The organism is Polynucleobacter sp. SHI8 (genome assembly GCF_027944005.1).
Classification (GTDB): domain Bacteria; phylum Pseudomonadota; class Gammaproteobacteria; order Burkholderiales; family Burkholderiaceae; genus Polynucleobacter.
Genome location: NZ_AP027204.1, coordinates 2417414 through 2475084, shown reverse-complemented (window position 1 = coordinate 2475084; position 57671 = coordinate 2417414). Strand labels below are relative to the sequence as shown.

Below are 57671 nucleotides of genomic sequence, written 5' to 3'. Positions count from 1 at the left end.
GGGATCATTATTGAGATTTTTCGAGGACTTTTTAAACTCAGGATCGAACCATCGACCTTCATAAACCCCTTTGGCACAAATAAACTCCGCTTTAACTTCCCAGTAATCGCGTGAAATAAAGCGTCTAATTAATTCTTCGCGCTCAACAACAATCGACAAAGTTGGGGTTTGAACTCGACCAACCGTAGTTAAGAAAAATCCACCACTTTTACTATTAAACGCAGTCATTGCGCGGGTGCCATTTATACCAACTAGCCAGTCAGCTTCCGAACGGCATCTTGCGGCGTCGGACAAAGGCATCATATCATGATCAGACCGAAGTTTTGCAAAGCCATCTCTAATTGAGTTGGGAGTCATCGACTGCAACCATAAGCGCTCGATAGGTTGAGTTGCTTTTGCTTGTTGAGCGATGAGGCGAAAAATAAGCTCACCTTCACGTCCAGCATCACAGGCATTAATTAATTTAGAGACATCTTTTCGTTTAATTAACTTTTGTAAAACTTTTAAACGGCTCTCGGTTTTAACAATAGGTCTTAGATCAAAACGAGGCGGAATAACAGGCAAATTATTAAAAGACCATTTTCCCCGTTTAACTTCATATTCATCGGGAGCCGCAATTTCTAATAAATGTCCAACAGCCGAAGAGATAATAAAATCATCACGCTCAAAAAAATCATCATGCTTTGTGAAGCCGCCCAATGCTTTCGCAATGTCGGAGGCGACAGAAGGCTTTTCTGCAATAACGAGGGTTTTTAGATTACCTGGTTCCTGATTCAATGAGGCTGATTTTTTTGCCACTATTTTTACCTTAATTTATGATTTTCTTTTTTTATTATTACCTGAAGAAAAAGATTTCGTGTTGAATTTTAAACACAAGATTCTAATAAATGCACGCTTAAATTTATAAGTTACTGTTTTACAATGATTTTATTTAAATAAAAAAGTATAATGTTGGTTCCAAAGTCCTTTACTTATTCAGTCACACATACTTTAGAATATTTACAGAACGAATAATTTAAAACAATTACCTATATGGCCCAATTAGAAATCCTTTGTTATCCTGACCCTCGATTACATAAAATCGCTAAAAAAGTCATTCATTTTGACAAGCAACTAGAGTTGAAAGTTGCCGATATGAGCGAAACGATGTACGAAGCTCCTGGAATTGGTTTAGCAGCAACTCAAGTCAATATTCTTGAAAATATTATTGTGATTGATATCTCAGATAGTCGTGATGAATTGCAGGTTTTTATTAATCCCGAAGTTATTTGGGCTAGTGAAGAGAAAAAGAGTTGGCGTGAAGGATGTTTATCTGTACCGGAGTATTTTGACGAAGTGACTCGACCTGATCGAGTCAAGGTACGAGCTCAGAATATAAAAGGGGAGTTCTTTGAGGTTGAAGCAGAGGGTATCTTATCCGTTTGCATTCAACATGAGATGGATCACTTAGTAGGTAAGGTTTTTGTGGAGTACTTATCACCTTTAAAACGAGCAAGAATTAAAGGAAAAATGAAAAAGCGTTTTCATCCATAAAACAAATTTTTCTATTTCAAAAAACACGGCATTGATGGAGACTTAAATCATCTAAAAATTGTTTAGATTTTAAATAGTTAAATTCAATGGGTCGCTGTTTACCAATCCCATCGTTAGACACCATTTGATTTGCTGGATGGCACATCAATAGAGTATCTTCTTGTGCAAAAGACAACCAATGCAACATAAGGGTCCTATACGAGCTCACATCAGGTGCGTTAAAGCCATAGACACCTAAAAAGCCATTATTACAAGATAGTTTGTTTTGCTTCAAAAGCTGGTAAAAAGTAGACCCACCCAAAACATTGAGTAAATGACATTTAAATGCCTGCGGTAAATGAGTTGTATGACTTGGTAATAAGGTGGACCTTATCCAGGGCAGTGCATCTGAGTAATGCTGAAGTATTTGAGTAATTAATACCTCTCTGATTTGTGGAAATTGATGAACATGTTGATGACCATCAATAAAGTCAGGTTTAAACTGAAAAATATCCTCAAAGGTTTTTAATTGTGAATCAAAAGATTGCTGAATTTTTTCAGCTGACAACAATCGAAGTTGGCTCATCAAAATCAATTGATTTAGAGGCATGTTCAACGGAGGATTGCCAAACGGTAGGGTTAGATTAAAGTGCAAACCGACTTGAAGTCCCTGACTTCTAGCCAAAATAATGGATGGAGCATCTTGTGCAACATAAGGGCTTTGAGATAAAACGCTGATTTGGCTGATTCGCTTTAATTCAAATAAATGCAAACAACCCTCAGTGATAGCAGGATCTTGACCAATATCATCTGCGCAGATTGAGATTTTCATATTAAGATTTGGCAAACGCCCAACGTTTACTACTGAAATAAGTACCCACGGCTACAATGATTAAAACACTAAAAAGTGCTATTTGATAGGGTAAGTTCAACACATACATGGCAAAGCTTAGCAATAATTCATTGCAAACAAAGCTAGTGAGAGATATTAAAAAATAGGGCAATAAAGAATCTTTGATTGATTTGTTACTGCTTGCAAAGGTAAATAATCTTTGCCCACTGAAGCTAACACAAAAGGCCGTCAAAAATGCAATGATATTCGCAATTAATGGGTTCAAATTGAAGAGTTCAACGAAAAGAATGACCACCAAAAAATGGACGCAGGCAGCAACACCTCCTACCATCACAAATTTAATACTTTGAGGTAATTTATCGATCAAGCTGACTATTGTCATGGTCTTTAGATATGAGATACAGGGGCCTTTGCTTGACCTCGGTAAAGATACGCCCAATATATTCACCTAAAATACCGATGGAGAGAAGTTGCACGCCAGAAAATAACATCAAAGCAACAGTGATCGTTGGCCATCCACTTGTAGGATTGCCGTTAACTAATGTATCGAAGACTACGTAAAAACCATAGGTAATCGCCATAATCGATATTAATACACCGACAAAGGTCCAGACTCTAAGTGGCAAAGTACTAAAAGAAGTCAGGCCAGATAATGCCAGTTTAATTAAATTTCTCAAGCGAAAGCTTGAGGTTCCACTAAGACGATCGGAAGGCACAAAGGGTATTGCAACCGATTTAAATCCAACCCAAGCATAAATGCCTTTCATAAATCGGTTACGCTCTGGGAGTGCTCTTATAGCCTCAACCACCTTTTTGTCCAACCAACGAAAGTCTCCTGCATTTTCAGGGATAGGAACATCCGCCCCAGCACTCATCAGTGAGTAAAAGAAGCGGGTACCCATACGCTTTAAAAGAGCTTCGTTGTGGCGATTGATAATGACACCATAGACCATGTCATAGCCAGAAAGCCATAATTGAGACATTTCATCCAGTTTGGATAGTGGGTGCTGAAAATCCGCATCGATTAGCAATACAGCATCACCCCTTGCGTAATCGATTCCACAAGAAAGAGCCGCCTCTTTACCAAAATTTCTAGAAAATTCAAGATATCGAACCCCTGGTTGGTTTGCTAGCTCATCGGCAATTTCATGGGTATTGTCCTTACTACCATCATTAATGATTAATATTTCGTATCGTGGTGTAATACTAGCTAGTGCCAGCTTTAAAGCCTCAACAAACTGAGTCAAATTCGAAGATTCGTTGTATGCAGGAACAACAATAGATAAACTGAAATTGTTAGGTCGATTAACAAGTGTAGACATACCTAAAGTTTAACTGTAATTTTATAATCAGAGAACAATTCATACTTAATTAAAGAACAAACTTTTTGATATCTAATCTTCATCGTCGTCTTCATTATCAGCAAGTACCCATTCTTCCAATTTGTTTAATGATTGGCATGATTTGGTTTTGTACCTTTATGATCTTTCGCCAAGCCCCAGAGTGGGACAATATGGAGGAATTAGTCTGGGCGAATAGTTTCGAAATGGGCTATCAAAAACATCCACCATTGCCATCTTGGGTTTTGTATCCACTGACGATGATTTTTGGTAAGGTGGTTTGGCTGCCCTATGCGTTGGGTTTGATTTGTGTTGCCTCAGCACAATGGATTTCGTATCTGCTATATGTCCGTGTAGCAATTCAAGCAAAAGTTAAAAGCCCCGAAGATTTAGGTGTTTTGGCCGTTTTGGCAACCTCTCCACTGATTTATTACACCATACGGGGTGGCGACTATAACCATAATGCAATGCAATTATGGTCCATCGCTGCTATGTATTATTTCTATTACAGAGCTTGGGAGCAAGAACGAAATAATCGTTTTCAAAAAACATATTATGTCTGGTGGGCCCTTTTTGGCATGATGATGGGACTCGCACTTATTTCTAAATATAGTGTGGTCATCCAGATTGCGGTTTTAGGGGGCCATTTTCTTACAGCAAGTCGGTGGCGGTGGCAAAAAGCCTGGATTGGAGTTTTAATCGCCTTCGGTGTTTTTGTCTTTGTTGCAGCGCCACACTTACATTGGTTGTATCAACAAAGTCTGCTGGGACAAGGCCCTATCTATTACGCATCGCAACTCATGAGTGTACCTACCTCTTTTGGGGATCGAGTCATTGATCTTTTCGTAGACTTTTTACTTACGCAAGTTTATCGACTGCTACCTTGTTTCATCGTCGTTGGGTACATTTATTACCTATGTAAACAATCTAAGCTGCAACCAAATACGTCAGCCTTAAACCCTTCGTGGTGGTCAAAAGTGTCTTCTGAAGACCGGTTATTTTTAATTTTTTTAGGGCTTGGGCCTTGCTTAACAGCGGTTGGTATTGGCATGTTGTTTAACCAAAATATTGAAGCAAAGTGGGCAGTTACTTTCTTTATTATTGTTGGTTTTATTTCATGGGTATATGCAAATGACACTTTAGATATGCGGCGCGTGACACGAGTCGTTATCGCAGGACACATCATCTTTGCATTAGGTTTTGGTATTTTGACTGGTCCGGGAGCAAGTTATATTGGTAAGCAAGGAAGAGCCAGTTTTCCAAGTCAAGAAATGGCCAAAGTGATACAACAGAGATGGTTAGAGCACCCTGAACTAACCGATGGAAAACCGATAGGCTTAGTGGTTGGAGATACTTGGATTATTGGGCACATGGTTGTTCATGACCCAGTTCATCAGGGAAAAGACATAAAACCATGGATCAATGCCAATGATTTAATGTCACCTTGGATGACAGAAAAAGATAAGCAACAAGTCGCATTGATATTGATTGATCAAGGTCCAAAATCAAATGATAAGAAAAGGCACCTAGGTCATCCTCCAAGTAAAGAGGTGCAACACATGTTTGACTTGGCGCCAGTAAAAGGGATAGAGTCTATTCCATGGACGATTAAAGAGGGTGCCCCGCCCTTACAAATACAATGGGCGATCTTGCCTTATAAGCCATCATGAATCAGTTAAAGATTGTTTTTGCGGGTACGCCAGAGTTTGCGGCCATTATCTTAGAAGCATTAGAAAAATCAACTCACCAAGTGGTTGCCGTGATGACACAACCTGATAGGGCATCTGGACGCGGGTTAAAGGTTTTGCCAAGCCTCGTCAAGCAAAAAGCGTTACACATGGATATACCTATACTTCAACCAACATCCCTCAAGCTAGATGGGGCATATAGCACTGAAGCGCTGAATGCCAAAAAGCAAATTGAGAGTTTAGATTTTGATGTCATGATTGTTGCGGCTTATGGACTCATACTTCCAACATGGTTGTTAAATTTGGTAGAGACAAAAAATGACATAGGTTGCATCAATGTGCATGCCTCGTTATTGCCGCGTTGGCGCGGGGCTGCGCCAATCCATCGTGCGATTTGGGCGGGAGATGAACAAACTGGTACCTGTATTATGAAAATGGCGCAGGGCCTAGATACTGGACCAATCATTGCGCAAGAGACAATGCAGATTCAAAGTCTTGATACTACAGGCACATTACACGATCGATTAGCTTCTCAGGGTTCCCGAGTTTTGATAGAGGTTTTAGATAAATTAGCCAAAAAAGAAAAATTTGTATTATTAGAGCAAAACTCGGTCGGAATTACCTATGCCGAAAAAATCAAAAAAGAAGAGGCAAGAATTGAGTGGGGACAAGAGGCCAATCAAATTGATCGGCAAATAAGAGCTTTGAACCCATCACCAGGAGCATTTACAACCCTAAACCAAGAAATCATCAAAATATGGCTATCAGAAAATATTTCTCATCGATGGAATAACCATCAAACATCCCAACCAGGAGAAATACTGGAGGTAGATGACTTTGGTATTAGTGTTGCTGGAAATCAAGGTGTTGTAAGACTATTAGAAGTTCAAAAGGCAGGATCAAAAAGAATGAGTGCTAGTCAATTTGTTAAAAATATGCAATTAAAACCAGGTCAAATTTTTCAATGAATCAATTTTTACATTTGGACTATATGATAAAAAATATGATTATTTATATGGAGATGGTTCATGTTTAATTTAACTAAAACAGCAATTCTAATGGCGGCTATTACCGCATTATTTGTCTACGTTGGTGGCGCACTAGGTGGTCCCCAAGGTATGCTCTTAGCCTTGATGATGGCAGTTGGTATGAATTTCTTTAGTTACTGGAATTCTGACAAAATGGTTTTGAAAATGTTTGGCGCCAGACAAGTCGATGAACAAAGTTTTCCTGCTTATTACAACTTAATAAAAGAATTATCACAAAAGGCAGGCTTACCCATGCCCAAAGTATATTTAATTGATGAAAATGCACCAAATGCTTTTGCTACAGGAAGAAACCCGGAAAATGCCGCAGTCGCAGCCACTTCAGGCATTATGAATATATTGAATGAAAGAGAACTTCGAGGTGTCATGGCGCATGAACTTGCGCATATTAAAAATAGAGATATTCTCCTTTCAACAATCGCTGCAACGATGGCTGGTGCGATTGCAAGCTTAGCCAATTTTGCGATGTTCTCAGGTGGCAGAAATAGAGAGGGAGGTAATCATCCAATGAGTTTTTTACTCGTTTTTTTAGCGCCTCTTGCAGCGAGTTTGATACAAATGACTATTTCAAGGGCAAGGGAATATGAGGCAGATCGCGTAGGTTCACAAATTTCAGAAGACCCATTGGCACTTGCATCCGCCCTGAAAAAAATTGAAAGCACCGTGCAGGGAGTGCCATTTGATCGCGTTGAAACTCATCCAGCAGTGGCACACATGATGATAATGAATCCATTGTCTGGTGGAGGATTGCGAGGTTTGTTTTCTACACATCCCGCAACTGAAGTAAGAGTAAATAACTTAGTAGAAATGTCGAAGACAGGAACATACCCAACATAGTGCAAAGCAAAATAACAGAGACCACTATCAAATTAACTCATAAGGCTGCAGGAAGTAACCTTTGTGAAACCATACTTCTTTCGGCCCATTTACTTGATCAAGTTCGAGAAGGAATATCCTTAACACAAGCACTAGAATCACCCCCGAGTGAAAATAGGTCAGCCGCTCAAAGCTTAACGTTTGAAGCGCTTCGCAATAAACCTAAAATTCTTCAAGCACTAAAGCAATTTCTGCATAAAGAGATAGATCCTGAAGTAGAGGATCTATTTGTAATTGCTATTAGCACTTTATTAAAAGAATCTCAAAACCAATATACCGCTTACACATTAGTTAATGAAACAGTGAATGCCGCACAAAAATCATTAAAAACAAGACATGCAAAAGGTCTGATAAATGCAGTTTTAAGAAGAGTAATTGAAAATCCGCAAGCATTAGAAATTGATGTTTTAGAGGCTCAATATCCATCTTGGTGGGTAAAACATCTAAAACGAGCATACCCTGCACAGTTAGCACCAATATTAGAAGCAAATTTGAAGCCTGCAAAAATGTTCTTAAGGGTGAACTCAAAAAAAATATCTAAACTGGAATACATATCTTTATTAAATGATGCCGATATTCCTATATTAGAAATTCCACAAAAATGGCAAAAAGTTGCTCCATATGCAATTGCTTTGCAAAATTCCATGCCTGTGCAATTGTTGCCGGGATTTAAAGAGGGATTATTAAGCGTGCAAGATTTAGGGGCGCAAATCGCGGCGTATTTGATATCTCCAGTCAATGAGGAATACATATTAGATGCATGTAGCGCACCTGGTGGGAAGGCATCGCATTTACTAGAGCTTGCAAATATTAATCTAGATGTTCTTGAAATTGATGAAGATCGAATGCAAAGAGTGCAAGAAAATTTATCTCGACTCCAACTGCAAGCAAACCTCCTTATCGGGGATGCTACACATGCCTCCTCCTGGTGGAGTGGCAAATATTATGACGCTATATTAGCTGACGTTCCTTGCTCAGCAACTGGCATTATTCGGCGCCATCCAGATATTTTGTATTTGCGGCGCAGTGCAGATATTTCACAACTTCAAGACCTACAACGTAAAATTATTGTGGAATTATGGGAATTATTAAAGCCAGGTGGTAGATTAGTATTTGTGACTTGTTCTATATTCCCGCAAGAAGGCCAATTACAACTAGAGTGGTTTGCTGAAAATCTCAAAGATGCATTACGATTAGAGTGTCTTGGACAACTTTTGCCAGACGAGTGGCATGATGGTTTTTATTATGGAATGTTACAAAAGAAAAGATGAAGCACTGTAAAAAACTCTTCGTCATTTGCCTGTTAATTCTAGGGTCAATTTGCTCAGGTTTAGCGTATGCTGAAGGAATTAAGCTGAGACAGCTTCAAGTGGAGCCAGTTGAACAGGCATGGGTGATTAACGCTTCATATCAAATAGAACTACCTTCAGACTTGAGTGATGCAGTTAAAAAAGGCATAACTTTTCATTTCCTTACTGAATTTAATGTGACTAGAGGAAGGTGGTATTGGTTTGAGGAAAAGCCAATCACGGCAATAAAAAAAATTAAGCTTTCATTTCAACCTTTAACACAACAATATCGCGTTAATGTGGGCGCATTAACTCTTTCCGCGAACTCTTTAGAAGAGGCTTTGATACAGGTTGGGGCAATTGCTGGTTGGCAGGTTGCGGAACTATCTGCTTTGGATAATGGTCGCCAATATGATGCAGCAATTCGTATGCGGTTAGATTTGAGTCAGCTCCCCAAGCCTTTTCAAATTAATGCATTAAATGCTCGCGAATGGAATTTGGCGAGTGAATGGCACCAGTTTTCATTTACTCCCAAATATAAACCCATAGGTAAATAATGAATGAACCATTAATTACCTATCCAGAAAGTATGATTTCTGGACAGTATGGAATAAAAAAAGAGCTCACGGCCTTTTTGATTTTGGTATTTATATTGGCAGTCTTATTGTTGGGATTGCTAACTGGAATTAGTGCTGATGCCAAGTTCTTAAGTCAATACTTTGTTTGGCTATATTCGATCAATATTATTGTTGGTATTGGTCTTTTACTAGTGACTATTGGACTAATTATTACCTTAACCATTCGGTGGCGCCAGGGTTTTTTTGGCACTAAATTAATTGCAAAGTTGGCCATGATTTTTGGCTTAGTAGGGGTCTTACCGGGTGCAATTTTATATTCTGTGTCATTACAGTTTGTTGGCCGAAGTATTGAAAGTTGGTTTGATGTGAATGTGGAGTCCGCACTGGAGTCAGGTCTGCAACTGGGTCGTAATTCCTTTGAAATATCACAACATGAGTTTTTGGTTGTTGGCAATAAACTTGCCACCAATCAACAATTGACAAAGATTAAATCGAACCAAGAGTTAAAAGATTTATGCCCAACGATTCCAACAGATCAAATTTCAATTATTGATGCATCAAGTAGAGAGTTTTTTAGTGTTAATTGTGGACTTCAGGAGATACAAGAAACCGTAATGTCACAAGAATTACTATATGAGCTTAAAAAAAATAATCAGGTTTCTTCTATTGAAGAAGTGGGAAGTTCACCAGAAGCAGAAGCATATCAGCTAAATGCATTCTATCTTTTAACTAATCAGCGCATTTTAAAGATAACTAAAAAATTAGACCCAACACTTGTTGAAAGCGCAAAAATTGTTCAAAAAGCATATCGTGATTATCAAGAAAAATCATTAAGCAGATTAGGCTTAAAGAAAATGTATATAGGGTCTTTGACACTAACCATGTTTTTGGCTCTTTTCATTGCTATTTTGTTAGCTTTGATTTTAGGGCGGCAGTTAGCAAGACCCCTACTGATGTTGCTTCGAGGAACTCAAGCCGTTGCTCAGGGTGATTTATCTCCAAAGCCACAAATGAATACCCCTGATGAATTGGGGATGTTAACTCGGCAATTTAACAATATGACCAAGCAGTTATCCGATGCCAGAATGTCTTTACAGCAGTCAAAAGATTTTTCAGAATCGGTTTTAGCCAATTTAACTGCTGGGGTTTGTGTTCTTGATGCAAGTTTTCGACTGGTGGTTGCAAATGAAGGGGCAAAAAGAATTTTAGAAAAAGACTTAAACCAGTTGATTGGAAAACCTTTAAGTTATTATCCACAACTTCTCTATTTTGAAACTACCATTAAAGACTCCTTTAAAACAAATCAAGTTTCAGTTGGCTCAGATGAACAAGCTCCCTTAGACCCCAACAACTTATCAACTGGTGAAAGATCTTGGCAGCGTCAGATTTATTTATATGACAACTCAAAGGATCAAGACAGTGTTTCCCCTATCTTATTAGCTAGAGGAACAGAGTTAGCTGGCAAGCAATACATTATTGTTTTTGATGACATTACGGAAGTTATTGCTGCTCAACGTTCAATTGCTTGGGGAGAGGTTGCCCAGCGATTGGCTCATGAAATTAAGAATCCATTAACGCCAATTCAATTATCAGCAGAACGTATTTATCAAAAACTTACTGGAAAAATGACAGAGGAGCAAGAGGATATCGTTGCCAAGGGAACCACAACCATCATAACTCAAGTTCAAGCCATGAAAACCATGGTCAATAACTTTAGAGATTTTGGTAAAAAACCCTCACCTAATATGTTGCCAGTTAATTTAAATACCTTGATTCAAGATATCTTGGGTTTATATGAAGGTACTCATATAGAGCTAAAACTTGATCCTGCGGCCCCCGAAATTTTAGGAGACCCAACTCAGCTTCGTCAGGTAATCCATAACATTTTGCAAAATTCGATAGATGCAGCAACTGAAATTCATTCAGAGCCTGAGATTCAAATTCGGACGGAAACGGTAAACTATGTTGGCTTAGTGAACCAAACGGAAAAATTAGTTAGGCTTTCAGTTGCAGATAATGGCCCTGGGTTTTCTCCCAGAATCTTATCAAGAGCATTTGAACCATACGTTACATCAAAAGCAAAGGGCACGGGCCTGGGATTAGCTGTTGTTAAAAAAATCATAGATGAACATGGCGCAAGAATTGAACTTAAAAATCGTATGAGGGAAACTGTTATCCGAGGTGCAAGGATTTCAATACTGTTTGAGCGTTTGGCATAAAAATCTAGTAATAGATATTAAAATTAGTTTATAGGACAATGAAGCATGGCAAATATATTGGTAGTTGATGATGAAATGGGAATTAGAGAGTTGCTCAATGAAATATTGAGTGATGAGGGTCATGTTGTTTATTCGGCTGAGAATGCTCAACAAGCACGAACAGTGCGTGATCAACTATTACCTGATTTAGTCCTTCTTGATATTTGGATGCCAGATACTGATGGCGTCACTCTATTAAAAGAGTGGGCAAAAGACGATAAGTTAACCATGCCCGTCATTATGATGTCTGGACATGCGACGATTGATACTGCCGTAGAAGCAACTCGTATTGGAGCATGCAACTTTTTAGAGAAGCCTATTGCCTTACAAAAACTATTAAAAACAGTGAGTCAAGCTCTAGAAAGAGTCTCTCCAAAGGAGTCACTTGATAACATCGGTCTAGGAATGAAAGACTTAGGAGCATCCTCAAACTATAATTCATCTGGATTAATTAAGTCGTTTGATAATCAAAGTCAATTCAGTATTGAGCATGGCCGCCTATCGAGCTTGGTTGCTTCATCAGATGTTAAAGAGTTAGTTCAAGGCCACTTTGATTTGCCACTAAGAGAGGCAAGAGATATTTTTGAAAAAGCATATTTCGAATACCATTTGAAGTTAACGGGTGGAAGTATGACTAGAGTTTCTGAGCAGACGGGTCTTGAGAGAACACACTTATATAGAAAATTAAAAGCCCTGGGAATTGATGTTCGGAAAATAGGTAGTAGTACTTAGATCAATCCACTATTTATCATGACCTCTTCAATTATCACTATTGAAACACCCAATTGGGTGATTGATGAGCCTAATCCGGATTGGATTCATGCTTTGGAGAGTGGCAAGGTATTGCATTTTTCAAATTTAGAATTTGCGGTATCTGATGAAGAAAAATCTTTATTCGTCCCAGAAATACAAAATCCGAAAGCTAGAAATATTAGCGTTGGTGCTGATAATGTATTAAAAGGCGCACAGGGGAATGAAAACATCCAGCAACAATTGAGAGAGCTTATCTTAAGGTACAGAAGTTCTGCGAATAGTTTGATCAATTCTTTAGTTCCTAAATATTCATCCTATTTAAAAGTTTCACCGACTAGTTTTAGGCCCTTTAATATCGAAGATCGCAAACAGTCATGGCGAGCAGATGATCGACGTTTACACGTCGATGCTTTTGCCACACGACCAAATTATGGTGAGCGTATCTTACGGGTTTTTATGAATGTAAATCCTGAAGGTAAGCCAAGAGTTTGGAGAGTTGGTGATAGTTTTGAAAATATTGCGAAGCAATTTATACCTTTGATTAAGCCATATTCGCCTTTACAAGCAAAGATTTTAAACAAACTCGGTCTGACTAAAACACTTCGAAGTGAATATGACCATATGATGTTGCAAATACATGATGCAATGAAATCTAATTTAAGTTATCAAAAGAACTCCCCACAAACTGAGTTTAAATTTTTACCAGGGGATGTCTGGGTGTGTTTTTCTGATCAAACATCTCATGCAGCTATGAGTGGACAGTTTATGATGGAGCAAACGTATAATTTGAATATTGATGCTTTATACGATCCAATGAGTAGCCCAATGGCTATACTCGGTCGAATAACTCAACGAAAATTGGTTTAATACCCCTATTTCGAGTATAATAATTGTCTTTGGCCTGGTAGCTCAGTCGGTAGAGCAGAGGATTGAAAATCCTTGTGTCGGTGGTTCGATTCCGCCCCGGGCCACCAAGATTCAAAAGGTACGTACCGGACACATGCTTTACGTCCGGTACCGACCACATGGTTTACACCTGCACCAATCACATCCTCCTTGACTAGAGGCGTCCTTTAAAAGGACAGTTTATCTATTGAGGATTTGTAATCCCTGTAGAGGTCAAGTGTCGCTTAAATCGACGCTCGTCCAAAGTGTTTACCCTTGCTTTACTCCTTTGTTAATTAATAACAGTTAGACTGAAGCCAACAGACCTTTGAGCTGACTTGGCATTCTGCCAAATCTACCGCCCTAGATTTCGAACATAGTTCAATCTTCAGGGCGTCAGTGAAATCTACCTTCATCAATAGTGCGAAAGCAATATTTTGCTCAACTTCAATAACAATATTGGTTGGGGGTTGCACTACTCCCTTCACTCCAGACTTTACAGAGATGTCGGCACGCTACGCTGTAATTTTGGAGCAGTACCAATTAAATAGCATCCTGATTAATATCATCCGCGCATCCAATGAGCGCCCGTTGAGTTTTCTAGATATTCCCAGTATTAATGGTTCTGGAAATGTAAGTTTTAGTCCAGGATTAAGTCCATCAATGAATGGTTTCATTGGAGGGCTTGCAGGCGGCCCTCTTGGCATAAGCTCATTTAGCCCGAGTCTCAACCCATCTTTTGGTAATAGTTTTAACTTTTCCCAGTCCTCACTTGATAATGCCACTTTTCTGCAAGGATTTTTATCTCAAATCCCTATTGGAACTGCCAAGTTTTTTATTTCCGATAACATCCCAAGAGAGGTAATGTTTAGTCTAGCAATCGCTTCAATTGAAATTAAGCAAGCAAATGGTAAATCTACTCGGTATATAAACAATCCGCTTCTACCAGAATATCCTGCATTCCAAGCTGAACTTTATAAGTTGCTAAGTTATGGTTTGACTATTGATCAGGTCAAAGAAGAGCCAAAGAAAATTAATTCTTCTACATTAGGTAGAGCGCCAACCTATTCACAGCCAAGCATGCCATCGCCTTATCAAAGTCCGGGTGGGTATGGTGGATCATCCGGTGCTTATGGTGGAATGTACGGCCAAATGCAACCGCAATCTCAATTTAAAGTCTGTGTTGATGAAAATAAATTTGCCAACTTTGTTAAAGAAGAATTTAGCTCTGACATTTTTTGCAAAGCAAGTCTTAACGCCTCTAAAAATAAGAGTTCTAAATCTGAACTGATCTTAACGGTTCGATCACCTAATACAGTCTTCGAATATCTTGGACAAGTAGTATCCGCCCAGAATCAAGAAAACCCTTACATCGTTACATTGCCTCCATCAGCAACTACTCAAGCTCGAAAAGTTGGCCAAGAAAATCAATATGCCTTATTGTTTGTTAGAAAAAACGACTCAAGTACTAGAAATTTTGCAAGAGTAAAAAATATTGATGATGATGTTTATAGCATTCCAGCAAACGATAACGGCTATTCCCCAATGGTCTTAAAGATTATTTCGCAATTATTAAGCCTTAATAAAGTCCCTGGCAGTATCCCAGCATCACCAGGAATTCTCTTGCGGTAGTGTCAAGCATGATTTTTGCCTGACAGTATGGCTTTATTTTGAAGTACAGCCTCCAAAGAGAGGGAGCTTAGATTTGCACTTATACCAATCGACATTTAATAATTTAAAGGAGCTACTATGAAATATCTTAAAAGTATTATTTCTTGTGCCATCATCACTCTAATTACTCCCAAATTAGCCTTTGCTCAAGAGGCTGGATATTGGGGCTATGGTTCCATGTGTATGGCAAGAGATTGTACTCCAGGGCGGGCGGCCCCACCTCCAAAACCATTGCCATTTAACTATAAGGGAGGGATGAGGATGGGATTTGCAAGTGCTCAAATGGAAGCAGATGATTGTATGCAGTATGTAAAAGAATCTTGTGGAGGTGTTGGTTATAGCTCTCCAAATAAGCCTATTCCCATGACGATTTACTGCTCATCACCTGGGAGCAATGTGATGAACGAATACTGGAATACTACAACTTGTCCACCAGGTCAAACCCCATTGGGACGTCCAGTACCCGAGTGGTAAGGAGGGTAGATTACAAAATCATTATTTAACCTCATCGTTTTATAGAATTTGAGTCTAGAGGGGGGTAATCATTGCCCCCTCATTTAAATAGTCCCCCAATATTTTTCTACAAGCCAACTTAATATGAAATTTAAAGTGATCGCCACGTCCTTTGTACTCTTGCTCAGTTCAGGATCTGTTTTAGCGCAAATTGCCGAGTGCATTTCTGTTGAAGTAGGCGTGACACCGCCCACATTTACGTTTAGGCCATATGGACCGCCAATCGAAGGTGGGATGCAACCAATCTTGAGCAATTTGATATTTTTTATCAAGGTTATAAAGTCAAAGCAGATTTATCTAAAAAGGCTTTAATACTTAATGAGCGAACCGTCGATTAAATCGACGCTGATTAAAGCGTCCTTTAAAAGGACGTTTCATTTTCAGGTTGCCCAACTTTAAGTCTGAAAATAAAATTGACCTCCTCCCAATAAATTGGACATCCCGTAAGCCCTGGTCGATTCCGCCCCGGGCCACCAAGAATCACGATAGCCCACTTGTTGGGCTATTTTCTTATCTAGTGCCCAATGGTGCTTAGACCTTGTGCCTAGCGGGTTCGGTCGTCTCCTAGAGATTCGATCCGTTAATCAGGATGCCGCCACTCTGAGTCTAGACTGGGGTGTCTGGTTCATGACGTGTCCTTTAAAAGGACATTTACTTAACTGGTAGTAAGCGTCGATTTAAGCGACGCTTAATCTTTGAGTTTTTTATGTAAATCTTCCAATTCTGGCCTTACGTCTACCAAGGCATTTGTGATGTCTTGCTTAAGTCCACAGAGCCCCTCAGGTCGACCATAGTATGTGTTGTAGCAAGTTTGGTTTGTCTTTGTAAGGAAATCATCAACCTTTTTGCTGGCTTCAACTAGATTTGACTCTATAAATTGCATTCTACTGAGGGTGTGCTGATTAAATTCTTTCGCATCATTTTTGGCGTTATAAAGCATTATTCCTAGAACAACAGCAACTACCCAAGCAAGACTGGATGAATTTTCCATAATCGCAAACCTTTATTCAAGTACATTATTGGAACCATACTAACTAATTAACTTGATGAATAGAAAAACTTGGGATAAGGCCGCAGTAATTAAAGACGCGTCTTTATATAAAACAGTTGCTGAATGGCGTAAGAGCAGTCCGAGCGCCTATGCAATCTGTTGCCGAAATAAATGGAATGATGATGCTTGTGCCCATATGAGCATTGTGAAAAGATCTAATGGCTATTGGACAAAAGAAAAGCTACTAGAAGAGGCTAAAAAATACAAAACCACCGCAGAGTGGAGCAAGGGAAGTTCATCTTCATATTCAACTGCCAAAAAACAAAAGCTAATACCACCATCAATGGAAAGGGGTTTAGTACATGGTAAATGGACTAAAGCCAATATTGCAAAGGTGGCAAAAGAATGTAAGACGCGGGGTGAGTTTAAAAGTACCCATACCAGTGCCTACTCAATTGCAGTGGATAAAGGATGGCTGGATGATGTTTGCAAGCATATGCTCAATAAAGCCCCTTGGTTTGGGCCTAGGGTAATCAGGGAGTACTTAATGAGTCACGACATTGAATATCTTATGGAGCATAAGTTTAAACAATATGCCGAAATTGCAAGATACCCATTTGATTTTTACTTGCCTGATTTCAACTTAGTAATTGAGTATCACGGTAGACAGCATAAAGAAGGCTGGCTAAGGGACAAGGAAAATGCTAAAGCTATACAAGCTAGAGATAAGATCAAAAAAGATTTTGCTATTGGGCAGGGAATTAACTATTTAGAGTTGGACTTTCTAACTAAGGCGCCGCTATTAAAAGCCCTTGAGTCTGAGTTAGTTAGATTGGCAAGAAAAAATAAGATTTCTTTTGTCAAGGAGCCAAGAGAGCTAACTAAAGAAGAATTAGAAATACTTGATACTGCGTTTATCTGGAATGATGAAACTGTTAAGCAGGCTATAAGTAATTGCAAAACTGTTAAAGAATTTAGAGAAAAGTATCAATCTGCACATAACTATGCATTGAAAAGTGGGTTATGGGTCGAGCTTAGTAAGCCGTTGATACGAATTACAGAACATGGAAAATACACAAAAGAGTATGTTTTGAAGGTGGCTAAAGAATGTCTAACAAGAAATGAATTTAAACAAAAACATAAAGGTGCTTGGGCCGCGGCACAGCGAAACGGGTGGTTAATTGAGGTATGCAAACATATGCCTACGCATATGCAAAAGCCTTGGCTAAAATAGTATTGAATACGGTGATGTACTAATTTTGAACAACAAAAAGGAGGGTGATTAAATGCACATAATTATTGGCTTAATACTCTTTTTTGTTTTATTAGTGCTGGTATTTGATATCGATGTTGCCCAAAAGGTATTTAAGGTTGGCTTCATTATCGTGGGGTTGGGTATTGCTTTATTGGTTTTATCCTTATTAGCCAAACATTAAACGTCCTTTAAAAAGACATTCTTATTAATAACCTATTGTTTTTCAATCATTTTAATTTTGGATGCAACTCCTTATTGATTTTGTAATAATCGCGTGCTAAATTAAAGGCATTAAAGAAAAAGGGGAAAAATCATGAAAAAGAAGTTTCTGATTCCTGTGGGTGTTGCAACAGCATCATTGTTTAGCTCACACGCAAATGCTATTTCTGCTCCTGTAACTGAGAAACAAGATCAAAAATCAGCTTCTGATGATTTAAAGGCTGTGAACAAGCTAGATGGGGTTACTACCCATGTTGTGGATTATCAAAAGAATGATGAAATGCATCGTTTATTGATGAAAAAGAGCGAATCTGGGGTTATTTTCGCAGATCACTACTCTCATTCCTCTCATTCCTCCCATCGTTCACATCGTTCTGGTCACTCAGAAGACCCAAGAACAGAAACCATTTAATTGGATTGGCCCTCTGGGGCATTTAAAGACCATGGGGCAATCTAATGGAATTGCAAGTTTTCTTTGATAAAGCAATTTATTCTGCAGAAGCAATTAAAAAAGCCGCTTATAGATTTATCGATAAGTTTTCGGCGGTAATTTCAGAAAACGGGACTTCATATTCATGTTTCATAAAGTTCCCAGATAAATCAACTGATGCTCAAGCGGCAAGACTTGTCGATGAATTTAAAAAAGAAGTATTAGATCAAGATCTTCGGGAATCAATCAAGAGAGAAACTGAAGGCGTAAGAAACCTCATTCTTGCCCACACCTTCTCGAAGGCAGGGCTGATAAAGGATGAGTAAGTTTCAGCCGATAGAATTCTATAAAAACAAAACTCATTCTTATGAGCTTCTTCCACTTAGGTTTGAGGCTCTAGATGATCAGAGCTATGTAGTTACTAATATGGCTGGAGAGTATCTGACTCTTCCGCGTGATAAGTTATCGAAATTGGTTAAACACCAATTAACCTCATCAGATCCAGACTATATCAATTTAAGAGCAAGACACTTTTTAGTGGATGACAAAACAAGCATTGCTAAAGATTTATTGGCAATCAAGTTAAGAACGAAATATAGCAACCTTAGTGAATTCACTGGCTTACATATATTTGTAGTTTCTTTACGATGTGAGCATAGTTGCCCGTATTGTCAGGTTTCAAGAGCTTCGGACGATAAAGTAGCATTTGATATGTCCAAAGAGGTTGCAGATAAGTCGTTGGACTTAGCTTTGAAGGCACCGGCTCAAAACATCAAAATTGAATTTCAAGGTGGCGAGCCGTTATTAAATTTTCCTCTCATAAAATATATTGTTGAGCGTGCAGAAAGTCTCAGGGGCACCAAGAATATTGGCTACGTTATAGCAACAAATTTAGCGTTAATTAATGATCAGGTATTGGAATTTTGTAAACAACACAAAATTCAAATTTCTACTTCTCTAGATGGGCCTAAAGATCTTCATAACCACAATAGACCACGCAAAGGTAGCAATAGTTATGAAAAAGCAATTGAGGGAATTGCATCCACAAGAAGATATTTAGGAAAATATTCTGTTTCTGCGCTCATGACTACAACTAAAGCAAGTCTTGGGAGAGTTAAAGAAATTATTGATGAATATGTTGAAAGAGAGTTTGGAGGGATTTTTCTAAGACCTTTGTCACCATACGGTTTTGCTCTTAAAACAAAAACATATGCCGCCTATGATGCAGAAAAATGGCACGAATTTTTTGTAGAAGGTCTTGAGTACATCATTGAGTTAAACCGCAGAGGCAAAGAATTTAGAGAGTTTTATGCGGCAACCATTCTCTCCAAAATGCTTACAAGCACAGAGCCTGGTTATGTAGACTTAATGAGCCCAGCAGGAATTGGAATTGGGGCAGTAGTCTATAACTACGATGGCAAAGTGTTTGCATCTGATGAGAGCAGAATGCTTGCTGAGATGGGTGAGAATAAATTTCAAATTGGGCACGTTTTAAAAGATACCTATGAGCAAATATTTCTCAGCGATGCTTTACTAGATCCAATAGAAGAATCCTTTGCATATAGCGTACCAATGTGTACAGATTGTGCATTTGAAAGTTATTGCGGGGCCGATCCGGTATTTCACTACGGCATATACAAAGACTTTGTCGGTAGAAAGCCAGACTCTGAATTCTGTAATAGAAACATGAAGATCTTCAAATATTTGATTAAACGAATGGAAGAAGACTCGTTTGTGAAACAGTTATTCACCGATTGGGCTCAACCAAATGCTTAAGTTATACGGTCGAGGCGTCGTCGAAAATTTCACTCTTGATAGGAGTCGATTATTTACGCTGACTAAAAATTCTCAGATACCAATCGGCGAGCGCCAAGATAAGGCTTTAATAATTGAAAATGGCTCGGCTCCCGAGGGCTTTGGGGCGTATTTGACTTTTGATGCTACAAAAGACTTGGGTCAGGTAAATCATCTAGAGCTACCCGAGGAAATGAACTACATAGATGAGGGCGATATAGCCCGCATCTCACCATCTGGTCGTATCGGCATCATATTTAGAAAGAAAAGCCCTAACAATACGTTTTTACTGACCGAGCGATGTAATCATTATTGTTTGATGTGCTCTCAACCACCAAAAGATCATGATGACTCGTGGCTAATGGAAGAGGCAATTGAGGCGCTTGATTTAATCCCAAAGGACACTGCGAACATTGGATATACAGGTGGAGAACCTACCTTATATGGCGACCAGTTTATTGAGCTGATTACAAAAACAAAAAAGGCACTACCAAATACCGCAATTGATGTTTTAACCAACGGAAGAACATTTAAAGATAGCTCATTTGCTAAGCGTTATGCCGATGTAAATCACCACGATTGTCTTTTGGGCATTCCAATATATTCAGATGATCCTGCAAGACATGATTATGTGGTTCAAGCCAATGGCGCATTTGATGAAACCATGCAAGGCATTTTGAATTTAAAAAGATTCAATCAAAAGGTAGAAATTAGGGTAGTAATCCATAAGCAAACAATTGATCGTTTAGTGCAGACATGTGAGTTCATTGCTAGAAATCTTATTTTTGTTGACCATGTTGCATTGATGGGCTTGGAAATGATGGGCTTTACACGAGCAAACTTAGATAAATTATGGATAGATCCATATGAGTACAAAGATACATTAAGTAGGGCTTTAGGAATTCTAAATTCATACGGAATAAGAACATCCATCTATAACCATCAGCTCTGCGTGGTGAATCAAGATATTAAATCCAATTACGTTAAATCAATTAGTGATTGGAAAAATGAATATGTTGAAGAGTGCGATTCCTGTGTAAAAAGAAGTGAATGTGGCGGCTTCTTTTCATCTTCAAAAAAGTATAGGTATAGCGACCACATCAGAGCATTTAAAGAATAAGTATGGAACTTTCAAAGAAATCGACAACAGCCATAACGGTGTTAACTATTATTTTTCTAGTTGTTGGACTTTCTTCTTCGTACAAAATTTATACAAGGCAACACCTTGTTTACGAGGATGAAGATGAGGTTGATGTTGATAGAAATGAACAAAGCACACCAAGATCCTTTGTTTTACCTGCCACGCCAGCAGTTACCGAGGCGCAGGAGAATAAGAAAAGGCAAATTGCAAGTGGTATTAATTCTGATAAATGCCTAGTGAAGTTAAAAGATTTGGGCTACCCAATTGATGATTTAGATTCTTCTTTTAATGCCAAGTACATTGAGGCAATTATTAAATTTCAGGAGAGTAAAAGTATTCCGGTGACTGGTCAAATTGATGAGCAGACTAAAAGAAATTTGGGATGTTGAAATGAAAAAAATACTTATTGTTCTGAATGTATTTGCCTCTATAAGCTGTATTGCGCTCGCTACAAAATATATGGCCGCACCTTATTTGGCTGAGGTTATCTATAAGGAAGACTATAAAAAGTTAGTATTTGCTTGCGACAATGTTATGCGTGATCACTTAATTGCAAAAAATAAAGTGAATGTTGATAAATCTGAAGAGTCTATTAGGCAGTTACATTCCGCCGAGGTAGGTTTGTTGACTTGCGATGACTATGACAAGCTCAGAAAAAAGATGATGATTTTGGGTGTCAATGAAGAAAGTCTTGCAATGATTGGTATTGAGGTAATTGAAGAAAAATCAAATGATGTTAGAAATTTTGTAAAAACTCATGAAATTCGTTATTAATAAAATACTCCTGTTTTCATTGATGGTGCTAACTCAGCATGTTAGCGCCATTGAAAATGCTGAAACAAAAATAATTAAGCGCCAAATAATTGAATCTGGCTTTAAGCCCGCAGACGAGCTATATAGAAATTCCGATGAAAAATTATCACCATTGGGGGTTAAATTTTTTGAGAGCAATAAGGGGCTAAGTCTTAATGGCAATATCTCATGCAGAACCTGCCATCAAGACAAATTTGGCTCTGCAGACGGAATACCCAACGCGGCGGCTATTGGGGGCGGCGATGGAAAGACAATGGTTGGGCCCGATAGATTGCTTAATGGAGCAAAGCAACTACCAAGAAATACCTTGGCTTTTTGGGGCAGAGGTGCCAAAGGTTTTGATGTATTTTTCTGGGATGGTAGGGTGGACTTTTCTTTGAAAAAGCCGCTTAGTCAATTTGGTTCGCAGGGGCCTACTAATGATGCTTTGGTAACGGCAATACATTTACCGGTTGTGGAAATTAGAGAGATGCTTGATGAGGATCAGTTTGTCAAAAATCACAAAACCGAGTCAGTAGATAAATCCAAAGAAGTGTACAAGGCAATATCTCAAAGACTTATAAAAATTGAGCCAGAAGCAAGTCAAAATTTAGCCAAAGTACTTAATAAAAATGTTGACCAGCTAGAGTACATTGATTTTGCAAGGGCCATAGCGGCCTTTATTCGCAACGAATTCAGACTTAAGCAAACAAAATTAGAGAGATTTGTTCAAGGCAAAGAAGATCTTACTCAGCCTGAATTGAAGGGTGCCAGAGTGTTTTATGGCAAAGGTGCCTGCTCTACATGCCACAACGGACCCCACTTTAGCGATTTCAAGTTTTATACGGTACCGTTTCCACAGCTTGGATTTGGTAAGAATGGTTTTGGAGTTGACTACGGGAGATATAACGCGACATTTAATCCAAAAGACTTATATAAATTTCGAACTGCGCCACTGTACAACGTAGAAAAGACCGCGCCATATGGGCATTCTGGATCTGTAGCAACAATTCAAGAAGCAATTATTGCTCACTATGACCCTTTGTCTTTGGTGCAAACAGACAAGCTAAGTCAGTTTGATAGATATGAGCTATCTAAAAGACTTACATTCAGCGACAGCACAACTAGAGTTAACTATCTAACCCCAGAAGAGGTAAGTCAACTAACTGCTTTCTTAAAGACATTATCTTTTTAGATGAGATATTTAAAACCTATTTTTTATATAGTCCTTATTAGTCTTGTACTAACTGGATGCGCACATCACTACGCCCCTGAAGAAATAGGCGATCCATATGGATTTTTATCGGGTCTATGGCATGGCTACATCGTAATTTTTTCCTTCTTGGGCTGGCTTTTTCTGGATGATGTTTACATTATTGGACAACCAAATACAGGGCTTTTTTATTACATCGGGTTTGTTATGGGTGTAATGGGATTTTTTGGATCTGCTAATCAATAAGCGTCCTTTAAAAGGACATTTCATGAAGAGGTTGTCCAAAGCAAAACTCTGAAAATAAAATAGCTGTATGACAACAGCAATCTGCCCAAAAAGTGACCAAGGTAATTAAAGTACCTGAAAGTCATCTGGAAGTAATCTCCTCGCCCCAGCACGAATCCCAACCCACAGCCTTAAGCCAGCTCAAATACGCCGAGCCCACAGAGCTTTACTTGCGTGATGGCGAAGTCGTTATTCATCGCAGACCCGGAAGTCCACTTTGGCATTGTCGCTTTAGACTGCAAGATGGCTCATGGCATCGTCAGACCACCCGCCAAGCCAGTATTGAACACGCAGTACGAATGGCTTGCGATCTTTACGATGAAACCAGATTTCGCCAAAGACTGGGGCTTGCACAAAAGTCGCCCACGTTTGCAGAAATTGCACACGCCACTCTCTACTCAATGCGGCAGGACTTGGATGTGGGTATAGGCAAGAGTGTGTACGGTAGCTACATCACCTGTATTGAGAAATACTTTCTACCTTACTTTGGTGACAAAAGACTAGAAGAAATAACTTATACCGACGTGCATGAGTTTGAGGTTTGGCGTAATAGGCAGATGAACAAGGTGCCCAGAGCCAGCACCTTGATGAACTTTGCCAGTGCGTGGACCAAGTTACAGCTGGTAGCCATTAGCAAAGGCTGGATCAGTGAACGAGTAGCTATTCCCAAGCTAACAGCAAGAGGGCAAAAAGGTAAAACCCGCCCAGCATTTACTCGCGAAGAGATTGATCGCTTGTTGGAGTTTATGGAGCCATGGATCAAGCAAGGCAGACTAGAGATTGAGCATGAGACTAGACCCTTACTGCGTGACTATATTGAGATGCTTTTATACACAGGTATGCGGCATGGCACTGAGGCACTGAATATCTGCTGGAACAATATTGAGTGGCACACGCAAGGGGATAAGAAGTACCTTCGTATATGGGTGGATGGCAAGACTGGTGGCCGCTGGCTGATTGCTAAACACAAGGCAGTTAATGTGCTTAAACGATTACACAGCAGACAACGGGCTGTGTGGGATATTCCCTTTGATCGACTATTTGAGACGCGTTGCCCTGAGCTGATCTTCGTATTTGCCAACGGTCATCAGCCCATGCGGATTGACGGTGCTTTTAAGCGATTGATGCGAGATAGTGGTTTGGGATTAAGTCACGATGGGCAGATGCGAACACTCTATTCACTTAGACATACCTACGCTACTTTGGAGCTATTGGAGAATAAGACTGATATTCATACGCTGTCTAAGCAGATGGGCAATAGTGCCGCCATGATTGATCGTCATTACAGCAAATTGACGGCAACGATGGCGGCAGATAGGCTGGCTTAATAAATTATATTAGGAGGTGGCTGTTGACCTTTGCGCCTAGCCAAGCGCCCCACGTTATGAAACAAGTTTCTAAATGATCCATTGGCGGCTTGAATGGTTGTCAGTAACTCATCATTAGATAAGGTGACCCCAGCTTCATCAGCAATAGATTTGGCAATATCCAAGTAAGCATTTGGATGTGCCGCATTCATTTCAACTAAGACGCAACGATCTAGCATGCCCTTATCTAGTAGCGATACATTGTTTGTCGTCAATATGAATACGCCGCGAGTCGTATTCAATGCTGACTTCAAACTTTGCTGAGCCTGCTTAGTTAAGTTGTCCACCTCATCAAGAATGATGTAGTGAAGCCCACTTACGTTAAAAGAGCTTTTAGTCAAGATTGCATCAATCTTTGCCATAACCTGAGGGCCATTAAAGCCTTGCTGACAAGCAATGAACTCTTCTGGCCAGACTAACTCTTCTTTGGTTTTGCCGTATTCAATGTGGTTAGGTAGCATCTTAGCGAGCGTTGTTTTGCCTGTTCCGAAGACTCCGTATAAAAGAATGGCTGATTTGCCGCAGTGAGGTAATGCGTCGGCACCCGAGACAATATCTTCAATCCGCAATTTAGATTCATCGTTTCCAAAGATGATGTCATCAATCGTTTGAGGCGCATGATTATTTCCTTTCGTTAACATTTGTATTCCTTTCAAATATGAATGGGGAATGCCCATAACATTCCCCTTGATTAATTAAGCAGATTTAGCAATGGCGCCATCTGCATCATTTGCCGCTTTGATCTCAGCCTTGGCTTTATCCTCAAGCTCTTTACCAACTGCATACAAAGAGGTAAAGGCAGACTTAATCAGTCCATCTTGACGCAAAACTGCATAGACACCAAAACTGCCGTCAGCCTGTTGCTCTGCTAAAAGTACGCACATATCACCTAGGTACTGAGCATCAGCAACATGTGAGAGCAATTCAGACTTGGCATAGCCAATCGGTGTTTTGCCTTTTAGATTGTTTTTAGCCATTTCAGCTTTATCAGCAGGCTTGATGTAAGTAGCACTTTTGCCAAGACTGATCTCTTGAACGCCACCACGCTCTTCCACCCATGCTGAAAAGTCAGCTATCAAAACCTTCTCTTTCATTGCCTGACGAATAACCAAAGAGTAGGTGCTAATACGACGACGATCTCTTGATCCAAAAACTGCACGTACAACACGTGTCGCTAAGGGCAGATCCTTTTTATAGGTGTAGCCACGCTCTTTATAGAAAGACTCTAAAGATTCGCTACGTTGTTTAGCTTCTGGAAGTGTCATGTCACCACAAAAAGCCAGGCAATCGCCCAATACTGCATATAAGGCTTGATTACTTGTTCTGTAGGCACCTTGTTCCCAGTTAATACGATTTGCTTCCATATTAGTAAGGGCAACGGTAGTGCCAACAGCAACGTTAGCTACTTTGCTTGTGTCCTTTAAAAGGACGTTTGTTGTAACAGGGGTTGTATCTACTGCGTTTAATAATGTGTTCATTTTTAACTCTCTTTCTGTATTAAGAAATATGACTGCTTGTTAAGAAATTTAACCGCTTGGCCATGAAATAACTTTATTCTTTTGGGTTAAAATTCTCTAACCCATACAATATTGATCTATTTAGAATGTTAAGAAAATGGTGAAGTTTTTTGAGCCGTACCCAACCTTTGGCACTAAAAACAATAGACAGCCCTTGTCTAGGCAAGAGCAAAGTCCTTATTACTGGTGGTGGGCTTACTTACGGCGCAACAAAGACTACTTAGCTACTTGTGAAAAAGGCGGCAAGGGAAAGTGCGCTAAGTTATATGCAGACTTTGGTGATGTGCGCGATGATGAATTTAGGGTTTGGTGGCGAGCCAAAGGGGTTGAATTATTTGCAGAGCAAATATCTATCTATAAATTTAAAGAGATAGATGTCAAAGATGAAGTGCCCGACCAGTGGAGCAAAGATGACTTTATCTTTTTGCAAGTGCCACTCACTTACGATAAGAAGTCGCTTAAGAAGTATTTCAATGAGTTGCTGATGGGGCGTCACGGCAGAAAGAAGGGGCGGCCATCCAAAGCTGTTAGTAAGACAACAGCCAAATATCCGTTAAACGGTACTTATACGATTGCCAACTTAAGACTGTGCCTACAAGTCTATGACCGCTATATGGAAACAAGATTAGGCGCTAATAAATTAAAGCTGTGGGAAATTGGTGCAGAGATGGGGTTGCTAGATAAAGACTCTATGCCCAATCCTAAAGACGATTACGCAGATAGGCTCGTTAAGCGTAATCGTTTGGCCGCAACGGTTGGACGATATATCAAGCAAGCAAAAACACGAATTGATAATGCCGCAATTGGGCAGTTTCCAGTTGTGTGAAATGTCCTTTCAAAGGACAAATTTGATATCCTAATAACAACTTATAAGCAAATATGAGGGTTATATGGATTTCTATTACAAAGCACCAGTGTGGGATGAGCAAAGTGACATTCCTCATACAACAAAGTTAGCTAAACCAATAAAGCCTGTAAAGGTAAAAAATGCTCGTGTAATAGAGATTACTGATGCCAAGTACAGAGGGTCAATATTAAGTGGCACCTTCCTGCTGGGTGATCAAGTGCTCATTCTTGATGGCAAGAACAGATCCACGCGAGTTGAAGTGCTTTGTAAGTGGTTTGGTCACAGGCTTGCAACAAGAGGTTTGGCTTTTACAGTCAACCTTAAGAAAACAAGAGTGCACGACAAATACACTGGAGAAGTGTTTACTGACTTCTCCAAGTAATTAGATCAATTCAACAGCGGCCTTAAGCTGATCTGGACTGCTATAGAGATAAGTTGCAGTAGTACTGATGTTTCTATGTCCTGCAAGAGACTTCAATATATGAATTGCTGTGCCTTTATTGGCAAGCCCAGTTAAGAATGTGCGTCTACCGCTATGGCTACTGGCACCTTCCAATCCAACTGCACGATAAAGATAAAAGAAGTACTGGGTAAGTGAGTTGGCTGAAAACCCTGCTTGCTTCTGTGTGTAAAACAAGGGTTTTGTTGGATCTTTAATTTTGAGTACTTTGATGTACTGCGCCAGCTCCTTTTGCATGCGTTCATTTAAGTAAACAGTACGGGCGTGTTTGCCCTTGGTTTGATCGGGCATCAAGCGTACTTCACCCTTAATCGTGCTGTCGCTGTTTAAAACGTCGTTTATGCGTAGCGCGGCTACTTCAGCTACTCGCATACCCGCGTAGTGCGTAAGTAGCAACATAGCGCGATTACGTGCTGAGTGCCTGCGTGTAGCAACGTGATCTAAAACTCTGCGAAGTTCTTGTGGATTTAAAACTCTAGCTTGTGACATCTGTTTCTCCCTAAAATGTATTAAATAAAGAGTTACAGTATGTTTTCTTAGATTCGGTTTGGGCAACCGAAAATGGTGTAAAAAGAATCGCTTTTTTATCAATGGGTTACGCAAAAATATAAGAGTTCTCTACTTCTCTTATATTTATCGTGGCATTTTAGCCACGATATTTTGATGACCTTTTAAAATAACCTTCAAGCGTTTTAAATTTTGGCTCAGCTACCCAAGCCAGCGAGCTTGAAAGATTTCTGCTTAAAACTATTCTGTTGTTATAAAAATTAGCTATAGTTACTTAAACAAATTTAATTTGAGGTGAAAAATGTCTACACCTGTAGAAAGCACGTTTACTTTTTATGGCAATGAAAAAATTCGTGAATTAGAAAAAGAAATTATCCGAAGATTTAAGAATGATTTCGATAAAAATACAGATAGTTCTGGAACATACTCGTTTGATAAAAATGCGGAGAGATATTCTGCTGTCACAAGAATACTTTATGGCATGAGTAAATGCGATGAATTTGATGGTGGTGAATTACTTGGAGCTCATGGTTGCTGGTATTTTGGTTCAACCCATAAGCTTGAGTTTGAAAGTAAAAATATCGCCCCTGAAAAGTTACAAGATCATATTGCTAAGTACGCTTCAATCATAGATCCCGATGTTGTAGTTCAGATGGATTATAAGGACAATAACCCCTATTTAATTGGTACAAGAATTGTCTGTTTTGACGAATTACTTGGATTCATTGAGCACAAAGAGGAAGAAGAATTAAGCTATAGCTGGTCATGTGATATCGATGATATTGATGATGTATTAGAAGAAGAAACTGATTTAAGCAGGGATGACATCATGTCGTTCCAAGAAATGGATGAGCGAATTGAGGATTTAAGAGAAACTTGTATTGAAGAATTTAATTCAACATCAGGAAGAAATATTGAATTTATTGAAGTAGATAGATAGGCGAACTACGTTCTCCTGTGATTTCGCTTGTCGCTCATCACATTTCTTCTTTTCTGATTTTGATTTGATGTTGTTTGATGAACTTTCGCTAGATTCAACCTACACTGAGCCTTAAGCAACAGGCTCAGTAATAGAAAAGGACTTTCGCTGAGTTCTTTACTACACCACTATAGGCACAACCAAATTGGTAAGGGCGGTTTCGCTGTCTCCTTTTACGTGCGGCTTGAAACGCAACAATGACAAAAGCAATAAGTGGCTACCTTTGTCTTGTTTGAAAGTTGCTGTGTAAGCAGGGCTTTCTCGTGATCCGTAAAACTATGTTCTACGATCTTTGTGCTAATTCATATACTTGATTCATATTAGTCAGCAAGGCTAATGGCGTCCTGTAAAGGATAGTGAATACAAGTCTCTGCTACTGCTTCAGAATTTCCGTCCCTGCGACACCGATGTCCAGTTGATATTGGGCGACATATTGACCGAGTGTCGCAACTCATTTCAGTAGTAATAAGTGATGGCATACAAAGCGTTCTTCTGCTTTGTCGTCATAACTATTTAGTGAAACCTAATAAAAGGAGAGCAGATCTGGCTCAAATCATTAGATCTTTGTGGCTTTTGGCAAAAAGAGGTTGTCCATCTAAAAACTCTGACAATAAATTAAGTGTGCCCATTAACTTATAGGAGAAAAAGATGAGCACATTAAACAGTTTAAAAATGGTTAATTCAAAAAAGCCAACAGCAATTCCGCCAGTACTGCATCGTCGTAATAAATTAGCTAACAAAGTCTGGGAGCAGATCCAGTTAGCTAAAGCCAGCAAAGAAGGCGGCACATTTACTGTTAAAAAATTCAAAACAGTTAAAGACATTACTGGTGCACGTAAAACCATTGAACATGAAAAGCGTATTCGTCAGTGGTGGTTCGTAGCTATGGATGGCAAGGTTTGCCTAAACATCCGCTATGGCGCAAAGATCATTGAATTTGCTAAAGGCAAGACTGCTGTGGAAGTAAATTCTGCAGATGAGCTAATTAAAGCGCTGGAGATTATTAAGGTCGCCGTAGAAGCTGGGGAGTTAGATGCCCAGATTGAAGCGGCCAGTGGCGCTGTACGTGCAGGCTTTGGCCGTTGATGCTTTGTCCTTTTAATGGACATTTATATATGGGGCGCACCGCAAGGTAGCCCCATAGTTGGGATTAGCTGATCCCAACGACCCAGCAAAGCCTAAGACGAATGTCCTGCACCAGCTGGTGCGCTTTAGGACAGAGACGACCATCATTTTCCAGCACCACGTGGTGCACGTTTTGGAAAAGATGGGTGGGCTGAAGCCCCCATCGCAGAGGCGAGCCAGCTGGCAAAGAGCCGAATGCGACATGATTTAAGAGACCCGAGGGGCGCCTAAATAAATATTGATATGCGATTTTATGAAATCAAAACCATCAAACCAATTAAGCCCCTTTCGCCTGCGCAGGCAAGAGTAGCTTCTCTCAAGCGAAATGTGGATTCCGCTAAACAACGATTAAAGCTGGAAAAGGATCGCCAGCATCATCAACAGGCTATCAAGCCGATCAGTAGTAAGCCCTAAAAATTTACCGCGCAATTTTCAAGGCCAGTGGAGATCTCGGCCCCTGGCGATTAAATCTAACCCCACCTCGTATTCGTAATAATTCTTATTTTGAAAATCAGGCGATTTGGCATGAATTCAGGCGTTTTCTAGCAATCTTTTGGGTTTAATTGATTTTTGTATTCACGGCAATGAGGGGTATAGCTTTGATACATTCAGATTAATATAGAATTTATTATGAATTCCTAAATCGGAGACCAGCGTGTTCAAAACCATTCAAATTCTCTTCGTCAGCTTAACAGCCGCAATACTTTTGACTGCTTGTGGACCGAGTCAACAGGATGCTGAAAAGTTAGGCTTCGCCAATGTTCCTGAGATGAAAGAAATACAAGCTAAAGGATTCCAGACGAAAGAAGCTTATGAAGTAAATATTTCTGGATTTAGTAGTGCACAGGAAATGAAGCTGTATCAAGATCAGGGCTATAAAACAAAACAAGAATATGATGAGGCGCAAAACAAGTTAGAGGCAGAGGCAAAAAATGCGGGATGGGAATCTTATGAAGAAAAACGACAGGCCAATTTAAAAAATATTGATAACCCTAGGGAGTATCGTGCCTCATCAATTGATTTTGCTTTGAACTGTAAATTTGCTGGAGAAAAATATATTGTTATTTCAGTAAATGATCGAGCTTCTTTAATTACCGATGGCGGTAAAAATCCATCCGAAACTAAAGCAATCGAACTAAAAAAAATTAAGGAAGATGGTGAGTATTATGATTTTGAGCCTATTACAAGCTACACGTTCAATGGTCGCTCGGTTTATAAGCTAAGCATAAACAGACATAATTTAGACATTATGTTTTTTGACTACCCAGATGGAAAGCCATATTACGCGCTCAGTACTTTTATTGCACTTGTATCATGCTCGGCCTCAAAAGATAAAGTTGCGACCTTAGAGCGGGCCAAAGAGCTTTTGGGCGCGAAGGTTGATAATATTAAAAATCAAGAAGATGAGGCAAGAAGAAAAGATGATGAACTTAGAAAAAAAGCAAAGATTTAGCCCTTTTAAATGAGAATGAAATTCTTTTATTCAGTCTCCATACTGTGGGCACTATTTTCAAATTCAGCGATTGCTGACGAGGGGCTTACGGTTGGTCGATACTTAGAGTTGAAAAATAAGAGTGAAGTATCTAGAGAATACGTCACCACTTATGTTGGCGGAATAGGGCAAGGTGTATTTTTTGCATCCGTTTTTGGTACTCAAACATTGGGGAACAAACCTCTTTTGTGTCCGCCTAATAATTTACGCTTGACTGGTGAGATAACTAACTCAGTTTTTGAAAAGTTTCTAAAGAATTCATCAGCAAATCTCGATAAGTTTCCTGTTGGAATTGTCGTAGCAGATGCTCTTAGAAAAGAGTATCCATGTAAGTAAAGCTGTCCTTTTAAAGGACACTTCATGCGTGGGGTACCCCGATTAACGCAAGGAGTCGTCATCCTCGTGCCAGTCGAATCCCCGTCACGCCACTAAACCCTCTCGCTATCCTTGCGTGGGTCAAAATAACTTAACCAATTCAGTCTCTTAGATCACCCCATAAAAGTTTTGTGCACAAAGTTAGACTCGGGTGGGGTTAACCTTGTAGGGCAGAAAGCGAAAGTACGGTCTATCGGAGAGTTGAAAATCCTTGTGTCGGTGGTTCGATTCCGCCCCGGGCCACCAAGAATTCTTGTTCCGTACCGGACACATGGTTTACATCCGGTACCGACCACATAGTTTACACCCTTACCAATCACATCCCCCCATCATGAACTGTCCTTTAAAAGGACAAAGCAATTAATCATCCTTGTGTCAGTCGATGTCGTTTTAAACGACAAAACTGTAAAATAGGCTCTTAATATTCGAGTCTAAATGCCCACTTAATAAAGCCAATGAAGACCATAGAAATCAAAAGTGCATGGAATGGCAATAGTAATTGTGAGGCATGCTCTATTAAGAGTTCTGCATTATTTGCTGAACTTAATGAAGAAGACTTTGCAAAGATTCATAGTCCGATAGATGATTTGAGCTTTGAAGCTTACTCCAGCATTTATGCCCAAGGAGATACTGCACAAGATCTATATACCCTTCGAGAGGGTTATATCAAGTTACTGCATGTCAACCCAGATGGCTCTAGCAGAATTATTAGAATAGTAATGCCAGGAAATCTATTTGGCATGGAGGCTTTATTGGGCGAGCGTTATGAGCATTCTGCAGTTGCCCTTACAAATGTTCATTTATGCAAAATCCCTAAATCAATTATTTCTTCTTTAGGCGAGGAGTCTCCAAGACTTCATCGTCAAATTGTTAAGAAATGGGGCGAAGCATTATCCCAATCAGAATCATGGTTCTCGGAGATTAATACCGGAAGAATAGAGGTGCGTCTTGCCCGCTTCCTTTTAAAGTTAGCTAAACAATCGGGATCCTTTGCCATTGCGCCGCTGTTTAAGCGCGAAGACATGGGCTTGATGATGGATGTCAAATTTGAGACGATTAGCAGGGCTTTGGCATCCATGGCTGATCAAGGCTTAATTAGCAACATTACCCGTCTTTCTGTACAAATTCCCAATATCGACACATTGCGTAACTTCTCTGAAAAGGGAATTTAGTCTTTTTATCGCATTTAATGATCTAGATCAAAAGCCTCCCCCCAGATAGGCATAGACTCAATCAGTATCAACAAATCTTATCTATGTGGGGGTTATATGAAATGTAATGTTGGCCGTATCGATCGCGTACTACGCATCTCTGTTGGACTGATCTTAGTTGGTTTAGCCGCAAGCAATGTGGTTGGCGTATGGGGCTGGATTGGCATTGTTCCTTTGGCAACCGGCTTATTTAAGTTCTGCCCACTGTATCCAATCTTGGGAATCAATTCTTGTGGCGCTGGCTGTGGCACTGGCAGTTGTTCTAAGTAATCTTTTGCCAACAGCTAACAAGCAAATCACTGATAAGGATTTACGATGATTAATCCAGAACAAACTAGAGCATCTAGCTCTAAAGGGTGGAGTCCCTATTTGGCAGGAGCCTTAGTTGGAGTACTGGCTATCGTTTCTGTCTATCTGACTACCGTTTATATGGGCAAGTCCACCTACTTAGGAGCATCAACTACTTTTGTTCGCGCAGCAGGTCTAGCAGTTCAAGTGGTAGACCCTAGTTATGTTGCACAAAATGTTTATTACGCAAAAGAAAAAGTTGTCATTGATTGGCAATTTCTCATGGTGATTGGCATCTTCTTTGGCGCATTGCTCTCCTCAAAAATGGATGGCAGTTTTAAGTTAGAAAGCCTGCCACCATTATGGGAAAAACGTTTTGGATCTTCAGTACCAAAACGGTCTGTATATGCTTTTGTGGGCGGTATCGTAGCAATGATTGGCGCTCGCTTAGCAGATGGTTGTCCTAGTGGACATGGACTGAGCGGCATGATGCAGTTATCAGTAAGTTCTTTTGTCGCATTAGCCATGTTCTTTGGTTTTGGCGTCATCGTCGCAAACTTCATGTACAGAAAGGCAAGCTAATCATGTCTATAGATCATCTATTAGGATTAGCAACTGGCGTTATCTTTGGTTTCTTATTACAAAAAGGGCGTGTCTTGCGTTATGACAAGCAAGTTGCCGCATTGCTATTAAAAGACATGACCATATTTAAGTTCATGCTCTCAGCCATTGTTGTGGGTATGTTTGGTGTTTTAGCTTTGCATGAGATGGGGCTTATTACATTGAGCCTTAAAGCAATGAATGTTGGTGGCATTTTGGTAGGTGGCGCATTGTTTGGGGTAGGTTGGGCAGTCTTGGGATATTGTCCCGGTACCTCAGTGGGCGCAGTAGGTGAAGGTCGCTGGACTGCAATCTTTGGAGTTATTGGTATGGTTGTAGGCGCAGGAATTTATGCCCAAATGTATCCATTCTTTAAATCAACGGTGCTTGCTTGGGCCGACTTAGGAAAGATTGGATTACCTGCGACTATTGGTGTTAATCAATGGGTTATTGCTGTGATATTTGCTCTCATTACTTTGGGACTGTTTCGCTGGTTTGAGAAAAAAGGACTTTGAAGGTATGCGAGAGCTCTGAAGTTGGCTCTCGCCATCCCTTAACCTAAGCGTCGATTAAATAGACTCTTACTGAAACGTCCTTTAAAAGGACATCTTATATATGTGTATATACGCATATATGGCTATTTAAAGTAATGGCTAAACCTATTGTTGGATGAAATATATACGTTTGTACGTATATATGTATATAAAGAAGTCGTAAGCGACGCTCATCACAATAGTTGAACCCCAAAGCCCTTCATTACCAAGGCAAACAAGCCAAAGCAGATAACAGTTGCCACTACGCAAGCTCCCATAGTTATCCAGAACCCCAGCCTTGGCAGTAAGTAAGAGAAAAGCAAGAGCATCGGCAATGTTGGAATCACATACCAGAAGGTGTAATAGGCGTGATTAGCAATTTTCTCTTCGGGCTGGTTTTCTACATACAGCCACACAAGAGTTAAAAGAGTCATTATGGGCAATGCCGCAATAAAGCCACCCAGTCTATCGCTACGCTTGGCAACCTCTGAGATGAATACAACCATTCCTGCGGTTAGGAGATATTTGGTAATGATCCAAGTCATTTGAGCCTTATGAAGAAGCGGTTATTGGATAGTCTAAAGCAGGATCAAGCATCCTAGGCCCTGGTCGATTCCGCCCCGGGCCACCAAGATTCAAAGGTCCGTACCGGACACATGGTTTACATCCGGTACCGATTACATGGTTACATATATCCAGTACTTTCATTCCACGGCATAGAGTGGTCCCTCCTATGCCAAAAACTGTAAAGTATGTGTCCGGTATAAAACGTAAACTATGTCTCGGGTAGTACACAATAGCCCACTTGTTGGGCTATTTTTATTTCGAGTGCTCAATGGTGCTTAGACCTTGTGCATAGCGTGTTTAGTCAAATCCAATAGATTTAATCCGTCATTCAGGATTCCACTACTCTGTTTCTCGGCTGGGTGTCTGGTTCATCAAATGTCCTTTTAAAGGACATGTCAATTAAACATCCCTGTGTCAGTCAATGTCGTTTAAAACGACAAAACAATCCCATTGGGGAGTATTATGAACAATTATAAATTTTGGTGGAATCCTTTGTATTTTTCAGTAAAAGGAAAATTTATCGTTTCACTACTATTTTCCTTAAGTTGGATGGGATTTTCTTTTTGGTATTCCCATCCCTGGTATTCAGACCTGAGCAATGAAATAGGAACATTCCTCGCTTATTTCGTCATTACATTTGTAGCTATTGTTCCAGGCTATATGAATGCTTTTGTGGCCATGGCTCTTCTACTAGATCGCCGCCCAAAAGTGATACTTGATCAGCATTACCCTCCGGTCACTATATTAATCGCCGCCTATAACGAGGGGGCATCAATAGCTTCAACTCTGTCAGGAATTTTTCTACAGGATTACCCAGCAGATATTCGCATCATTGTGATTAATGATGGCTCTAGTGATAAGACTGTCGATTCTGTTAAAGCATTACAGTTTGCTCATCCCAATTTAGAGCTCATTGACTTAGGGCGTAACGGTGGCAAAGCGTCCGCTCTCAATCATGGTTTGGCAAAATGTACGACGGATATTATTATTTCAATCGATGCTGATAGCTATATATTGAAAGATGGCGTCCGTCACTTAGTTGGTCGATACCTCTCCGATCCAATCAATACCAAAGCAGTTGCTGGAGAAATTCTCATTCGCAACTCAAGAGAAAACTGGGTTACCAAGGCGCAGGAGTGGGATTACTTTTTAGGTATTGCGACTATCAAGCGAATTCAGTCTTTATTTCAAGGTACTTTAGTTGCCCAAGGCGCATTCTCTTTGTATGACCGTAAAACAGTTTTGGAATTGGGCGGTTGGCCAGAGATGGTCGGTGAAGATATCGTACTGACTTGGAGAATTTTGTCAGCAGGCTATAGAGTGGGACATGCTGAGGATGCTTTGGCTTTTACGGATTGCCCCAATACTTTAAGTAAATTCATACACCAAAGAAGGCGTTGGTCACGGGGATTGATAGAAGCTTTTAAGGACAACCCCACGATTCTTGTTAAGCCAAGATATTCAACACTATACATTTGGTGGAATGCATTGTTTCCACTAATGGATATTGCTTTTACTTTTGGATTTATCCCTGGACTAATCCTGGCTTGTTTTGGCATCTATTGGATAGCAAGCCCCATGACGCTATCACTATTGCCGATGGCTTTTTTACTCAATTGGCAAATGTATTTAAAGGGCAAGGCGATGTTTAATGCTAAGCATTTAACGGTCCGGGCAAATATGTTGGGCTTCTTATCCTATGTTTTTGCCTATGGCTTAGTGCTTCAGCCCGCTTGTGTTTATGGATATTTTTCTGAGCTGTTTAATCTTCGTAAATCTTGGGGAACGAAATGAAAAGAATAGTTCAGATTTTTCTAATGATCTCCATACTGTTTACTTCTCATGCGAATGCCGAAGAAGAGACAGAGCAAACAAAGCAGGCTATTTCAGTGCCGAATGTGTATTTCAGCTCCGATAGCGAAGGGTTTTCTACATACAAATACAAGGCAGGCTACCTACCTTTGTACGAGCATGGTGAAAAATATACAGGCATTACCTATCAGCACAATTACTTTACGCAAGGCGGCTGGAGCTCAACAGGTGAGCAATATACACTAATGACAAAGGCAATTAATCCGCGAACAGCTCTAGGCTATAACCTCAATATTGGTTACAACACTGAGAATGGGCATCAATTAGTTACCACTGATAGTAACTATGGATTTCGCGTAACAGACTCTACAAAAGCTGAAGTGATTGTTAATCGAGATAGAGTGGAGACGCAAAACTCCTTAAACAATGGAATCTATTACACGCTTGGAGGAGTGGTTCTTGAGCAACAGGTTCTTGAGCGTTTAACTGCGATATTGATGGGTGCCAATATGTATTTTTCTGACACTAATACAAGGCCAATAGTGAGGGCAAAGCTCATTTACGACCTAGTGCCAGACTACGGGCTAACGGCGCAACTGCGTTATCGCCAATTTAGGGATACCAATACCAATGTTGCTAATAACTATTTCAACCCATCAACCTATAACGAAACGATGATTGCGTTTGGGGCAAGAAAAAGAATGGCGGGGTGGATGCTCAGTGGCACAGCAGGTGTTGGGCGGCAAACAGTCAATCAAGATCCAAGTACCACTACACAACTTTATGAGTTCGCGGCAACCAGTCCGGTAGCATCAAATGACTATTACTTTACGACTCGTGCTGGTTATGGCAAGTCTGCTGGGTTTTTAGGGCCCAATTACTTTTATCGCTATGTGATGGAAGAATTAATCATTCCTTTTTAATATCATGCCCTCTTAAGGGGGGGGGTAGAGGCGCTCCAAAAGGCAATACGATTTCGCCCTTCATTTTTAGCTTGATACATTGCTAAGTCAGCCTTATTCATGAGTTCATTGAGCACTATTCCACGCGCAATTCTAGGGTTTTCATTTGGCTCAAAAATCGTCACCCCAATACTAATGGTGATTTTTACTGGTATTGGGGCGCTCGTATCATTTATTGCGTTAGCAATATGTTTACGCAAACGCTCGGCAATTTGAGCGGCTCCCTCGGCTTCTGTTTCTGGCAAAAGAATTAGAAATTCTTCTCCACCAATTCGTCCAACTGAATCGATAGAGCGAAGGGCTTCTTGGGAGTGTCTTACAAAATTAATTAAGACTTCATCGCCAACATGATGACCAAGCTGATCGTTTACATTTTTAAAATGGTCAATGTCCATTTCTAAAAGCGCAAAGGAATGTTTATTTCTGCGTGATCGATCAATTTCTTCAGAGGCTCGATAAAGAATTTCAGTGCGACTTAAGCTGTTGGTGAGGGGGTCAAATTGAGCAAGAGTTTCAAGTGTCAGTTGTTTATCGTCAGACTTGAGGAGTAATTTTCTAAGACCAAGCACTCCAAGTAATAAAAAACCAGAAATTAGTAGAGATAAGAGGGCGTCTATTAAATCATAATGATCGGTTTCGAATATATGAAGAATGGGATTCATTCTTCGCCCAATCATCATTGCCAAGCCTATAGCGAGTAAAAGCCAAGGAAAACGATATACTTTTGCTGAATATCGAAATAACGAAAGACTAATTAATGATGCGAGAACCTGGCAAAGTAAAGACAAGCTGTAAAGGCTAATTGCTATGTACAAAATATTCCTCGCATCTAAAAGATAGATTGATTCAATTAAGCTCTTAAATAGACTAAAAGTCTATAACCATCAGAATTAATGGGTATACACTGAAATCAAGAGGATGGTGGATTTATTGATTTCACCAAATATATTGATGACAAACGATTTAAACAAAGAACAGTTAGCCAAACAATCAGAGCTACGCTATAGGCGATTATTTGAGACCGCTCAAGATGGTATCTTGATACTTGATTTTCAAACGGGAGTCATTCAAGACGCTAATCCATTCATTACTAACCTACTGGGCTTTACAAGAGATGAGCTCATCGGTAAAGAGTTGTGGGAAATTGGCGCGATGGTAGATAAAGCCGCGGCTTTAACAGCCTTTACCGTGCTCAAAGACAAGGGCTACATACGCTATGAAGATCTCCCATTAAAACGAAAAGATGAAGAGATTATTAATGTAAAGTTTATCAGCAATGCCTATGGCGTCAATGGCGACCGCGTTATTCAATGTAATATTCGCGACATCTCAGATAGAAAAAAGCTAGAAAAGGAGTTGCTCGAGTATCAGCACTCAGTCAACATTTCTATGAACGAAATGGTTGACACTTTAGCCAATGTCATTGTTGCTCGCGATCCATATACGGGCGGACATCAAAAGCGCGTGGCAAATTTGGCTGTGGCAATTGCCACGGAAATGAATTTGCCCATACATACCATTGAAGGTATTCGTATGGCCGCCTTAGTTCACGATATTGGCAAAATTACTATTCCCGCAGAAATTCTCACAAAGCCCATCGCCCTAAGCAACTTTGAGGTCGCCATGCTTAGGAATCATGTTCAAGCTGGCTATGACATGCTCAAACATATTCACTTTCCTTGGAATATTGCTCAAGCAGTTCTTCAGCATCATGAGCGTTTGGATGGCAGTGGCTACCCCAACGCAATTAAAGGCGATATTGTCTGTGAGGAGGCTCGTATTCTGGGTGTGGCAGACACAGTAGAGGCAATGTCATCTGATCGCCCTTACAGAAAAGGTAAAGGTATAGATGCCGCATTAGAAGAAATCGCTATGGGTAGTGACAAGCTATTTGATACTGATGTCGTTAACGCTTGCTTAAAAGTATTTAAAGTTGATGGGTATACATTCCCACCGCTAATTTAAGGACGCCAGTTGAAATGTCGTTTTAAACGACATTCATAGACACTATGGTGATTGACTGGTAGGGTATGGCGACACAATCTGTACACACGGAAAAATAGCCCCTCGCAAGATTCTGATTTCATTGCCAAATTTGACCGGCACAAGGACGCACAATTTTTAGACAAGTCGGGGCTGGTGACTCAAGCCCTTGAAATCAAAGCGAAAGCGGTCTATCGGAGGATATTTGAAAATCCTTGTGTCGGTGGTTCGATTCCGCCCCGGGCCACCAAGATTTTAAGTTGTTGATCTGATTGAAGTTTATAAGCTTCAAAATATCAGGTGCTCCAAACAGGTGTTCCACCTCACATTGAGGTGATACCAATGAAATTAGCTTCACACCTACGCCGTTCTCGACACGGCGTTTTTTATTTCCGAATCGTTTTTCCAAAAATTCTCGCTACCATTCTAGGTAAGCCAGAACTTAATCGCTCCCTGCTTACCCGTTGCCCCAAAACCGCAAAGCTTACGGGCTACCAACTTTCTGGCACAATGCTACCATTGATTACCAGATTGGCGCGACTTATGACGATTGATCCAGATAGCCTTGACCCGGAAAGCATTAAAAAACTGATAGTGGAAGGACTCACTATCGGGAAAGATGGCAGTATTTCTGCTGCTCGTATTCAGACGAGCGATAATCCTCAGGTCGCCCAAGAAGAACTAAAAAACTTCGCCCTCTTCTTGCATGCCAGTCGTGGTGAACAACCAGCTCCGCTACCAACTGAAGCACTCAAAATAGAAGCTAAGAAATTAAAAGCCGAAATTACTCAATTTGCGCCCTCCCTTCCAACAAAGCCAAGCACATTGAAAGATGCCTTTGATTCCTATTTGCTTTCCAAAAAAGGCATTGCTGCCGCTACGAAAAAATCCTACACAGAAAGCCTGGAATTATTTGGAATTCTAATGGGTGGCAATCATCGCATGGTACATGAACTCACTCGGCGGGAATGCATGGACTTCAATGAGGCACTTTCGCATATTCCACTGCATGCCAAAAAACGAAATATTAAAATCGGCACGGCATCTGAAATTTTGCTCAATCCACCAACCATGCTCGATGCGAATGGCAACGATACTGCTCCTGACACTATTTCAGCTAGAACATGCAACGACCACTTAACCAATGTATCTGGATTTTTTTCATGGGCGATTAAAGCTGGACGTTGTTTTGAACCAAATCCATTTGAAGATTCAGTCCGCCACTCTGATGGCGAAATTGATGGCGGTGCAGAAGCGTTTCAGCAAGAAGAACTGATTAAGATTTTTGATAGTGCGAACTTTATGAAGGCAAAACGACCACATCAGTTTTGGGGTCCTTTACTGCTCTTATTTACGGGTGCTCGTGCAAACGAAATTGCTTGCCTTGATCTAGATGACATCATTATTGAAAATGGTATTCGCAGTATTTCAATTAAACATCGCCCCAGAAAGAAGCCTGACTCAATTGCGCACAAGATAGAAACTAAGCGACTCAAAAATGCACAGTCAAAAAGAACCATACCGCTGCATCCAATATTATGGGAAATTGGTCTTGATGATTATCTCGCTGACTTGCGATTATTGGGTGCTACGCGGCTTTTCCCAAATCTGCCCATGGATTCCAGAGAAAAACGAGAACGCAATTTATCTAGGGACGTGAATAACTATCTCCAAAAAATCGGCGTACATATTCCACGCACTAAGGTTCTGCATAGTTTCCGTGACACGGTGGCTGACGCATTAGGCACAAGTGATCTTGATGCTGTTCGTGCTGACCAGTGGACAGGTCATGCACCAGTCGGCATTAAAGCGAAACACTACCGCAGTAAAGCGACTGCGGATGTCCAAGCAAGGGATGCATTCACGGCTTTAGATTTTCCATTCATTCATTTTGATACTTTGAGATATCGAAAAGGCTGGTGGAATGAATGGCTAGTAAAAAATATGGTTCCTTAAAATGATCTATCCATCGGCAAAAGAACACTAATACCTTTACATTACAGCTTACCGCCAAAGCGGTAAGCACACTTAAATTTACTATGACGCCACTAGAATTTTTACTCAAGCTCAAGCAATTATCGCCAGATACCCAGCTCAGTATGGCGCACCTAGGTGCAACTTTCGAGATGCTGTCCCCAGTAGTGATACGGAAATCTTCTCCAAAGTCATCGACTTCACTATCGGCACGACTAACGAACGAAACAGCATTGGCAGATTGGTTAGGGGAACCAGTGGCAACGATTGAACAGTGGCGAATTCAAGGCTCTCACCCTGCTTCCATAAAATATCATCTGGGTACTTTATACGAATGGATTATTTCCCATATCGTGCCTATGTTTTCTGCATCCGTCACTGCGAATCAAAATTCTGATGTTCAATTTGGTGACATTGCCGAAATATGGAAAATGCAAATTCCTGTCATGAAGGTAGACGATCAATTGGTTGGATTTTTCAAGTCTGTAAAGGAGGAATGTGAGCCTTCACAGTATTCATTGGTCGAAATTCCTACCTTGTCATTTCACCCATCCGACATGACAAAAGAGACTATTTCAACAATCAATGAGTCACTCATTGCACATGGCAATTTCAGCATTGCAATTGCTGACTCTATTATTAAAGCAAGAGAAATTTATGAGAAGTGGAAAGACGTTGCCATACCAGAAGTGCTGTTGCAATTTTTCAGGTCGGCACTTTTGCATAGTGAAGAATTAGCCAAAGATATCGCAGATGAACTAGAGCATGAACTAATTCGCAAGGGCTTCAATATCACACAATGGTTTTGGCAGCAGTTAGTAGAAAATGACTTCTGCTCATTGAAAGAAAATGCGTTGATTTATGCCTTTGAGCTGACCGAAGAATACGGTGTCAATTTAAATCAACTATGCCATATCTACGACGATCAAAGACAGGAATTATTTCACGGCAATAGTTCTCATCTGTTAGCAGATACCAAAGGCGAAATTTACCAGATCCGTCCTTATGAGCAATGCACAGTCAGCTATGGGTGTCTACTCACTTGCGTACTTGATTTGGGCATCAGTGTTGACAAGCCAAATAATCATCAAATGACTGCACGACAAATTGCAAATGCCGTTGAAGAAAAACACGGGCATGGTCAAAGCATATTCAAAAATCTCATTGAAAAATATGAACTTCAAAAAAAATTGAAAACTACTTTAGCACCGAAGAATTCCAAAACGAAAAAACAGCCTTTGTAGAGTCTGGTAGATCGCTACTTTTTTCACTTTTTTGAATTTCCATGCGTTTTTGTGTCGGTTGATATATGTCAGAAAAAATTTTCGCTGCAAGGCTCGTCTGCCCCTGCATCAAGTAATGTCTTACCGCGAACGCGTGAACCAGAAAGCAAACATGTTCATAAATTCCATGTTTTTCTAAAACCTGCACATAAGGACCAGTCAATAAGCAATGTAACAAATATTCAGTCGCTTCCTCCCCTTCCCGCACTAACATGCTCAATCGCCAAATAGCGATCACTGCTGCCAAAAATCGCAATTCAGGCATCACCTGAAATTCATTCATATAGACTTGAACTGGATTATTCATTTCAAACGAATAGGCTCGTTTAACGCGAATATCCGCCCAAGTATCAGTTGCACAGAAAATGGCTGCAATGCGATCAATCCGTCCATAATGCCCTTCTTCCCGATCTGTTGGCAATCGGGGAATGACATCTTCAATGATCGTCCAAAATTCGTCATAGCGATCCTGAAAAAGCATCCAAAGCGATACGAACTCCCCTTGATCTTCAGGACCGAATTCAAAGACGAAGCGTGATTTCTTTACAGGCGCATAGGCATGAATAGCATTTCTAATCATTCCAGAGGGAAGATGGATACCTGATAAGTATCGTCCAAACCGAACTTCCAAATCTTGGATGGTTGGAATGGCTTTTAGTAACGCCTTATCACTCTCAACCTCAGTTCTACGCTTGAGATCATTTACCCAAGCAGCGGCTCGCATCGAATTAAAAACGGTCAACTTACTATCTTTAGTGCTTTTTTTATCACTTTTTTTATCTGCCATTCCTTGGTCTCACACATTAAAAATGTCAAGGGGTGGCTGGAAAATGCAAAAATCCAGCCAATTATTAAAAATTTCCGTAAATGTTTTAATCACACTATCGAATCAGCGCTGACGAGATAAAAATTAAACCTAACTTACGGAGAATTTATGAACACAATCAAAACCACAGTAATTCAACCTGCCATGAAAATCCATGAAGCAGCATATTTATTCCCAGAAATGACCACGGATGCTTTTTTGAAATTAAAAGAAGATATCCGCATCAATGGTCAGCAAGTGCCAATTATCGTACAAAACGGCTACTTGTTAGATGGTCGCGCTCGCTATCGTGCATGCCGAGAGTTAGGGATCACGCCAATTTTATGTGAGCTACCTGAAACAAATGAACCAATTGAGCGGCTTCTTAACAGTCTTAACTTTCACCGTCGCCATCTTGAAGAAGGACAACGAGCAATGATTGCAGCTCGTATGGCAAATTCATACATCGGTGGCAATCAATACACACCAGGTACAGTATCTCAAAAACAGGCTGCATTGGATTTGAAGGTATCCGTTGATTCATTGCAACGGGCTAAATCGGTATTGAATCTTGGCTCAGCCGAATTAATTAAAGCTGTTGATGATGGTCAATTGAATGTCAGTAATGCTGCCGTCATTGCGACATTGCCTGAACACGCTCAAAACAAAGTGCTTGAACTTTCAGAGAAGGAAATTTTGGAAAAAGCAAAAGCACTTCGCAAAGCAAAAACTGAAGCTCGTCGTTCTCAGATTTTGGAAGAAATCGAAGCAAAGCGGGCTAACAATAAACCACTTGATCCACGTGCAGGACCATATAACGTGATTTTGGCTGATCCACCATGGGATTACATGGGTGAGGTCGCAGTTGGATATCCAACGATGACTTTGGAAGATATTTGTGCGATGCCTGTCAATGACATTGCAGCCGAAGATGCCGTTTTGTTTTTGTGGTGCTCTGCATCCCTAATTCGTGAAGCATTGGCAGTGATTGATGCATGGGGATTTACCTATAAGACCCAATCCATTTGGGACAAAATGTCCGCTGGGCAAGGCTGTTATGTGCGAGTGCAGCATGAAATTTTATTAATTGCGACTCGCGGTAAATTGCCAGAAGTACCTCCAACCGCACGACCAGGATCAGTATTTACATTCCGTCGTCGTGAGCACAGTCGTAAACCTGATTATTGCTACGAGATGATTGAGAGTATGTACCCTGAATTATCAAACAAAATTGAATTATTTTGTCGCGGAATTCCACGAAAAAACTGGAATGGCTTCGGCAATGAATGCATCACTGACGATCAAATTTTAAGCCCAGTAATGCAAATGATTAATGCTGAAAATGACGATGTCTATTTTTCAGAAAAACAAGCAGCATAAACAATTATTCAAAATAACTTAGGAGAAAAAAAATGAACTCAGCAGAATTTATTGAAGCACAAATTATTCCAAGTATTACCACGAAATTTTTAGCCAAAATTGCAGACAATGCATTTTCAAATGCCTATGATTCGTTTGATGATACGATGAACTTTTCAGATTTGATGGAATTGTTTACCAACAATATTAACCAATTTATTTCAGAGCAATTGCTAATCTCAGCATTTGGTTTCAGTGAGGAAGAAATGGAAGAATTTTTCGGCTCCTCCGGTGGAGTACCTTATGCCATCGACGACTTAATTGATGAAATCAATTGCGAGTGATTTTTCAAAAAGAGTGGCATCTGATTAAATGAAATGTGGTTCAAAAATAAAATGGTCAATCGTTGGGTTGGCCATTTTCCATTTTATTTCTCTTGTTTATTATCTTTCTATTCCGTCTTATTCATGTACCGCATTACATTTCTTGGTAGCCCACGGGCTATTTCTCTATATTTGCTGATTGCGGATCTTTCCTATGGTTCGATGCGCTCTGGCGGGTCAAGCTATCTGGGCTAATTACCTGATGGTAGGGCGTAACGGTCAACAAAAATTTTTTATTAATACAGTTGTGGAAAGTACTTGCGAACAGTCTTGATATTCATTCCTGTATGTTCTACCAACCTTGAAATACTGATCTTAGAGTTCCCCATCATCTGCAATTCATTTTTTGCTTTTTGTAAGGTTTCTAGCGTTTTTTTTACACGAATAGCATTGGTGTATTCAGCTCCCAAACTCATGCGTTGTGTGGCTGTTTCATCGGTAAATTTGAGCACTTTGGGCGTATGGTTGCCTAACTGATGACGGTATCGCCAAACCCCACGGGAAACCGATTTTGCAGTGCTTTTAATTTCAGACATCGGCAACGGCTTATCAAATAAACTGTTGATTTCCATTGCTTCAGCAAATACCTCCATATCCCAGCGATCACCATCGGCAAAGTTATGCACCGCAATATATGCCCATAAACGCAAGGTATGGAACAACTCATCATTACGACCTTTGATCATTAAATTATCAGGTAGTTTGCGAACTGTTCCCCTTTTAGGAAGGTCAATATATTCTAAAAAATCGGATAGGTCATAGCTAGTCGGAAATGTTTGCACACGCCAGCGGTCGTTTAATGGATTCTTGGTAATCGTATGATTGTAGGCGGTATCGGCTCGAAGGCGATTTTCCATTTCTTTTTGAATAGCTTCAAAATAATCCTGAGGACCTGTACGGCTATTGTTATGGTATGCAACGGGCGTTTTTAAGTGGTACAGATAATGGCAATGAGCATTCGTCGGATTAATTGTAATAATGGTTGGTGTCGGCAAATTCAAATCATCAAAACGATATGCTGAACCAGGAATATCCAAGTCGAAGCTAAGGTAATGCTTATACATTTGATTCAGTCCGCAATAGGAAAACTGATCGACCTTTTCGCGCTTACGAAATTTGATACCTTCCGAAAAATCATTGGTGGTCATGACTGCTTCATTTAGGTGAGAATAAAAATCTTCTAGTTGTTGGCTCATCCGTTCTTTTTGTTGTTGTTACTACCAACAAACAAAATTCGGAGGGACAAGTCAAGTCTATTTTCTACATAATCAGAAATATATTTCTGATCAATTTACCGCGATTTTTAAGCCGATTTTTTGTACGATTTTCGACTCATTTTTTAGGTGGTAAATATATTGCCTACCGCTGGTGCAGTAGGCTTTTTTTATACGCCTGATGCGTTTGTGCATGTCCAGGTTGTGCCGTTAAAATCAAACTCGTATAAGTCACCACCTATTTCACAATCCCGCGCATATTTTTCATAATCAATATAAGCACGCACTGATTCGGGTACATCGTTTAGGTAAAATTCGTCAAAGAGAATTTCAGCTACGTCTTTCAAATTACCTTCGGACAAATTCACTTCTTCCAACTTATCCAAAGCAGTTTCCAAGTTATAGCTTGAAACACTGCACAAGTAATACAAAGCTGTTTTTTCATGCTCGGCTAAATCGGCAATAGTTTCAAACCATAGGTTTAAATTGGCCTGGTTAATCCTACAAGCCGAAAATAACTCGCAGTCCTCACCATCTATGAATTGAATTTCAAACTCTTCTATAGGATTGCCGAAGGTGTCCAGCATATTTTCTGATTTCTCGGTGTATGCATCCAAAGTATCAAAGTAAAAACCAACTGCGTCCAAGCTATAAGGCTGTGCGAAAAATGTGCTCATGATGTTCTCTGCTTTCGTATCGTTTTTAGGCTGGTTGAGCCTGAAGTTGATTTTGACTTGCTCTGTTTTTGCAGACTTCACAACTCGTTTATCTGCATCATTTTTGAGTCGTTTCGCCTAAGCTACGAATGGCATGGCTGCACAAGAAGCAATGCAAGCAATTTGTCAAAATCGCAGTCGCAACGAAGATAGAACCGATTGCAGAAAATCCCGAAGGGGAATGCTTGTATTGATTCGCAGACATGCAAATCTTGGCGTTTTTAGCGAGATGGGGAAAAGGTGGTGCAGATAAATTGACGGGCAATTGCAGAGCCGTACTAAATAATTATCTGGAAAGATTGAAGGCAATCGACACTTCAAAATACAATTGTGCGTTACAATGTAACGCACAATGTTTGTTATGCTAACTTTAAGTTATACCAAAAATGACTCAGATTGAAAATAAAACCGAAACATTAAATTTACGAGTTTCTAGACAAGTCAAATTTGCACTTCGAGTCATTGCAAAAAATGAACGACGAAGTATGGCGAATATGATTGAAATTCTAATATCTGAATATTATTCAAAAAAATCTTATTCAGACAAGTCTGACGACGTCATTGATTTTGAAACCCATTCCAATTCTAATAAATAGCAACAAATTTGAGTCTCGAAAAGAAAGGTAATCACTTGAAAAAAGCACTACTCGGAAATCAATTATCACTAATTGATGATAATTCAGGTGAAAAGATCATTGCCCCAATTCATACAACACACCGTGGTGGGAAAGGGGAACCATTTCACGATTGGTATCCTTATCTGGAGGGATTTTCATCAGAATTTGTGAAACACATTCTTTCTGAATTTATGCCAAATGCAAAGCGAATAATTGAACCATTCGCTGGAACGGGAACTGCACCAGTCGTTCTTTCTGGCATGAATATTGAATGCGGATATTGTGAGGTAAATCCAGCAATGCGCCTCATTATTTCAGCCAAAATGAAATTTGGAAATTTGAAAAAATATGACAAAGAAAAATTAGCAAATGACTTGAATGAGCTAAGTCAGAATTTATCAACACAGATTAAATCTTCAAAGAAAAATAGTGTTTTAGAAAAAAGTTACAAGGATAATTTTGGTGAGAGTGTTTTTTTTGACGAAAATACTTTTAGTGATTTGTTGAAATTAAGAACGTTGAATGACAACTTATTGGAAACATCGCCAATATTAGGTGAATGTTTAACGGTATCCGTAATGTCAAAGATAATCTCCTGCTCTCTTTTAAAGCGCGCAGGAGATGTCAGATACAAGACGGAAAAAGAATTAGCAAAAGGTGTTCCAAATTTACTCGATGAAGTTGCAAAGCACCTTCTCGTAATCTCAAATGATTGTTTCAATTCTCCAGATTTAATTGGCAAAAGTAGCTTACTTTCACCGAATGCAAAAAGTCTAATTACCGGTAAGAATTTCCATGCCGATGGTGTCATTACCAGTCCACCTTATTTGAACGGAACCAACTATTTTAGAAATACAAAATTGGAACTTTGGTATGCTAAGTTTTTGGTTGGAGAAAGCACGCTAAGGTCTTTTAGAGATCAAGCAATTACATCTGGAATAAATGATGTTGGAAAAAGCCAAGGTCGTATAAATATAAATGAATCGGTAAAAAATTTAGTCGGAGAGTTGCAAGAAAATGCATACGATTCAAGGATTCCTCGAATGGTAGCTGGTTATTTTGAGGATATGACACAAGTTATTTTGGGATTAGCAAAAAACTGCAATATTGGCAGTGCGATATGCATCGATATTGGCGATAGCCGCTATGGCGGCGTTCATGTACCTACACATGACATTCTCGCAAATATCGGAATTGATCTTGGTCTAGCTCACCTTGAAACAGTACATTTACGAACGAGACTTTCAAAAGACAAGTCCAAGTTATCTCAATCGCTAATAATTTTAAAGAAAGTAAAATAGTAATGGAAGCATGGGCATCATTTAAAGAAAACTTACCTCATCAATCGTTTCCATTCACTAAACGAAATTGGGGAAGTCCTCTGCACTCCGTATGTTCATATCAGGCTAAGATGAAACCATCATTAGCTCACCATTTGATTGAAACTTTCTCTAAACCTGGAGATATAGTTTTAGATCCATTTAGTGGGTCTGGAACAATACCCTTCGAAGCCTCATTATTGGGTAGACAAGGATATGGATTGGACATTGCGCTACTTGGCTCTGCACTGTCAAATGCAAAGTTAATGAGAGCTTCTGTTGAAGGAGTCAACAAAATTCTCCAAGATTTGGAGGATTGGATAAGAAATTCTGAGGTTTCAGAAGATGTGATTGCAGAAGCGGATGAAATTAAATTTAATGGTCCGCTCAAAGAGTATTTTCACACTGATACTTATTCCGAGATACTAAAGGCAAGATCCTTTTTTTTAAATACAAAGAATGATTCGGCAGAATGGTATCTAGTAATGGCATGCATGCTTCATATATTGCATGGAAATCGACCTTATGCATTAAGCCGAAATAGCCATCCGATAACACCATATGCGCCAACTGGCGAATTTATTTACAAATCAGTTTTAGAAAAACTAAGTGTTAAAGTATTTAAAAGCTTAGCGGTAGAGTTACCCTCAACCTTCGTCCAAGGTAAATGTTTTCAAGCCGATATTACAAATCAATGGCCAGAGGAACTGTCGAATATCGACGCTATCATTACATCTCCCCCGTTCTTTGATTCAACCCGGTTTTATATAACAAATTGGATGCGTTATTGGTTTTGTGGATGGTCTAGATCCGACTTTGATACGGAATCAACAAACTTTATTGAGGTTACTCAAAAGAAGTCCCTAACCATCTACGAGCCGATTTTCGAGCAATTCGCTCAACGACTAAAACCAAATGGCCTAGCAATCTTGCATTTAGGATTCAGTAAAAAATGTGACATGGCGAAAGAACTTGCAATCCTAGCGAAAGAAAAATTTAAAATTCTCGACGCATATACCGAGTCGGTTGAACATTGCGAAAGCCACGGAATTCGAGACAAAGGCTCCGTAACGGGGCATCAATATTTAATTCTGCAAAATAAGTAAGAGTTATTTTTATAAAATTCTTAGGTATACGAAAATTGCCAAAGCAATGTAGTTTTTACTTATACGCGCATTCGTATACCTTTTTAGATTTTATTCTTATTTCACCTTAGTAAAGCACAATGCCTTTCGTAAGCCGCAACTAAATCAATCGGTGCTCCGTTGTAGCACCTATCAAGCGTTTTTTGCAATGCTTTAACAACCAGTTCCGCAGCAATTTTTCCATCTCGTTCTTTAGTCATTTCTGGGCGCATTAAGAAATTATTGAAGAACCAATCTAAATTACGGACAAGAGCATTAACGACATCCATATTTGGAGTCGGATTTTGAAGTTCATAAATACTTATGCCTGTAATCTGACTTAATTTCGCTAACACTGTTGGATCTTTGTAAAATTCATTCGGAAATTTATCACTTTTCGAACTGTTACAAGACCCACAAAGCGCAGTAGCGGTTTCATCCAAAGGCCATAATAGTGCCAATGGTCTAGTGTGATCGAGATTCATATCTCGCGCTGTATGTAAAGGTTCTGAACAATTAAAACATTTACAATCAAATTTTCTCCAAATATAGTCTGTCAACTCACTCCCAGTTTTATGTTTAAAAGAAATTTGCTTACTATCTTGAAATAATTCAGAGATTAGCAATTCAAAATATCTTCTTCTGGCACCATCTTCCTTCATTTGAGCAGCTGTACGTTGGCGATTTAACAGCCAATTAACGCAGTATTTTTTACAAAATCGGCACTCCAATTGGAAACCGTATTCAAAAGTTTTCAACGCTCCAGTTTTCTTATTGCGAGGTCGAGCGAATGTTGAGTGCTTGCATGGTCTATTCGCAACGCAGTGATTTGAAAAGCTCAGCGTTGCTTGCTCATTCCCGACGTTTATCGGTAAGTATCGCCCACAACGATTACAAGACTTTAAAATGATTTCATGACCATTTTCATAGATTTGAATATTTTCCTGATTACTTGAAACCACTTCAAAAATCACTTCACCCTCGTGATTCCAAAAATGGGCTTCAGGTGAAATATCATAGAGCTTTTGAAGATAACTATCGCTATCACACTCGATCAAATCACCGCCAGAATGGCAACCAGGATTAACGGCAATCCCACAGCCAAAGTTCCAAAAATTTAGATACGTATTTTCTAACGCGGTTACGAGAAACCTAGCTACTCTTGCCCCTCCATCTCCCTGCCACATACTTCCAAATTTTGACCAATCTGGCGCACAAGGCGTAGTTAAGGTATATTTTGGAAATGGGGATTGAATTTCTACCAACACCTGATTATCTGTACAAAACCAACCCCCAAACGCTATCCATTGTCCAGGTATATGAGCAGGAATTTGAAACTCAAAATAGATACTGTCGCCTTTATCTAACTTAACATAATTTGATAAATCTGAATCCCATTCACCACCTGTAGTATCCGCATGTGAAGTCACGCCAGATGTGCGCGTCATTGGTCTCCTACGCCCCGAATAAATTGTCTTGCCAGGAAGTTTTGCCATTTTTGATTGCCCTTGAAAATATTACAATGGCAATAATGTTGACAGGTTTTTTACTAAAAGGCCACAATTTCATGATGCTTTTCTTTGAAACCAAGAAGTATGACTTCCTTTTTTCGAAATAAATTTTTTACATATTCGGCAGTTGTGTTTTTAAGTGTTTGTCACAACTACTAGCATTAGGGGATTTCATTGGTTTTAACTTTAAGTTGCTGCTTAGGGTACCGATCGAGCTTCTCCCCCCCATATTGGATCAAATTAAATTTTGGGTTTATTACTAGAATCAATTTGCTGTGTATCTTGAGCACCTCTCGCTTTTTCCATCTGCATCCTATAATTCAAAACCTCCATTTGGTGCTGCAACTTAACGATCTGTGCATGAAGTATTTCGTAGTAAGCCGCATTGGTTGTGGTTTGGGCTCTTATCATCAATTTGGACACCAAATTGGCGAGATTACCGATTTCCATTTCTATGCCGAAAACCATGGCATTGCTAACCGGATTGACAGTCGAAATATGAGGGTCTTCATTTACGGATGCCGTTGACGTTTCCACATTGAATTTAGATAGCTGGTGCGTGGAAACTTCCGTGCCAGTTTCGGTTGAAGCAGCAGCTACAACGCATAAAATCTTGGTGTCCGCTGGGCAAATCTGTACCTGCTGTATCTCTGACTGTATTCGCTTGAGTGGTGATTTCACATTACCGCCACTTGTATTGAGCGCCTTTCCACGATTGCTCAAGGTACGTTTGAAAGTTGTTTTCTTCTTGTATCGCTTGGCAAAATATGCCGCCCTCTCAAAAGTCAACTTTTCTAAGGTGGCCTTTGCCTGCATGTATTCTTCGGTGGTCATTTTTTGCGGCTGTTTAGATTTTTGGTGCTGTTTGACCAACTCCTGGTAATCAGCATCCGCTTGAAACAATGGTCCCTTGAGTCTTTTGGCTTTGCTGCTGCCAGGTAGTTTAATGGAAATGTAATCCTTGCCGATGCGAGTGACTTCGCCATAGTTGCCTTCCAAATGTGTGATAAGTTCATCACGGTTGGCAATCCTGCCGCTTACAATATGGCTGTGCAGCTCACTGGACAAGATGCGCTTAACTCGTCTGGATTTTTTACCTGCATCGGTCTTAGCTTCAAATTCATTAAGTGCAATTTTAAGCGGATCGGGTGTAACTTGATCATAGCCCAAAGCCTGATTCATGACCTGCGTGAATGCCTGAAAGTGTGCAATATTGCGTTTTCCCGGCGGATGAATATTAAGCTGTCTTCCAGACTGAATTTCGGTGCCGGCTACAACAAAATGCAATTCGAGATTGGATTTATCTCGGTGAGCGATCCAAGCATCTGCATAATTATCGTCCTCCTTCAATCCGGGTAAGAAGCTAGTCTTGAAAGCAGCCATGATGTTTTTAATCTGATCTTCGCTAGGGTGCTCATTGTCACGGAAGCTGATTGCACCACTGACGTATTTTTGCTTTCTATCCGTGCTATTGCAGACTAGTTGGAAAAGGCTGGGAGAGCCGTGGAGCCACTCTGGTGCTACGGCTCTGAGCTTTCCAGTGTGATCATTTTTTCCCATTAGGTAATTGATGGCGGATTTGGCATTGCCCGTGCCGGAATTAAACACACGTACCATCATGATTGCACCTGTGCACGGAGAGTGTTCTGGAATTGCTGATCCATGGCCGCAAGTCTGACTTCCACTTTGCAAAGTTCTTCTAACATGGCCATTGAAACATCATCGTCACGATTCAAGGCTCTAGCTATCTGATTGACGTTGTTGCCGATACGGGCTATTTCGGCAATGACTGCCTTGCTTGTATCTCGCTGTTGGCGATAATGCTCGATTGCAGCATTTCCACCATAGATGAGTTTGTTTCTGGCGTACTGTGCTAATGAATTGCCTTCAGCAAGTAGGGCTTGGGATACAAGTCCGTTATATTCACTAGGAGATAAACGGATCTCGAAGCGCATGGTGCGCAAATCTTGGTTTTGTTCTATGCCAGTTTGACCGGCTTTTTTCTTCTTTTGTGTCATGATGACCTCCTGTTATTTTTATTGTGTTTGAGGCTGAACCTCATTCCTTTCTCTTATTTCCTGCTATTTGATTTCAGCCGTGGTGTGCAAGGTTCACTCAAGGGGACTGGGGAGACACCCCAGATAATTCAATAAACCGGCAAGCAAATTTTTGCGACGGGTTATTGATTGACCTTGCTGTGTACCTCTTCACACATCATGGGTCTTGGTTATCTCTTAGGCTTTCGCGGTTGATTTGTTGCCGAACCAGTTGAGCCATGACTGCCAGAATCCGCGCCTAGAAATTTCTGACGTAACTCACGCACCAAAATTTGAGTACGTTCTTTTGAAGGCACTCGAATTCCGTGGATATACCAATGGAACTGTTCTGGATCGGGTGAGCAAATGGCTGGTCCGTTCTCACGGTGTAATTGACCATCGTAAAAATAGTAGCTTGTGCCATCGGATGTTTCCAAGGCTGGCCCATCTTCACAATGAAGCTGGCCGTCGGTGATTGAAATAGTTGTCCCGTCTGAGAACTGTAGTTTTTCTTGCATATTGATTTCCTCCTGTAGATATGTAGACAAACCTAATGGATTAAATTCAAATTGCAAGGCCTTCAGAGGGATGAAATACGTTATGCGGTATCCGACGGTAGAATTAGGATTTGGAACACTAAAGTCACAACTTTTTGATACGTATATGCTGTTCAATTTTCCTTAAAATTCAACCCCGAATTTTTGAAGATGTGGCTACCGCTAGTGCGGCAGCCTGTTTCATTTTATTAGTGCTGGCATTAAATCTTAAACAGCGTCAAAATGTGGCATTAAGTGTTCCAAACAAGTGGAACACCTGTTGGTAGCGTTTTTGTGATAAACACCTATATAAATCAATGACTTAGGTGTTTTGGTAGCCAGTCCGCCCCGGGCCACCAAGATTCAAAAAGAGAGCTTCTAGCTCTCTTTTTTCATTTCCACCCTAGATATTTGTCTTTAAGTTGAGCAATGGTTGCCTACCTAGATTCAGCGTTTGAATCTTGTTTAGAGTGCTAATCCTACAAGTGGGGATTGCGGATCCTGTTTGACCGTTCTTGCTATCTATCCCCGTGATCTGACCTAATTTTTAGTACCACTTCCAAAGAGAGGAATTTTTGATAATCTATCTCTAAAAGGAGTAAAAAATGCCTAAAGGTCAACGTATTAAACCGGAACAAATTGTGATGTTATTGCGTCAAGTCGAAGTTTTGACTGCCAACGGAAAAACACTAGCTCAGGCTTGTAAAGAGGTTGGTGTAGGTGAACAAAACTACTATCGCTGGCGCAAAATGTATGGCGGTATGGAAATCGATCAAGCCAAGAAATACAAAGAACTTGAACAGGAAAATGCCCGTTTAAAGAAACTGGTAGCTGACCTATCCCTGCGGGAGGTGATGCTCAAGGAAGTCATCAAGGGAAACTATTAAGCCCTGCTAGACGTAAGAATGCAGCGCAGATGCTCATGGATAAGTATCATATCTCTGAGCGATCTGCCTGTGGTTTAGTGGGGCTGTCTAGAACAACTTGGCGTCATTTGCCAATCCCTAGAGATGATGAAACGCCCATGAGGGCAGAAGTGATTCGTCTCGCTAGTACCTACGGTCGCTATGGTTATCGAACGATTGCTGGACTAATGAGGAATGCTGGTTGGCTCAGTGCGACATCGGCTAAAGTTGCTCGTATTTGGAGAGAGGAAGGTCTCAAAGTTCCACAAAAGCAGCCGCCAAGAGGTCGGCTATGGTTAAACGATGGAAGTTGCATGCGACTCAGAGCTACACATCCTAACCATGTCTGGAGTTATGACTTTGTGTTTATTAGAGATGCCTATGGCGGTAAGATAAGGATGCTCACGATGATTGATGAATTTAGTAGAAGATGTTTGACGATCCACTGCGCCCGAAGGATAGGCTCTATCCAAGTGATTGAACAGTTAGCTGATGCCATGGTCACTCATGGCATCCCTGAATATATTCGAAGTGACAATGGACCTGAGTTTATTGCCAAAGACCTTCGTAAGTGGCTGAGTGGTATTGGTGTCAAGACCGCCTATATTGAACCAGGTAGTCCCTGGGAAAATGGCTTTTGTGAAAGCTTTAACGGAACCTTCAGAGATAACTTACTTGATGGTGAACTCTTTTATAGCCTAAAAGAAGCAAGAGTTGTCGTTGGCGAGTGGGTCAAGCATTACAACCATGTCAGGCCTCATAGCTCTCTGGATTATCGACCACCAGCACCACAAACCCAAGTACCAAAGCTCATCCACCATCAACCAATCATGATCCAATGATAAGATATGAATACTCTCTTTAACCGTGGTACTAAACTGACATCAGTTCACTTATTACCCTCTGACTAAAGACCTCTGTCTTATTAAATGCCCTAAAAAGACGGTTTTGAGTGAGCGGATTATTCATCCCAGTGTCGAAAATACCGTTTTAAACGACAAATTAAATAGATCTTTGGTTAACCCGCTTAGATAATTCCTCGGAACTCTCTTTTCGCTCACTGTAGCGATCAGTTAAATAAGTTGAAACTGATCTAGTTAATAGAGTGAACTTAACCATTTCTTCCATCACATCAACCACTCGATCGTAATTGGCTGAAGGCTTCATGCGATTGTTGTCATCAAACTCTAAAAATGCTTTGGGTACGGAGGATTGATTTGGGATAGTAATCATTCTCATCCACCTGCCCAAAATTCTCATTTGATTCACAGCATTAAATGATTGCGAGCCACCACTGACTTGCAATAAAGCTAAAGTCTTGCCTTGTGAAGGTCTTACTGCACCAATACTGAGTGGAATCCAATCAATTTGAGATTTTATGAGTCCTGTCATTGCGCCATGACGCTCAGGACTACTCCAAACCATTCCTTCTGACCATTGCACGAGCTCCCTTAGTTCCACTACTTTGGGGTGTGTTTCTGGCGCATCGTCTACTTGCGGTAATCCCGAGGGATTAAAAAATCGTGTTTCACAACCCATCGCATTCAATATTCTTTCGGCTTCTTCTGCTAGAAGGCGACTAAATGATCTTTCCCTAAGTGAGCCATATAAAAGCAATATCTTCGGATGATGACTAACCAAAGAGTTAACTTGAATTTCATTAAGACTTGGCTTGTGAAAGAGTTCTTTATCGATATTGGGTAGGTCGGTCATAGATGAATATTAATTAAAAATAGTTTTATAACTTAATTTATCAATTAGACACGATATTTAATCCAAGTGAAATATATTTCCATATAATTGGAAATGTGAATAATACTAACGCCATCTCCGCATTCCTCGCTTTAGGGCAAGAAACCCGCCTTAATGTATTTCGCCTTAT

General features: G+C 40.1%; 62 protein-coding genes and 1 tRNA gene (2 of these 63 running past the window's edge). 44 read left to right on the top strand and 19 right to left on the bottom strand.

Annotation, left to right across the window (positions count from 1 at the left end):
- Positions 1-798, bottom strand: partial view of a DNA topoisomerase III gene (locus QMN06_RS12455; RefSeq protein ID WP_281970449.1) — the beginning only. It extends 1857 nt beyond the left edge of the window; 798 of the gene's 2655 nt are visible here — the first part of the coding sequence; it begins with the start codon at positions 796-798; the stop codon falls past the left edge of the window.
- Positions 799-1032: 234 nt separating this feature from the next.
- Between QMN06_RS12455 and def the strand changes: the two genes are divergently transcribed.
- Positions 1033-1533 (top strand): peptide deformylase, encoded by a 501-nt coding sequence (gene def / locus QMN06_RS12450; protein WP_281970448.1) that lies wholly within the window; start codon positions 1033-1035, stop codon positions 1531-1533.
- A gap of 16 nt (positions 1534-1549) precedes the next feature.
- Here def and QMN06_RS12445 read toward each other — a convergent pair whose 3' ends face one another.
- Genes QMN06_RS12445 through QMN06_RS12435 form a run of 3 tightly spaced genes read right to left on the bottom strand, consistent with a single transcriptional unit; the run spans position 1550 to position 3687 of the window.
- Positions 1550-2344, bottom strand: coding sequence for a ChbG/HpnK family deacetylase (locus tag QMN06_RS12445; RefSeq protein ID WP_281970447.1), 795 nt, complete (start codon positions 2342-2344; stop codon positions 1550-1552).
- A gap of 1 nt (position 2345) precedes the next feature.
- Positions 2346-2747, bottom strand: coding sequence for a GtrA family protein (locus tag QMN06_RS12440; RefSeq protein WP_281970446.1), 402 nt, complete (start codon positions 2745-2747; stop codon positions 2346-2348).
- Entirely contained in the window at positions 2722-3687 is a 966-nt protein-coding gene (locus QMN06_RS12435; RefSeq protein WP_281970445.1) for a glycosyltransferase family 2 protein, read from the bottom strand. Before QMN06_RS12435 ends, QMN06_RS12440 begins: the two co-directional genes overlap by 26 nt.
- Positions 3688-3752: 65 nt before the next feature.
- On the opposite strand from QMN06_RS12435, the gene QMN06_RS12430 reads away from it, so the two are divergent.
- The 11 genes from QMN06_RS12430 to QMN06_RS12380 all read left to right on the top strand — a co-directional run bounded on the left by QMN06_RS12430 (position 3753) and on the right by QMN06_RS12380 (position 15223).
- Positions 3753-5375 (top strand): glycosyltransferase family 39 protein, encoded by a 1623-nt coding sequence (locus QMN06_RS12430; protein ID WP_281970444.1) that lies wholly within the window; start codon positions 3753-3755, stop codon positions 5373-5375.
- Complete coding sequence (gene fmt, locus QMN06_RS12425; protein WP_281970443.1) at positions 5372-6361, top strand: methionyl-tRNA formyltransferase; 990 nt, start codon at positions 5372-5374, stop codon at positions 6359-6361. The genes QMN06_RS12430 and fmt overlap by 4 nt, the downstream gene beginning before the upstream one ends.
- Positions 6362-6421: 60 nt before the next feature.
- A complete protein-coding gene (htpX, locus tag QMN06_RS12420) occupies positions 6422-7276 on the top strand; it encodes a zinc metalloprotease HtpX (protein WP_281970442.1) in 855 nt (284 codons plus the stop codon).
- Positions 7276-8586: a 16S rRNA (cytosine(967)-C(5))-methyltransferase RsmB gene (gene rsmB / locus QMN06_RS12415; protein WP_281970441.1), complete on the top strand. Its 1311-nt coding sequence runs from the start codon at positions 7276-7278 to the stop codon at positions 8584-8586. The genes htpX and rsmB overlap by 1 nt, the downstream gene beginning before the upstream one ends.
- Positions 8583-9161, top strand: coding sequence for a DUF4390 domain-containing protein (locus tag QMN06_RS12410; RefSeq protein WP_281970439.1), 579 nt, complete (start codon positions 8583-8585; stop codon positions 9159-9161). Before rsmB ends, QMN06_RS12410 begins: the two co-directional genes overlap by 4 nt.
- Complete coding sequence (locus QMN06_RS12405) at positions 9161-11401, top strand: ATP-binding protein (RefSeq protein WP_281970438.1); 2241 nt, start codon at positions 9161-9163, stop codon at positions 11399-11401. Before QMN06_RS12410 ends, QMN06_RS12405 begins: the two co-directional genes overlap by 1 nt.
- Before the next feature lie 45 nt (positions 11402-11446).
- Complete coding sequence (locus tag QMN06_RS12400) at positions 11447-12172, top strand: response regulator (protein ID WP_281970437.1); 726 nt, start codon at positions 11447-11449, stop codon at positions 12170-12172.
- Between the two features lie 18 nt (positions 12173-12190).
- Positions 12191-13060 (top strand): Kdo hydroxylase family protein, encoded by an 870-nt coding sequence (locus QMN06_RS12395; RefSeq protein WP_281970436.1) that lies wholly within the window; start codon positions 12191-12193, stop codon positions 13058-13060.
- Between the two features lie 31 nt (positions 13061-13091).
- A tRNA-Phe gene (locus QMN06_RS12390) sits at positions 13092-13167 on the top strand.
- Positions 13168-13477: 310 nt separating this feature from the next.
- A complete protein-coding gene (locus QMN06_RS12385; RefSeq protein WP_281970435.1) occupies positions 13478-14710 on the top strand; it encodes a hypothetical protein in 1233 nt (410 codons plus the stop codon).
- Between the two features lie 117 nt (positions 14711-14827).
- Positions 14828-15223, top strand: a complete 396-nt coding sequence (locus tag QMN06_RS12380; protein ID WP_281970434.1) for a hypothetical protein — start codon at positions 14828-14830, stop codon at positions 15221-15223.
- A gap of 727 nt (positions 15224-15950) precedes the next feature.
- Here QMN06_RS12380 and QMN06_RS12375 read toward each other — a convergent pair.
- Entirely contained in the window at positions 15951-16253 is a 303-nt protein-coding gene (locus QMN06_RS12375) for a hypothetical protein (protein ID WP_281970433.1), read from the bottom strand.
- Between the two features lie 55 nt (positions 16254-16308).
- Between QMN06_RS12375 and QMN06_RS12370 the strand changes: the two genes are divergently transcribed.
- The 9 genes from QMN06_RS12370 (at position 16309) to QMN06_RS12330 (ending at position 23079) form a co-directional block, all read left to right on the top strand.
- A complete protein-coding gene (locus QMN06_RS12370) occupies positions 16309-17487 on the top strand; it encodes a hypothetical protein (protein WP_281970432.1) in 1179 nt (392 codons plus the stop codon).
- Positions 17488-17539: 52 nt separating this feature from the next.
- A complete protein-coding gene (locus QMN06_RS12365; RefSeq protein ID WP_281970431.1) occupies positions 17540-17689 on the top strand; it encodes a hypothetical protein in 150 nt (49 codons plus the stop codon).
- A 132-nt stretch (positions 17690-17821) separates the two neighbouring features.
- A complete protein-coding gene (gene hxsA2 / locus QMN06_RS12360) occupies positions 17822-18139 on the top strand; it encodes a His-Xaa-Ser repeat protein HxsA2 (protein WP_281970430.1) in 318 nt (105 codons plus the stop codon).
- Positions 18140-18183: 44 nt separating this feature from the next.
- Positions 18184-18483 carry a His-Xaa-Ser system protein HxsD gene (gene hxsD, locus QMN06_RS12355; protein WP_281970429.1) on the top strand — a complete coding sequence of 100 codons (300 nt, stop codon included), beginning with the start codon at positions 18184-18186 and terminating at the stop codon, positions 18481-18483.
- Positions 18476-19933 (top strand): His-Xaa-Ser system radical SAM maturase HxsB, encoded by a 1458-nt coding sequence (gene hxsB, locus QMN06_RS12350; protein ID WP_281970428.1) that lies wholly within the window; start codon positions 18476-18478, stop codon positions 19931-19933. The genes hxsD and hxsB overlap by 8 nt, the downstream gene beginning before the upstream one ends.
- Positions 19926-21071, top strand: a complete 1146-nt coding sequence (gene hxsC / locus QMN06_RS12345) for a His-Xaa-Ser system radical SAM maturase HxsC (protein WP_281970427.1) — start codon at positions 19926-19928, stop codon at positions 21069-21071. Before hxsB ends, hxsC begins: the two co-directional genes overlap by 8 nt.
- A 2-nt stretch (positions 21072-21073) precedes the next feature.
- Positions 21074-21481 carry a peptidoglycan-binding domain-containing protein gene (locus tag QMN06_RS12340; protein WP_281970426.1) on the top strand — a complete coding sequence of 136 codons (408 nt, stop codon included), beginning with the start codon at positions 21074-21076 and terminating at the stop codon, positions 21479-21481.
- A gap of 1 nt (position 21482) precedes the next feature.
- Complete coding sequence (locus QMN06_RS12335) at positions 21483-21866, top strand: TIGR03982 family His-Xaa-Ser system protein (RefSeq protein WP_281970425.1); 384 nt, start codon at positions 21483-21485, stop codon at positions 21864-21866.
- Positions 21850-23079, top strand: coding sequence for a His-Xaa-Ser system-associated MauG-like protein (locus QMN06_RS12330; protein WP_281970424.1), 1230 nt, complete (start codon positions 21850-21852; stop codon positions 23077-23079). The genes QMN06_RS12335 and QMN06_RS12330 overlap by 17 nt, the downstream gene beginning before the upstream one ends.
- Positions 23080-23613: 534 nt before the next feature.
- On the opposite strand, the gene QMN06_RS12325 is transcribed toward QMN06_RS12330, so the two are convergent.
- The gene (locus QMN06_RS12325; protein WP_281970423.1) at positions 23614-23766 is read right to left on the bottom strand and encodes a hypothetical protein; all 153 of its coding nucleotides are present in this window, start codon (positions 23764-23766) and stop codon (positions 23614-23616) included.
- Positions 23767-23801: 35 nt separating this feature from the next.
- On the opposite strand from QMN06_RS12325, the gene QMN06_RS12320 reads away from it, so the two are divergent.
- On the top strand, positions 23802-24710 hold the full coding sequence (locus QMN06_RS12320; protein ID WP_281970422.1) for a tyrosine-type recombinase/integrase: 909 nt from the start codon (positions 23802-23804) through the stop codon (positions 24708-24710).
- Here the strand turns inward: QMN06_RS12320 and QMN06_RS12315 are convergent.
- Positions 24707-25390 (bottom strand): AAA family ATPase, encoded by a 684-nt coding sequence (locus tag QMN06_RS12315; protein ID WP_281970421.1) that lies wholly within the window; start codon positions 25388-25390, stop codon positions 24707-24709. The two genes, QMN06_RS12320 and QMN06_RS12315, sit on opposite strands and share 4 nt — an antisense overlap.
- Positions 25391-25444: 54 nt before the next feature.
- Entirely contained in the window at positions 25445-26227 is a 783-nt protein-coding gene (locus QMN06_RS12310; RefSeq protein WP_281970420.1) for a hypothetical protein, read from the bottom strand.
- Positions 26228-26363: 136 nt separating this feature from the next.
- Between QMN06_RS12310 and QMN06_RS12305 the strand changes: the two genes are divergently transcribed.
- Together QMN06_RS12305 and QMN06_RS12300 are read left to right on the top strand one after the other, a co-directional pair.
- On the top strand, positions 26364-27092 hold the full coding sequence (locus tag QMN06_RS12305) for a hypothetical protein (RefSeq protein WP_281970418.1): 729 nt from the start codon (positions 26364-26366) through the stop codon (positions 27090-27092).
- Positions 27093-27156: 64 nt separating this feature from the next.
- Complete coding sequence (locus QMN06_RS12300) at positions 27157-27495, top strand: hypothetical protein (RefSeq protein ID WP_281970417.1); 339 nt, start codon at positions 27157-27159, stop codon at positions 27493-27495.
- Here the strand turns inward: QMN06_RS12300 and QMN06_RS12295 are convergent, their stop codons facing one another.
- The gene (locus tag QMN06_RS12295) at positions 27496-28062 is read right to left on the bottom strand and encodes a site-specific integrase (protein ID WP_281970416.1); all 567 of its coding nucleotides are present in this window, start codon (positions 28060-28062) and stop codon (positions 27496-27498) included.
- Positions 28063-28381: 319 nt separating this feature from the next.
- Here QMN06_RS12295 and QMN06_RS12290 point away from each other — a divergent pair, with 319 nt between their 5' ends.
- The 9 genes from QMN06_RS12290 to QMN06_RS12250 all read left to right on the top strand — a co-directional run bounded on the left by QMN06_RS12290 (position 28382) and on the right by QMN06_RS12250 (position 34665).
- Positions 28382-29020: a hypothetical protein gene (locus tag QMN06_RS12290; protein ID WP_281970415.1), complete on the top strand. Its 639-nt coding sequence runs from the start codon at positions 28382-28384 to the stop codon at positions 29018-29020.
- A 687-nt stretch (positions 29021-29707) separates the two neighbouring features.
- A complete protein-coding gene (locus tag QMN06_RS12285) occupies positions 29708-30145 on the top strand; it encodes a DUF6641 family protein (RefSeq protein ID WP_281970414.1) in 438 nt (145 codons plus the stop codon).
- Between the two features lie 282 nt (positions 30146-30427).
- Positions 30428-30598, top strand: a complete 171-nt coding sequence (locus QMN06_RS12280; RefSeq protein ID WP_281970413.1) for a hypothetical protein — start codon at positions 30428-30430, stop codon at positions 30596-30598.
- A gap of 241 nt (positions 30599-30839) precedes the next feature.
- On the top strand, positions 30840-31637 hold the full coding sequence (locus QMN06_RS12275; protein ID WP_281970412.1) for a hypothetical protein: 798 nt from the start codon (positions 30840-30842) through the stop codon (positions 31635-31637).
- Positions 31638-31652: 15 nt separating this feature from the next.
- Entirely contained in the window at positions 31653-32012 is a 360-nt protein-coding gene (locus QMN06_RS12270) for a Rap1a/Tai family immunity protein (protein ID WP_281970411.1), read from the top strand.
- A 494-nt stretch (positions 32013-32506) separates the two neighbouring features.
- A complete protein-coding gene (locus QMN06_RS12265; protein WP_281970410.1) occupies positions 32507-33223 on the top strand; it encodes a Crp/Fnr family transcriptional regulator in 717 nt (238 codons plus the stop codon).
- A gap of 96 nt (positions 33224-33319) precedes the next feature.
- Complete coding sequence (locus QMN06_RS12260) at positions 33320-33532, top strand: DUF2892 domain-containing protein (protein ID WP_281970409.1); 213 nt, start codon at positions 33320-33322, stop codon at positions 33530-33532.
- Between the two features lie 45 nt (positions 33533-33577).
- On the top strand, positions 33578-34132 hold the full coding sequence (locus QMN06_RS12255) for a YeeE/YedE thiosulfate transporter family protein (RefSeq protein WP_281970408.1): 555 nt from the start codon (positions 33578-33580) through the stop codon (positions 34130-34132).
- A gap of 2 nt (positions 34133-34134) precedes the next feature.
- Entirely contained in the window at positions 34135-34665 is a 531-nt protein-coding gene (locus QMN06_RS12250; RefSeq protein WP_281970407.1) for a YeeE/YedE thiosulfate transporter family protein, read from the top strand.
- Between the two features lie 212 nt (positions 34666-34877).
- Here QMN06_RS12250 and QMN06_RS12245 read toward each other — a convergent pair whose 3' ends face one another.
- Positions 34878-35228, bottom strand: coding sequence for a DUF3147 family protein (locus QMN06_RS12245; RefSeq protein ID WP_281970406.1), 351 nt, complete (start codon positions 35226-35228; stop codon positions 34878-34880).
- Between the two features lie 484 nt (positions 35229-35712).
- On the opposite strand from QMN06_RS12245, the gene QMN06_RS12240 reads away from it, so the two are divergent.
- Together QMN06_RS12240 and QMN06_RS12235 are read left to right on the top strand one after the other, a co-directional pair.
- On the top strand, positions 35713-37044 hold the full coding sequence (locus tag QMN06_RS12240; protein WP_281970405.1) for a glycosyltransferase: 1332 nt from the start codon (positions 35713-35715) through the stop codon (positions 37042-37044).
- A complete protein-coding gene (locus tag QMN06_RS12235; protein ID WP_281970404.1) occupies positions 37041-37985 on the top strand; it encodes a hypothetical protein in 945 nt (314 codons plus the stop codon). The genes QMN06_RS12240 and QMN06_RS12235 overlap by 4 nt, the downstream gene beginning before the upstream one ends.
- Before the next feature lie 2 nt (positions 37986-37987).
- On the opposite strand, the gene QMN06_RS12230 is transcribed toward QMN06_RS12235, so the two are convergent.
- Complete coding sequence (locus tag QMN06_RS12230; RefSeq protein ID WP_281970403.1) at positions 37988-38686, bottom strand: GGDEF domain-containing protein; 699 nt, start codon at positions 38684-38686, stop codon at positions 37988-37990.
- A gap of 289 nt (positions 38687-38975) precedes the next feature.
- Here QMN06_RS12230 and QMN06_RS12225 point away from each other — a divergent pair, with 289 nt between their 5' ends.
- The 3 genes from QMN06_RS12225 (at position 38976) to QMN06_RS12215 (ending at position 43225) form a co-directional block, all read left to right on the top strand.
- The gene (locus QMN06_RS12225; protein ID WP_281970402.1) at positions 38976-39989 is read left to right on the top strand and encodes an HD domain-containing phosphohydrolase; all 1014 of its coding nucleotides are present in this window, start codon (positions 38976-38978) and stop codon (positions 39987-39989) included.
- Positions 39990-40349: 360 nt separating this feature from the next.
- Positions 40350-41963, top strand: coding sequence for a site-specific integrase (locus tag QMN06_RS12220; protein WP_281970401.1), 1614 nt, complete (start codon positions 40350-40352; stop codon positions 41961-41963).
- 83 nt (positions 41964-42046) lie between these two features.
- Positions 42047-43225 carry a hypothetical protein gene (locus QMN06_RS12215; RefSeq protein WP_281970400.1) on the top strand — a complete coding sequence of 393 codons (1179 nt, stop codon included), beginning with the start codon at positions 42047-42049 and terminating at the stop codon, positions 43223-43225.
- Here the strand turns inward: QMN06_RS12215 and QMN06_RS12210 are convergent.
- Complete coding sequence (locus QMN06_RS12210; protein WP_281970399.1) at positions 43179-44051, bottom strand: hypothetical protein; 873 nt, start codon at positions 44049-44051, stop codon at positions 43179-43181. The two genes, QMN06_RS12215 and QMN06_RS12210, sit on opposite strands and share 47 nt — an antisense overlap.
- A gap of 147 nt (positions 44052-44198) precedes the next feature.
- Here QMN06_RS12210 and QMN06_RS12205 point away from each other — a divergent pair, with 147 nt between their 5' ends.
- Complete coding sequence (locus tag QMN06_RS12205) at positions 44199-45449, top strand: MT-A70 family methyltransferase (protein ID WP_281970398.1); 1251 nt, start codon at positions 44199-44201, stop codon at positions 45447-45449.
- Positions 45450-45481: 32 nt separating this feature from the next.
- A complete protein-coding gene (locus tag QMN06_RS12200; RefSeq protein WP_281970397.1) occupies positions 45482-45772 on the top strand; it encodes a hypothetical protein in 291 nt (96 codons plus the stop codon).
- A gap of 275 nt (positions 45773-46047) precedes the next feature.
- On the opposite strand, the gene QMN06_RS12195 is transcribed toward QMN06_RS12200, so the two are convergent.
- Positions 46048-47007, bottom strand: coding sequence for a replication initiation protein (locus QMN06_RS12195; protein WP_281970396.1), 960 nt, complete (start codon positions 47005-47007; stop codon positions 46048-46050).
- Positions 47008-47195: 188 nt separating this feature from the next.
- Positions 47196-47783 carry an antirestriction protein ArdA gene (locus QMN06_RS12190; RefSeq protein WP_281970395.1) on the bottom strand — a complete coding sequence of 196 codons (588 nt, stop codon included), beginning with the start codon at positions 47781-47783 and terminating at the stop codon, positions 47196-47198.
- A 589-nt stretch (positions 47784-48372) separates the two neighbouring features.
- Here QMN06_RS12190 and QMN06_RS12185 point away from each other — a divergent pair.
- Positions 48373-49659: a hypothetical protein gene (locus QMN06_RS12185; protein ID WP_281970394.1), complete on the top strand. Its 1287-nt coding sequence runs from the start codon at positions 48373-48375 to the stop codon at positions 49657-49659.
- A 2-nt stretch (positions 49660-49661) separates the two neighbouring features.
- Positions 49662-50783, top strand: a complete 1122-nt coding sequence (locus QMN06_RS12180; RefSeq protein WP_281970393.1) for a DNA methyltransferase — start codon at positions 49662-49664, stop codon at positions 50781-50783.
- A 101-nt stretch (positions 50784-50884) separates the two neighbouring features.
- Here QMN06_RS12180 and QMN06_RS12175 read toward each other — a convergent pair whose 3' ends face one another.
- From QMN06_RS12175 to QMN06_RS12160, 4 genes are all read right to left on the bottom strand, one after another.
- Complete coding sequence (locus QMN06_RS12175) at positions 50885-52249, bottom strand: hypothetical protein (protein ID WP_281970392.1); 1365 nt, start codon at positions 52247-52249, stop codon at positions 50885-50887.
- A gap of 303 nt (positions 52250-52552) precedes the next feature.
- A complete protein-coding gene (locus QMN06_RS12170; RefSeq protein ID WP_281970391.1) occupies positions 52553-53932 on the bottom strand; it encodes a relaxase/mobilization nuclease domain-containing protein in 1380 nt (459 codons plus the stop codon).
- Positions 53929-54267, bottom strand: coding sequence for a plasmid mobilization relaxosome protein MobC (gene mobC, locus QMN06_RS12165; RefSeq protein WP_281970390.1), 339 nt, complete (start codon positions 54265-54267; stop codon positions 53929-53931). Before mobC ends, QMN06_RS12170 begins: the two co-directional genes overlap by 4 nt.
- A gap of 272 nt (positions 54268-54539) precedes the next feature.
- Positions 54540-54866: a hypothetical protein gene (locus QMN06_RS12160; RefSeq protein WP_281970389.1), complete on the bottom strand. Its 327-nt coding sequence runs from the start codon at positions 54864-54866 to the stop codon at positions 54540-54542.
- Between the two features lie 623 nt (positions 54867-55489).
- On the opposite strand from QMN06_RS12160, the gene QMN06_RS12155 reads away from it, so the two are divergent.
- Positions 55490-56631, top strand: a protein-coding gene (locus QMN06_RS12155; protein WP_281970388.1) for an IS3 family transposase whose coding sequence is annotated in 2 segments (ribosomal slippage) — positions 55490-55754 and positions 55754-56631 — 1143 coding nt in all. Because the reading frame shifts where the segments join, the coding sequence is not laid out codon by codon here.
- A 160-nt stretch (positions 56632-56791) separates the two neighbouring features.
- On the opposite strand, the gene arsH is transcribed toward QMN06_RS12155, so the two are convergent.
- Positions 56792-57502, bottom strand: coding sequence for an arsenical resistance protein ArsH (arsH, locus tag QMN06_RS12150; RefSeq protein ID WP_281970387.1), 711 nt, complete (start codon positions 57500-57502; stop codon positions 56792-56794).
- Positions 57503-57597: 95 nt separating this feature from the next.
- Here arsH and QMN06_RS12145 point away from each other — a divergent pair, with 95 nt between their 5' ends.
- Positions 57598-57671, top strand: the start of a protein-coding gene (locus QMN06_RS12145; RefSeq protein WP_281970386.1) for a metalloregulator ArsR/SmtB family transcription factor. It continues 256 nt past the right edge of the window; the window shows 74 of its 330 coding nt (coding positions 1-74); it begins with the start codon at positions 57598-57600; its stop codon lies beyond the right edge, outside the window.

Excerpts from the sequence above, each read along its gene's own strand:
- QMN06_RS12265 (WP_281970410.1), top strand. The coding sequence starts at position 32,507 with ATGAAGACCATAGAAATCAAAAGTGCATGGAATGGCAATAGTAATTGT.
- QMN06_RS12290 (WP_281970415.1), top strand. The coding sequence starts at position 28,382 with ATGTCTACACCTGTAGAAAGCACGTTTACTTTTTATGGCAATGAAAAA.
- QMN06_RS12305 (WP_281970418.1), top strand. The coding sequence starts at position 26,364 with ATGGTGAAGTTTTTTGAGCCGTACCCAACCTTTGGCACTAAAAACAAT.
- hxsA2 (WP_281970430.1), top strand. The coding sequence starts at position 17,822 with ATGAAAAAGAAGTTTCTGATTCCTGTGGGTGTTGCAACAGCATCATTG.
- fmt (WP_281970443.1), top strand. The coding sequence starts at position 5,372 with ATGAATCAGTTAAAGATTGTTTTTGCGGGTACGCCAGAGTTTGCGGCC.
- QMN06_RS12280 (WP_281970413.1), top strand. The coding sequence starts at position 30,428 with ATGCGATTTTATGAAATCAAAACCATCAAACCAATTAAGCCCCTTTCG.
- QMN06_RS12405 (WP_281970438.1), top strand. The coding sequence starts at position 9,161 with ATGAATGAACCATTAATTACCTATCCAGAAAGTATGATTTCTGGACAG.
- QMN06_RS12440 (WP_281970446.1), bottom strand. The coding sequence starts at position 2,747 with ATGACAATAGTCAGCTTGATCGATAAATTACCTCAAAGTATTAAATTT.
- QMN06_RS12400 (WP_281970437.1), top strand. The coding sequence starts at position 11,447 with ATGGCAAATATATTGGTAGTTGATGATGAAATGGGAATTAGAGAGTTG.
- QMN06_RS12410 (WP_281970439.1), top strand. The coding sequence starts at position 8,583 with ATGAAGCACTGTAAAAAACTCTTCGTCATTTGCCTGTTAATTCTAGGG.
- QMN06_RS12180 (WP_281970393.1), top strand. The coding sequence starts at position 49,662 with ATGGAAGCATGGGCATCATTTAAAGAAAACTTACCTCATCAATCGTTT.
- QMN06_RS12300 (WP_281970417.1), top strand. The coding sequence starts at position 27,157 with ATGGATTTCTATTACAAAGCACCAGTGTGGGATGAGCAAAGTGACATT.
- QMN06_RS12160 (WP_281970389.1), bottom strand. The coding sequence starts at position 54,866 with ATGCAAGAAAAACTACAGTTCTCAGACGGGACAACTATTTCAATCACC.
- QMN06_RS12200 (WP_281970397.1), top strand. The coding sequence starts at position 45,482 with ATGAACTCAGCAGAATTTATTGAAGCACAAATTATTCCAAGTATTACC.
- QMN06_RS12285 (WP_281970414.1), top strand. The coding sequence starts at position 29,708 with ATGAGCACATTAAACAGTTTAAAAATGGTTAATTCAAAAAAGCCAACA.
- QMN06_RS12295 (WP_281970416.1), bottom strand. The coding sequence starts at position 28,062 with ATGTCACAAGCTAGAGTTTTAAATCCACAAGAACTTCGCAGAGTTTTA.
- QMN06_RS12375 (WP_281970433.1), bottom strand. The coding sequence starts at position 16,253 with ATGGAAAATTCATCCAGTCTTGCTTGGGTAGTTGCTGTTGTTCTAGGA.
- QMN06_RS12230 (WP_281970403.1), bottom strand. The coding sequence starts at position 38,686 with ATGAATCCCATTCTTCATATATTCGAAACCGATCATTATGATTTAATA.
- QMN06_RS12370 (WP_281970432.1), top strand. The coding sequence starts at position 16,309 with ATGAATAGAAAAACTTGGGATAAGGCCGCAGTAATTAAAGACGCGTCT.
- QMN06_RS12235 (WP_281970404.1), top strand. The coding sequence starts at position 37,041 with ATGAAAAGAATAGTTCAGATTTTTCTAATGATCTCCATACTGTTTACT.
- QMN06_RS12335 (WP_281970425.1), top strand. The coding sequence starts at position 21,483 with ATGAAAAAAATACTTATTGTTCTGAATGTATTTGCCTCTATAAGCTGT.
- QMN06_RS12255 (WP_281970408.1), top strand. The coding sequence starts at position 33,578 with ATGATTAATCCAGAACAAACTAGAGCATCTAGCTCTAAAGGGTGGAGT.
- QMN06_RS12395 (WP_281970436.1), top strand. The coding sequence starts at position 12,191 with ATGACCTCTTCAATTATCACTATTGAAACACCCAATTGGGTGATTGAT.
- QMN06_RS12445 (WP_281970447.1), bottom strand. The coding sequence starts at position 2,344 with ATGAAAATCTCAATCTGCGCAGATGATATTGGTCAAGATCCTGCTATC.
- QMN06_RS12215 (WP_281970400.1), top strand. The coding sequence starts at position 42,047 with ATGACGCCACTAGAATTTTTACTCAAGCTCAAGCAATTATCGCCAGAT.
- hxsB (WP_281970428.1), top strand. The coding sequence starts at position 18,476 with ATGAGTAAGTTTCAGCCGATAGAATTCTATAAAAACAAAACTCATTCT.
- arsH (WP_281970387.1), bottom strand. The coding sequence starts at position 57,502 with ATGACCGACCTACCCAATATCGATAAAGAACTCTTTCACAAGCCAAGT.
- QMN06_RS12245 (WP_281970406.1), bottom strand. The coding sequence starts at position 35,228 with ATGACTTGGATCATTACCAAATATCTCCTAACCGCAGGAATGGTTGTA.
- QMN06_RS12340 (WP_281970426.1), top strand. The coding sequence starts at position 21,074 with ATGGAACTTTCAAAGAAATCGACAACAGCCATAACGGTGTTAACTATT.
- QMN06_RS12270 (WP_281970411.1), top strand. The coding sequence starts at position 31,653 with ATGAAATTCTTTTATTCAGTCTCCATACTGTGGGCACTATTTTCAAAT.
- QMN06_RS12330 (WP_281970424.1), top strand. The coding sequence starts at position 21,850 with ATGAAATTCGTTATTAATAAAATACTCCTGTTTTCATTGATGGTGCTA.
- QMN06_RS12210 (WP_281970399.1), bottom strand. The coding sequence starts at position 44,051 with ATGGCAGATAAAAAAAGTGATAAAAAAAGCACTAAAGATAGTAAGTTG.
- QMN06_RS12225 (WP_281970402.1), top strand. The coding sequence starts at position 38,976 with ATGACAAACGATTTAAACAAAGAACAGTTAGCCAAACAATCAGAGCTA.
- QMN06_RS12220 (WP_281970401.1), top strand. The coding sequence starts at position 40,350 with ATGAAATTAGCTTCACACCTACGCCGTTCTCGACACGGCGTTTTTTAT.
- QMN06_RS12250 (WP_281970407.1), top strand. The coding sequence starts at position 34,135 with ATGTCTATAGATCATCTATTAGGATTAGCAACTGGCGTTATCTTTGGT.
- QMN06_RS12175 (WP_281970392.1), bottom strand. The coding sequence starts at position 52,249 with ATGACGCGCACATCTGGCGTGACTTCACATGCGGATACTACAGGTGGT.
- QMN06_RS12195 (WP_281970396.1), bottom strand. The coding sequence starts at position 47,007 with ATGAGCCAACAACTAGAAGATTTTTATTCTCACCTAAATGAAGCAGTC.
- hxsD (WP_281970429.1), top strand. The coding sequence starts at position 18,184 with ATGGAATTGCAAGTTTTCTTTGATAAAGCAATTTATTCTGCAGAAGCA.
- QMN06_RS12380 (WP_281970434.1), top strand. The coding sequence starts at position 14,828 with ATGAAATATCTTAAAAGTATTATTTCTTGTGCCATCATCACTCTAATT.
- QMN06_RS12170 (WP_281970391.1), bottom strand. The coding sequence starts at position 53,932 with ATGATGGTACGTGTGTTTAATTCCGGCACGGGCAATGCCAAATCCGCC.
- QMN06_RS12240 (WP_281970405.1), top strand. The coding sequence starts at position 35,713 with ATGAACAATTATAAATTTTGGTGGAATCCTTTGTATTTTTCAGTAAAA.
- htpX (WP_281970442.1), top strand. The coding sequence starts at position 6,422 with ATGTTTAATTTAACTAAAACAGCAATTCTAATGGCGGCTATTACCGCA.
- QMN06_RS12310 (WP_281970420.1), bottom strand. The coding sequence starts at position 26,227 with ATGAACACATTATTAAACGCAGTAGATACAACCCCTGTTACAACAAAC.
- hxsC (WP_281970427.1), top strand. The coding sequence starts at position 19,926 with ATGCTTAAGTTATACGGTCGAGGCGTCGTCGAAAATTTCACTCTTGAT.
- QMN06_RS12315 (WP_281970421.1), bottom strand. The coding sequence starts at position 25,390 with ATGTTAACGAAAGGAAATAATCATGCGCCTCAAACGATTGATGACATC.
- def (WP_281970448.1), top strand. The coding sequence starts at position 1,033 with ATGGCCCAATTAGAAATCCTTTGTTATCCTGACCCTCGATTACATAAA.
- mobC (WP_281970390.1), bottom strand. The coding sequence starts at position 54,267 with ATGCGCTTCGAGATCCGTTTATCTCCTAGTGAATATAACGGACTTGTA.
- QMN06_RS12260 (WP_281970409.1), top strand. The coding sequence starts at position 33,320 with ATGAAATGTAATGTTGGCCGTATCGATCGCGTACTACGCATCTCTGTT.
- QMN06_RS12205 (WP_281970398.1), top strand. The coding sequence starts at position 44,199 with ATGAACACAATCAAAACCACAGTAATTCAACCTGCCATGAAAATCCAT.
- QMN06_RS12365 (WP_281970431.1), top strand. The coding sequence starts at position 17,540 with ATGCACATAATTATTGGCTTAATACTCTTTTTTGTTTTATTAGTGCTG.
- QMN06_RS12435 (WP_281970445.1), bottom strand. The coding sequence starts at position 3,687 with ATGTCTACACTTGTTAATCGACCTAACAATTTCAGTTTATCTATTGTT.